Source organism: Candidatus Competibacter phosphatis (assembly GCF_012939995.1).
Lineage (GTDB): Bacteria > Pseudomonadota > Gammaproteobacteria > Competibacterales > Competibacteraceae > Competibacter > Competibacter phosphatis.
In genome coordinates, this window is sequence record NZ_SPMZ01000015.1 from 1 (window position 1) to 56,316 (window position 56,316).

55 protein-coding genes and 4 pseudogenes (1 of these 59 only partly in view) are annotated in these 56,316 nt (G+C 62.2%); 47 read left to right on the top strand and 12 right to left on the bottom strand.

The features are described from left to right. The 3 genes and pseudogenes from E4P82_RS05030 to E4P82_RS05040 all read left to right on the top strand — a co-directional run. Positions 1-708, top strand: a 708-nt coding sequence (locus E4P82_RS05030) for an ISAzo13-like element transposase-related protein (protein ID WP_420887065.1), incomplete at its 5' end; no start/stop codon positions are given. Between the two features lie 11 nt (positions 709-719). Beyond that, positions 720-1,421, top strand: a pseudogene (locus tag E4P82_RS05035) (IS630 family transposase); the annotation flags it as partial. Between the two features lie 115 nt (positions 1,422-1,536). Continuing rightward, positions 1,537-3,027, top strand: a complete 1,491-nt coding sequence (locus tag E4P82_RS05040; protein ID WP_169247877.1) for an IPTL-CTERM sorting domain-containing protein — start codon at positions 1,537-1,539, stop codon at positions 3,025-3,027. A gap of 250 nt (positions 3,028-3,277) precedes the next feature. On the opposite strand, the pseudogene E4P82_RS23070 reads toward E4P82_RS05040, so the two are convergent. Together E4P82_RS23070 and xrtH are read right to left on the bottom strand one after the other, a co-directional pair. Continuing rightward, positions 3,278-3,892 (bottom strand): annotated as a pseudogene (locus tag E4P82_RS23070) (exosortase H-associated membrane protein); the annotation flags it as partial. Beyond that, positions 3,790-4,275: an exosortase H gene (gene xrtH / locus E4P82_RS05045; RefSeq protein ID WP_169247878.1), complete on the bottom strand. Its 486-nt coding sequence runs from the start codon at positions 4,273-4,275 to the stop codon at positions 3,790-3,792. The pseudogene E4P82_RS23070 and the gene xrtH, both read right to left, overlap by 103 nt. A 251-nt stretch (positions 4,276-4,526) precedes the next feature. Between xrtH and gyrA the strand changes: the two genes are divergently transcribed. The 20 genes and pseudogenes from gyrA to kdsB all read left to right on the top strand — a co-directional run bounded on the left by gyrA (position 4,527) and on the right by kdsB (position 25,141). Then, positions 4,527-7,142 (top strand): DNA gyrase subunit A, encoded by a 2,616-nt coding sequence (gene gyrA, locus E4P82_RS05050; RefSeq protein ID WP_169247879.1) that lies wholly within the window; start codon positions 4,527-4,529, stop codon positions 7,140-7,142. Next, on the top strand, positions 7,139-8,224 hold the full coding sequence (gene pheA, locus E4P82_RS05055) for a prephenate dehydratase (RefSeq protein ID WP_169247880.1): 1,086 nt from the start codon (positions 7,139-7,141) through the stop codon (positions 8,222-8,224). Before gyrA ends, pheA begins: the two co-directional genes overlap by 4 nt. 138 nt (positions 8,225-8,362) lie before the next feature. Continuing rightward, positions 8,363-9,487 (top strand): histidinol-phosphate transaminase, encoded by a 1,125-nt coding sequence (hisC, locus tag E4P82_RS05060; protein ID WP_169247881.1) that lies wholly within the window; start codon positions 8,363-8,365, stop codon positions 9,485-9,487. Between the two features lies 1 nt (position 9,488). Further along, on the top strand, positions 9,489-10,367 hold the full coding sequence (locus E4P82_RS05065) for a prephenate dehydrogenase (protein ID WP_246327375.1): 879 nt from the start codon (positions 9,489-9,491) through the stop codon (positions 10,365-10,367). Between the two features lie 7 nt (positions 10,368-10,374). Beyond that, positions 10,375-10,941: a Uma2 family endonuclease gene (locus E4P82_RS05070; RefSeq protein WP_169247882.1), complete on the top strand. Its 567-nt coding sequence runs from the start codon at positions 10,375-10,377 to the stop codon at positions 10,939-10,941. Between the two features lie 46 nt (positions 10,942-10,987). Next, the gene (gene aroA / locus E4P82_RS05075) at positions 10,988-12,307 is read left to right on the top strand and encodes a 3-phosphoshikimate 1-carboxyvinyltransferase (protein WP_169247883.1); all 1,320 of its coding nucleotides are present in this window, start codon (positions 10,988-10,990) and stop codon (positions 12,305-12,307) included. Then, complete coding sequence (gene cmk / locus E4P82_RS05080) at positions 12,304-12,999, top strand: (d)CMP kinase (RefSeq protein WP_169247884.1); 696 nt, start codon at positions 12,304-12,306, stop codon at positions 12,997-12,999. Before aroA ends, cmk begins: the two co-directional genes overlap by 4 nt. A gap of 215 nt (positions 13,000-13,214) precedes the next feature. After that, complete coding sequence (gene rpsA, locus E4P82_RS05085; RefSeq protein WP_169247885.1) at positions 13,215-14,888, top strand: 30S ribosomal protein S1; 1,674 nt, start codon at positions 13,215-13,217, stop codon at positions 14,886-14,888. 66 nt (positions 14,889-14,954) lie between these two features. Beyond that, on the top strand, positions 14,955-15,269 hold the full coding sequence (locus tag E4P82_RS05090; RefSeq protein ID WP_169247886.1) for an integration host factor subunit beta: 315 nt from the start codon (positions 14,955-14,957) through the stop codon (positions 15,267-15,269). Positions 15,270-15,426: 157 nt separating this feature from the next. Further along, complete coding sequence (locus E4P82_RS05095) at positions 15,427-15,735, top strand: LapA family protein (RefSeq protein ID WP_169247887.1); 309 nt, start codon at positions 15,427-15,429, stop codon at positions 15,733-15,735. Positions 15,736-15,742: 7 nt separating this feature from the next. Continuing rightward, positions 15,743-16,930, top strand: a complete 1,188-nt coding sequence (lapB, locus tag E4P82_RS05100; RefSeq protein ID WP_169247888.1) for a lipopolysaccharide assembly protein LapB — start codon at positions 15,743-15,745, stop codon at positions 16,928-16,930. Between the two features lie 187 nt (positions 16,931-17,117). Then, on the top strand, positions 17,118-17,465 hold the full coding sequence (locus E4P82_RS05105; protein ID WP_246327376.1) for a ComEA family DNA-binding protein: 348 nt from the start codon (positions 17,118-17,120) through the stop codon (positions 17,463-17,465). Positions 17,466-17,578: 113 nt separating this feature from the next. Next, positions 17,579-18,830: pseudogene (locus E4P82_RS05110) on the top strand (lipoprotein-releasing ABC transporter permease subunit). Next, positions 18,823-19,539, top strand: coding sequence for a lipoprotein-releasing ABC transporter ATP-binding protein LolD (lolD, locus tag E4P82_RS05115; RefSeq protein ID WP_246327377.1), 717 nt, complete (start codon positions 18,823-18,825; stop codon positions 19,537-19,539). The pseudogene E4P82_RS05110 and the gene lolD overlap by 8 nt, the downstream one beginning before the upstream one ends. Before the next feature lie 17 nt (positions 19,540-19,556). Continuing rightward, positions 19,557-21,872 carry a DNA internalization-related competence protein ComEC/Rec2 gene (locus E4P82_RS05120; protein ID WP_169247890.1) on the top strand — a complete coding sequence of 772 codons (2,316 nt, stop codon included), beginning with the start codon at positions 19,557-19,559 and terminating at the stop codon, positions 21,870-21,872. Positions 21,873-21,973: 101 nt separating this feature from the next. Further along, the gene (locus E4P82_RS05125) at positions 21,974-22,600 is read left to right on the top strand and encodes a MotA/TolQ/ExbB proton channel family protein (RefSeq protein WP_169247891.1); all 627 of its coding nucleotides are present in this window, start codon (positions 21,974-21,976) and stop codon (positions 22,598-22,600) included. Further along, positions 22,597-23,070 (top strand): ExbD/TolR family protein, encoded by a 474-nt coding sequence (locus E4P82_RS05130; RefSeq protein WP_169247892.1) that lies wholly within the window; start codon positions 22,597-22,599, stop codon positions 23,068-23,070. Before E4P82_RS05125 ends, E4P82_RS05130 begins: the two co-directional genes overlap by 4 nt. 2 nt (positions 23,071-23,072) lie before the next feature. Continuing rightward, positions 23,073-24,131: a tetraacyldisaccharide 4'-kinase gene (gene lpxK, locus E4P82_RS05135; RefSeq protein ID WP_169247893.1), complete on the top strand. Its 1,059-nt coding sequence runs from the start codon at positions 23,073-23,075 to the stop codon at positions 24,129-24,131. A gap of 10 nt (positions 24,132-24,141) precedes the next feature. After that, positions 24,142-24,330 (top strand): Trm112 family protein, encoded by a 189-nt coding sequence (locus E4P82_RS05140; RefSeq protein WP_169247894.1) that lies wholly within the window; start codon positions 24,142-24,144, stop codon positions 24,328-24,330. After that, complete coding sequence (gene kdsB, locus E4P82_RS05145; RefSeq protein ID WP_169247895.1) at positions 24,305-25,141, top strand: 3-deoxy-manno-octulosonate cytidylyltransferase; 837 nt, start codon at positions 24,305-24,307, stop codon at positions 25,139-25,141. Before E4P82_RS05140 ends, kdsB begins: the two co-directional genes overlap by 26 nt. Here the strand turns inward: kdsB and E4P82_RS05150 are convergent. Then, positions 25,106-25,375: a hypothetical protein gene (locus E4P82_RS05150; RefSeq protein ID WP_169247896.1), complete on the bottom strand. Its 270-nt coding sequence runs from the start codon at positions 25,373-25,375 to the stop codon at positions 25,106-25,108. The genes kdsB and E4P82_RS05150 overlap by 36 nt on opposite strands. A gap of 95 nt (positions 25,376-25,470) precedes the next feature. On the opposite strand from E4P82_RS05150, the gene E4P82_RS05155 reads away from it, so the two are divergent. Next, entirely contained in the window at positions 25,471-25,950 is a 480-nt protein-coding gene (locus E4P82_RS05155) for a low molecular weight protein-tyrosine-phosphatase (RefSeq protein ID WP_169247938.1), read from the top strand. A 1,475-nt stretch (positions 25,951-27,425) separates the two neighbouring features. On the opposite strand, the pseudogene rne reads toward E4P82_RS05155, so the two are convergent. Then, positions 27,426-29,115, bottom strand: a pseudogene (gene rne, locus E4P82_RS23530) (ribonuclease E); the annotation flags it as partial. 340 nt (positions 29,116-29,455) lie between these two features. On the opposite strand from rne, the gene E4P82_RS05165 reads away from it, so the two are divergent. Further along, a complete protein-coding gene (locus E4P82_RS05165; protein WP_169247897.1) occupies positions 29,456-30,424 on the top strand; it encodes an RluA family pseudouridine synthase in 969 nt (322 codons plus the stop codon). A gap of 13 nt (positions 30,425-30,437) precedes the next feature. Beyond that, positions 30,438-31,412: a signal peptide peptidase SppA gene (gene sppA / locus E4P82_RS05170; protein WP_169247898.1), complete on the top strand. Its 975-nt coding sequence runs from the start codon at positions 30,438-30,440 to the stop codon at positions 31,410-31,412. Between the two features lie 61 nt (positions 31,413-31,473). On the opposite strand, the gene E4P82_RS05175 is transcribed toward sppA, so the two are convergent. Next, positions 31,474-32,073 (bottom strand): Maf family protein, encoded by a 600-nt coding sequence (locus E4P82_RS05175; RefSeq protein WP_169247899.1) that lies wholly within the window; start codon positions 32,071-32,073, stop codon positions 31,474-31,476. Positions 32,074-32,171: 98 nt separating this feature from the next. Here E4P82_RS05175 and E4P82_RS05180 point away from each other — a divergent pair, with 98 nt between their 5' ends. From E4P82_RS05180 to E4P82_RS05240, 13 genes are all read left to right on the top strand, one after another. Beyond that, the gene (locus E4P82_RS05180) at positions 32,172-32,714 is read left to right on the top strand and encodes a YceD family protein (protein ID WP_169247900.1); all 543 of its coding nucleotides are present in this window, start codon (positions 32,172-32,174) and stop codon (positions 32,712-32,714) included. A 3-nt stretch (positions 32,715-32,717) separates the two neighbouring features. After that, positions 32,718-32,912 (top strand): 50S ribosomal protein L32, encoded by a 195-nt coding sequence (rpmF, locus tag E4P82_RS05185; RefSeq protein ID WP_169247901.1) that lies wholly within the window; start codon positions 32,718-32,720, stop codon positions 32,910-32,912. Between the two features lie 49 nt (positions 32,913-32,961). Next, a complete protein-coding gene (plsX, locus tag E4P82_RS05190; protein WP_169247902.1) occupies positions 32,962-33,984 on the top strand; it encodes a phosphate acyltransferase PlsX in 1,023 nt (340 codons plus the stop codon). After that, on the top strand, positions 33,981-34,949 hold the full coding sequence (locus tag E4P82_RS05195) for a beta-ketoacyl-ACP synthase III (RefSeq protein ID WP_169247903.1): 969 nt from the start codon (positions 33,981-33,983) through the stop codon (positions 34,947-34,949). The genes plsX and E4P82_RS05195 overlap by 4 nt, the downstream gene beginning before the upstream one ends. Positions 34,950-34,968: 19 nt before the next feature. Further along, entirely contained in the window at positions 34,969-35,715 is a 747-nt protein-coding gene (fabG, locus tag E4P82_RS05200; protein ID WP_169247904.1) for a 3-oxoacyl-ACP reductase FabG, read from the top strand. 114 nt (positions 35,716-35,829) lie between these two features. Continuing rightward, positions 35,830-36,066, top strand: a complete 237-nt coding sequence (acpP, locus tag E4P82_RS05205; protein WP_169247939.1) for an acyl carrier protein — start codon at positions 35,830-35,832, stop codon at positions 36,064-36,066. Positions 36,067-36,165: 99 nt separating this feature from the next. Beyond that, on the top strand, positions 36,166-37,407 hold the full coding sequence (fabF, locus tag E4P82_RS05210; protein ID WP_169247905.1) for a beta-ketoacyl-ACP synthase II: 1,242 nt from the start codon (positions 36,166-36,168) through the stop codon (positions 37,405-37,407). Between the two features lie 147 nt (positions 37,408-37,554). After that, positions 37,555-38,568 (top strand): endolytic transglycosylase MltG, encoded by a 1,014-nt coding sequence (mltG, locus tag E4P82_RS05215; protein ID WP_312914181.1) that lies wholly within the window; start codon positions 37,555-37,557, stop codon positions 38,566-38,568. Between the two features lies 1 nt (position 38,569). Further along, on the top strand, positions 38,570-39,196 hold the full coding sequence (gene tmk, locus E4P82_RS05220) for a dTMP kinase (protein WP_169247907.1): 627 nt from the start codon (positions 38,570-38,572) through the stop codon (positions 39,194-39,196). Beyond that, positions 39,196-40,179 carry a DNA polymerase III subunit delta' gene (locus tag E4P82_RS05225; RefSeq protein ID WP_169247908.1) on the top strand — a complete coding sequence of 328 codons (984 nt, stop codon included), beginning with the start codon at positions 39,196-39,198 and terminating at the stop codon, positions 40,177-40,179. The genes tmk and E4P82_RS05225 overlap by 1 nt, the downstream gene beginning before the upstream one ends. Positions 40,180-40,227: 48 nt before the next feature. Then, positions 40,228-40,572: a PilZ domain-containing protein gene (locus tag E4P82_RS05230; protein WP_169247909.1), complete on the top strand. Its 345-nt coding sequence runs from the start codon at positions 40,228-40,230 to the stop codon at positions 40,570-40,572. A 15-nt stretch (positions 40,573-40,587) separates the two neighbouring features. Continuing rightward, positions 40,588-41,370 carry a TatD family hydrolase gene (locus E4P82_RS05235; RefSeq protein ID WP_169247910.1) on the top strand — a complete coding sequence of 261 codons (783 nt, stop codon included), beginning with the start codon at positions 40,588-40,590 and terminating at the stop codon, positions 41,368-41,370. Position 41,371: 1 nt separating this feature from the next. After that, entirely contained in the window at positions 41,372-41,992 is a 621-nt protein-coding gene (locus E4P82_RS05240; RefSeq protein WP_169247911.1) for a CoA pyrophosphatase, read from the top strand. On the opposite strand, the gene E4P82_RS05245 is transcribed toward E4P82_RS05240, so the two are convergent. Genes E4P82_RS05245 through E4P82_RS05260 form a run of 4 tightly spaced genes read right to left on the bottom strand, consistent with a single transcriptional unit; the run spans position 41,969 to position 44,968 of the window. Then, on the bottom strand, positions 41,969-42,181 hold the full coding sequence (locus E4P82_RS05245) for a hypothetical protein (protein WP_169247912.1): 213 nt from the start codon (positions 42,179-42,181) through the stop codon (positions 41,969-41,971). The genes E4P82_RS05240 and E4P82_RS05245 overlap by 24 nt on opposite strands. 56 nt (positions 42,182-42,237) lie before the next feature. Then, positions 42,238-42,804, bottom strand: coding sequence for a cytochrome b (locus E4P82_RS05250; RefSeq protein ID WP_169247913.1), 567 nt, complete (start codon positions 42,802-42,804; stop codon positions 42,238-42,240). Between the two features lie 57 nt (positions 42,805-42,861). Beyond that, on the bottom strand, positions 42,862-43,575 hold the full coding sequence (locus E4P82_RS05255; RefSeq protein ID WP_169247914.1) for a glutamine amidotransferase-related protein: 714 nt from the start codon (positions 43,573-43,575) through the stop codon (positions 42,862-42,864). After that, positions 43,568-44,968: a class II 3-deoxy-7-phosphoheptulonate synthase gene (locus E4P82_RS05260; protein WP_246327379.1), complete on the bottom strand. Its 1,401-nt coding sequence runs from the start codon at positions 44,966-44,968 to the stop codon at positions 43,568-43,570. Before E4P82_RS05260 ends, E4P82_RS05255 begins: the two co-directional genes overlap by 8 nt. A gap of 190 nt (positions 44,969-45,158) precedes the next feature. On the opposite strand from E4P82_RS05260, the gene E4P82_RS05265 reads away from it, so the two are divergent. Then, complete coding sequence (locus E4P82_RS05265; protein WP_169247915.1) at positions 45,159-46,070, top strand: DMT family transporter; 912 nt, start codon at positions 45,159-45,161, stop codon at positions 46,068-46,070. Between the two features lie 284 nt (positions 46,071-46,354). After that, positions 46,355-47,995 carry a glucose-6-phosphate isomerase gene (gene pgi / locus E4P82_RS05270; RefSeq protein ID WP_169247916.1) on the top strand — a complete coding sequence of 547 codons (1,641 nt, stop codon included), beginning with the start codon at positions 46,355-46,357 and terminating at the stop codon, positions 47,993-47,995. Between the two features lie 122 nt (positions 47,996-48,117). Here the strand turns inward: pgi and E4P82_RS05275 are convergent, their stop codons facing one another. Then, positions 48,118-48,282 carry an entericidin A/B family lipoprotein gene (locus E4P82_RS05275; protein WP_169247917.1) on the bottom strand — a complete coding sequence of 55 codons (165 nt, stop codon included), beginning with the start codon at positions 48,280-48,282 and terminating at the stop codon, positions 48,118-48,120. Positions 48,283-48,526: 244 nt separating this feature from the next. Between E4P82_RS05275 and E4P82_RS05280 the strand changes: the two genes are divergently transcribed. Beyond that, positions 48,527-48,787, top strand: a complete 261-nt coding sequence (locus E4P82_RS05280) for an HP1242/YdcH family protein (RefSeq protein WP_169247918.1) — start codon at positions 48,527-48,529, stop codon at positions 48,785-48,787. Positions 48,788-48,970: 183 nt separating this feature from the next. Here the strand turns inward: E4P82_RS05280 and E4P82_RS05285 are convergent, their stop codons facing one another. Next, positions 48,971-49,345, bottom strand: coding sequence for a hypothetical protein (locus E4P82_RS05285; protein ID WP_169247919.1), 375 nt, complete (start codon positions 49,343-49,345; stop codon positions 48,971-48,973). Positions 49,346-49,367: 22 nt separating this feature from the next. Then, complete coding sequence (locus E4P82_RS05290; RefSeq protein ID WP_169247920.1) at positions 49,368-50,435, bottom strand: PP2C family protein-serine/threonine phosphatase; 1,068 nt, start codon at positions 50,433-50,435, stop codon at positions 49,368-49,370. A 190-nt stretch (positions 50,436-50,625) separates the two neighbouring features. Between E4P82_RS05290 and E4P82_RS21795 the strand changes: the two genes are divergently transcribed. The 5 genes in view from E4P82_RS21795 to E4P82_RS05315 are tightly spaced (at most 37 nt apart) and all read left to right on the top strand, a layout consistent with a single transcriptional unit that may run on beyond the window. Then, on the top strand, positions 50,626-53,349 hold the full coding sequence (locus E4P82_RS21795; protein ID WP_246327380.1) for an SUMF1/EgtB/PvdO family nonheme iron enzyme: 2,724 nt from the start codon (positions 50,626-50,628) through the stop codon (positions 53,347-53,349). Between the two features lie 27 nt (positions 53,350-53,376). Continuing rightward, complete coding sequence (locus E4P82_RS05300; RefSeq protein WP_169247921.1) at positions 53,377-54,180, top strand: ABC transporter permease; 804 nt, start codon at positions 53,377-53,379, stop codon at positions 54,178-54,180. Then, complete coding sequence (locus E4P82_RS05305) at positions 54,173-54,910, top strand: ATP-binding cassette domain-containing protein (RefSeq protein WP_169247922.1); 738 nt, start codon at positions 54,173-54,175, stop codon at positions 54,908-54,910. The genes E4P82_RS05300 and E4P82_RS05305 overlap by 8 nt, the downstream gene beginning before the upstream one ends. Then, positions 54,903-56,018 (top strand): MlaD family protein, encoded by a 1,116-nt coding sequence (locus E4P82_RS05310; RefSeq protein ID WP_169247923.1) that lies wholly within the window; start codon positions 54,903-54,905, stop codon positions 56,016-56,018. The genes E4P82_RS05305 and E4P82_RS05310 overlap by 8 nt, the downstream gene beginning before the upstream one ends. Positions 56,019-56,055: 37 nt before the next feature. Then, on the top strand, positions 56,056-56,316 hold the start of the coding sequence (locus E4P82_RS05315) for a tetratricopeptide repeat protein (protein ID WP_169247924.1). 621 nt of this gene lie beyond the right edge of the window; 261 of the gene's 882 nt are visible here — the first part of the coding sequence; the start codon lies at positions 56,056-56,058; its stop codon lies beyond the right edge, outside the window.

Consider the following 56,316-nt stretch of genomic DNA (forward strand, 5'->3'; position numbering starts at 1 on the left):
ATCTTCGCCAACATCCACGAGAAGGACCAAGCCTACGAAGGGAGGACGGTCATGCGCTTGAGCGATGGACTGCAAGGCCACGGTGAACATCGGCGAGTACTGCGTGGTGGTAAGACGCGCGGCGATAACAAGGCCAACGACCACGACATGGGGTGCAAGGAAAAATATACCCCCTTCGGCATGGTGAACGAGGACACTGCGGATCTGTACTTGGCCTTCGGCAGCTCCGCGAAGACCAGCGACTTCATCGTGGACTGCCTCTACTCGTGGTGGGATCACCAATCGCCAGCGGAACGCGATGCGTTCTCGCTGTTGCAGATCAAGGCCGACCATGGGCCGGAAAGTAATGGTCGACGCACGCAATTTCTCAACCGAATGGTGGACTTCGCCGATCACATCGGCAAACCCATCCAGCTCCTGTACTACCCGCCCTACCACAGCAAATACAATCCGGTGGAGCGTTGCTGGGGGAAATTTGGAAAAAGCACTGGAACGGCACAAAAACTGGCCGACGCTCAGACCATGCTGGCGTGGGCAAAGAGCATGACTTGGAAGGGTGTTCACCCGGTTGTGGAGTTGACTCGCAAGGTCTATGAAAAAGGTATCTCCCTTTCCAAAGAGGCCATGCAAGCGGTAGAGGCTCGGTTGGAACGCCATCCCGAGTTGCCCAAATGGGATATCCTGATTCGGCCCGCTTGCACGGTATGAGAATCTTCGGAAATCACCTTAAGCCTTGGTTGCGGGCCTCGTGGGTGATTCCGCCCCACGCCAATGCCGAGTTCGTCTGCGCCATGGAGGATGTCTTGGAGGTCTATACCCGACCCTATGATCCGACTCGACCGGTCGTCTGCCTGGACGAGACCAGCAAGCAGTTGGTGGCTGAAACCCGGACCCCGCTGCCGGTCGAACCGGGTCAGCCGCAACGGGTGGACTACGAGTACGAACGGCAGGGGACGGCCAATCTGTTTATGGCCGTTGAACCCCTCACCGGACAACGGTATGTCACTGTGACTGATCGACGCACCGCCGTTGATTTCGCCCAAATCGTCAAGGACTTGTTGGAAGTACGTTATCCCCATGCCGACAAAGTGGTCCTGGTCCTGGATAACCTCAATACCCATAAACCGGCTGCGCTCTATCAGGCTTTCGAACCCGCCGTTGCTTGGCGTCTCCTCGAACGACTGGAAATCCATCACACCCCCAAGCACGGCAGTTGGCTGAACATGGCCGAGATTGAATGGAGTGTCCTGAGCCAGCAGTGCTTGAATCGCCGTATCCCCGACGCCACCACCCTGGTCCGAGAGGTCACCGCTTGGCAACAGGCACGCAATGCCGATCCTCGACCCGTCAATTGGCGTTTCACCACCGCAGATGCACGCATCAAACTCAAACGCCTCTATCCGTCAATCCAGGTCGGGTGAGGTACTTTGTTCCGTGACCCGACTGGCCGATCCATCACAGCGATTACCTGAACCGGTGAGGACTCTCACAAAATCAGGTCAGGTGTGTCTACTACAAATAAGAAGGGGAGCTTTGATGAGTAATTGTTTCAGAAAGAGAATAACGATCATGGGGGTGGCCAGCCTGTTGTGGGGCGTCGTCGCCTCGCCTGTCCACGGTTCCGTTACGATGAGTCTGGGTCCGAACGGAGATGGTACTTACTTGCAGTGGAGCCTTGGCCTTGCTCGCTACACCTTTGTGGATGAGGCGGTCGGTTGTCAGGGTGATACGGATTTATTAAATCTTTTGACTGAAACTTGGATTCATGCGGGGCCACCGAATCCACTGGGCACTAGGCAGTCCGCGACCATTGACTTGACTTCCATCCCGAATGGGGCGCGCATTACTGCTGTGGACATCATCGTTTGCCAAAGCTCCACCGCATTGAATGGTGGTACGTTGACCTCGGGTGGTACATTCCAAACCTTCACCCGTCTGAATGGCGCCGACACTGATTCCGGGACTAACATCACCACATCTGGAGGATTCACCAACAGAACGGCAACCACTCAGACTATCGCCGTAAGTTCCATCACCAAGACGGGCGCGACCACCTTGGAAATCGGAGTGGTCAAGACGGGATCTGGTGGTGTCTTGAACCCCAGCAGACGCTCCGTCAACGTTTACACCTTGGCCGGAAATGTCACTTACTTGGCCTCCGATCTGCAGGTGACCAAGGCGGACAGCCCCGATCCGGTGCTTGCCGGCCAAGATCTGATCTATACGCTTAGCGTGACGAACAATGGTCCCGACGCCATCCCCGTCGGTGAAGACATCGTGATTCAGGATACCTTACCCGCTGGCTACGCAGTGACGGCGAGCAGCGGGGATGGCTCCTACGATACCGGAACCAATGAATGGACCATCAGCGACGGTCTGGCCAGCAGCGCTACCGCAACCATCCAATTGACGGTGCCCGTACCCAGTTCCGAGGCGGATGAAGCGGTCCTCAGCAATACCGCAGCAATCACCAGCACCCACCCGGACACGGACAACACCAATGATTCGGACACTGTAACGACCACCGTCAATCGTTCGACGGATTTGAACGTCACCGTTGCCGACGCGCCCGATCCCGTAACGGCTGGTGGCAGCGTGGCCTATACCGTGACCCTGACCAACGATGGGCCAAGCGATGCCTCGGGAGTTACGGTGAACATTGCCGAGACTTTCCCCGCTGGTGTCACCGAGGTTTCCGGGATACCAAGCGTTGGGACCTGGAGCAGTCCGACATGGACGGTGGGTGCTCTGACGGCAGGCGCATCGGCGACACTCACGCTGAACGTTAACGTCGCGGCCAATGCGACAGATGGTACCGATGTCATTTCGGTCACGACGACGGCGAGTGGTGCCGAGACTGACGACAACCCAGCCAATAACACGGCGACAGCAAATACGAGCATTCAGGCACGGGCGGCGGCAGCGCCCATTCCCACTCTGCAAGATTGGGCACTACTGCTGCTTGGGTTGCTGCTGGGTGGCTTGGTCTGGCGTCAGTCCCGGTGGACGGGGCGGATGTCGGCGTAATGTTTTTTCCGGCAATTTGTCCACCCGCCGTAGGGGAGTGGCTTGTTGTCGAGCAAAAAAGGCTCGTCATCCGACGGGTCTTTTTGCTGGGGATGGAAAATCGTTGCGCTGATCCTTTGCAGTGCACCGTCACTCCGTTCCGGGCGATACCGGCCGCGCTTCGCGATCCCGTGGCACCAGCTCGCCTAAAAAAATCCCGGTGCAGCGCCGCCCAGATCAGGATCGGCGCCACCGCCGGCAAAATCAGATATCCCAGTTGGTAAGCCAGCGCCAACAACTCCCGGGTCAAGGGTGTGGTGCCCATCTGTAGGGCGACGGCGGGGTCCATGTCGAAGACCAGGGTCTTGAGTGCCTCGCAGGCCACGCCCCAGACCGGTATCGGCAACAGCAGTAAGCCGCCCAAGACCGCACGATAGAGTTTTTCGCTCCAAGCCATCGGCGCCGCCAGGGTCAGCGCCAGCAGCATCGGCAGGCCGTAGGCGTACTTCAGCGCGTTGATCGTGAACACCAGTTGCCCGCGCGCGCCGAGCGGCGTCGAGCCATCCGCCGGCGCGGCCATGGCGAACTGGGTGACGATATCGACTGCCGTGCCCTGCTGCTCGACGGCGACGATGGCGTGCGGAAACAGATGGCTGAGGACAAAATGTGCCCATCCCGCGACCGGCATCAACAACAGTGGTGCCAGCGCGTACCAGAGTACGAACATGGGTACCAGCCACAGCAGCGTGTGGAGCAGGAAGCGATCGATCGGGCGGCGCGGCATCATGGCGAGACCGCCGGCGCCGGCAGCGTTCGCACCCACAGTAGATAGACGATCAAGCCATCCAGCATGATCAAGGCTTGCCAGAGATAGAGGTGCGCCCATTCGAACCAGACCGGGTTCCATTGCAACAGATAGAACAAGCTGACGATTCGAATCACGTTCAGGATTTGAATAGCCAAGAAGCCGAGCCCGAGCCCGATAAGTTTCTGTTTCCAACTGGCCGGGGTGGCGGCGATGGCGGCCAATACCACGATCATCGCCTCGACCCCGTTGCAGCCGGGCTGAATGCTGACCGCCGCGCCCGTCTCGACATTGCTCAGCACGATGCCATGCGCCCGCACCGTACTGTCGAAAGCCTGAAGTACGACGGCGCTCACTTGGGCCACCACCGCGGTGAACGGCTGAATGATCCAGATCTGTACCGGTTCCAATAGTTCGACGGTAAACAGCACCAGAAGAATCGTTGCAAAAGTAATCAAAGGCATGATGCGGGGATCTCGCGGACAAATCATGACTCGGCGGATACGGGAGCGGGGCGATCGCTGGTCCGCCGGAACTCTGAGACGCTATCTTAACGGGTCGCAATGACTTTTTCCCCTCCACGCATCTGGCGGGTTCCGATGCGCGACCAGGGGGATGTGACGATGCCGTCCGAATTCCGACCCCTGGCTGTGCTAAAATCCATCGTCTTACGGCTGCCCCAAGCGGCCGGGTTGGGTGCTGACGAGGGTCCCGCATGACTGATATCGCCAAAGAAATCCTGCCGGTCAATCTGGAAGACGAAATGCGGCAGTCCTACCTCGATTACGCCATGAGCGTGATCGTCGGGCGGGCGCTGCCGGACGTGCGCGACGGCCTGAAACCGGTGCATCGGCGGGTGCTGTTCGCCATGAGCGAACTGGGCAACGACTGGAACAAACCGTACAAGAAATCCGCTCGCGTGGTCGGCGACGTGATTGGTAAGTACCACCCGCACGGCGATTCCGCAGTCTACGACACCATCGTGCGCATGGCGCAGCCCTTTTCCCTGCGCTACATGCTGGTGGACGGGCAGGGCAACTTCGGCAGCATCGACGGCGACGCTCCGGCCGCGATGCGCTACACCGAGGTACGGATGGCCCGTGTCGCTCATGAACTGCTGGCCGATCTCGACAAGGAGACGGTCGATTTCGTCCCCAATTACGACGAATCGGAGCGCGAGCCGTCGGTCTTCCCGACCCGCTTGCCCAACCTGCTGGTCAACGGCTCCTCCGGCATCGCCGTCGGCATGGCCACCAACATCCCGCCGCATAATCTGACCGAGGTGGTGGACGCCTGCGTGGCGCTGATCGACGATCCGACGCTGGGTATCGCCGAACTGATGCGTCACATTCCGGGACCGGATTTCCCCACCGCCGCGCTGATCAACGGCGCCAGCGGTATCCGCGAAGCCTACGAGACCGGTCGCGGCCGAGTGCGGATGCGCGCCAGAACCGAAATCGAAGCCGACGAGCTGCGCAACCGGCAGGCGATCATCGTCACCGAGTTGCCCTATCAGGTGAACAAGGCCAGGCTGATCGAAAAAATCGCCGAGCTGGTCAAGGACCGCAAGCTGGAGGGCATCACCGAACTGCGCGACGAATCCGACAAGGACGGCTTGCGCATTTACATCGAACTGCGACGCGGCGAGGCCGCCGAGGTGGTGCTGAACAACCTGTTTCTGCACACCTCGCTGCAATGCGTGTTCGGTATCAACATGGTGGCGCTGGTCGAAGGCCAACCGCGTTTGCTCAATCTCAAGCAGATTCTGGAAGCCTTTCTGGCGCACCGCCGAGAAGTAGTGGTGCGGCGCACCGTATTCGATCTGCGCAAGGCCCGCGAGCGCGCTCACATCGTCGAAGGATTGGCGGTGGCGCTGGCCAACCTCGATTCTCTGATCGCGTTGATTCGCGCCGCCGCCGATCCCGCCGCTGCCCGCGTTGCGTTGCTGGAGCAGGTCTGGATGCCGGGTTCGGTGACCGAGCTGTTGGCCCGCTCCGGCGCGGCGGCGTCGCGGCCAGAGGATCTGCCGGCGGAATGTGGCCTGGGCGAAGCCGGCTACCGGCTGTCGCCGACCCAGGCGCAAGCGATTCTGGATTTGCGACTACACCGGCTGACTGGGCTAGAACAGCGTAAGTTGCTGGATGAGTATCAGGATTTGCTGTCCCGCATCCAGGATTTTCTGGAAATCCTTACCGTGCCGGAACGCTTGACGGCGGTGATCCGCGCCGAACTGTTGGAGTTGCGCGCCCAGTACGGCGACGCCCGTCGCACCGAGATTCTGCCCGACGAGCAGAACCTGAATCTCGAAGACCTGATCAACGAAGAAGCCATGGTGGTCACGCTGTCGCACGCCGGCTACGTCAAATCGCAGCCCTTGTCGTTGTATCGGGCGCAAAAGCGCGGCGGGCGTGGTCGGGCGGCCACCACCTTCAAGGAAGAGGATTTTGTCGACAAACTGTTTGTCGCCAACACCCATGACACCATTCTTTGCTTCTCCAATTGCGGCAAGGTGTACTGGAAGAAAGTCTACGAACTGCCGCAGGCCAGCCGGACCGCGCGCGGTCGCCCCATCGTCAACCTGCTACCGCTGGAAGAGGGCGAGCGGATCAACGCGGTATTGGCGGTGCGCGAGTTCAGCGACGATCATGACGTGTTCTTCGCCACCGCCAACGGCACGGTCAAGAAGACGCCGCTATCAGCCTATTCCCGGCCGCGTCCCAGCGGCATCATCGCGATCGATCTGCGCGAGGGCGACCAGTTGGTGAACGTGGCACTGACCCATGGTCAGAGCGATGTGATGCTGTTCACCGATGCCGGCAAGGTGCTGCGTTTCGCCGAGACCGAGGTGCGCGACACGGGCCGCTCCGCCTGTGGGGTGCGAGGTATTCGTCTGGGCGACGGGCAGAAGGTCATCGCCCTGATCGTGGTGGGCGAGGGCACGGTGCTGACCGTCACCGAAAACGGTTATGGCAAGCGCACGCCGGTCGATGATTATCCGCGCCGGGGTCGGGGTGGCCAGGGCGTCATCTCCATCCAGACCTCCGAACGCAACGGTCTGGTGACCGGTGCGGTGCAGGTCGAGAACGACCACGACATCATGCTGATTACCGACGGGGGTACGTTGGTGCGCACCCGGGTCGAGGAAATTTCACTGGTCAGCCGCAATACCCAGGGCGTGAAGCTGATCAGCCTGCAAGGCGACGAGAAACTGGTCGGGGTCGAGAAAATCGAAAGCATCGGCGAGGTGGACGTCTCCGGCGACGCGCCGGGCGATGACGAAAGCGCGCCGCCAGAGGATGCCCAGGGCGAAGGCGACGAGGGGCCGGCATGAACGAAGCGGACAGCCTGCGTGCACTGCGCGACCGCATCGATGCGCTGGACCGGCAAATCCAGACGCTGATCTCCGAGCGGGCGCGTTGCGCGCAGCAAGTGGGCGCGATCAAGCAGGCTGCTGGCGCCACCGGCAATTTTTATCGCCCCGAACGCGAGGCGCAGGTGCTGCGCCGGGTGCTCGAAACCAATCCGGGGCCGCTGAGCAACGAAGAAATGGCCCGGCTGTTCCGGGAGATCATGTCGGCCTGTCTGGCGCTGGAAGAGCCGCTACGCATCGCCTTTCTCGGCCCGGAAGGGACCTTTACCCAGGCGGCGGCGCTCAAGCACTTCGGCAAGTCCATTCACAGCATCCCCTTGCGGGCCATCGATGAGGTGTTCCGCGAGGTCGAGGCCGGCTCCGCCGACTACGGCGTGGTGCCAGTGGAGAATTCCACCGAGGGGGTGGTCAACCATACCCTGGACATGTTCCTGCAATCGCCGCTACGAATCTGCGGCGAGGTGCAGATTCGCATCAACCATCACCTGATCACCCGCGCTGCCGAATTGCCGGCCATCCGCCGCATCTATTCCCACCGGCAGTCGCTGGCGCAATGCCGCGAATGGCTGGATGCGAATTTGCCTCGGGTCGAACAGATCGAGGTGAGCAGCAACGGCGAGGCGGCGTTGCGGGTCCGCGACGAAGCGGACGCGGCGGCGATCGCCGGCCAGTGCGCGGCGGACATCTATCAGTTGCCGACCCTGGTCCGCAACATTGAGGACGAGCCGAACAACACCACCCGCTTCCTGATCATCGGTACCCAGCCGATCGCGCCGTCCGGCGACGACAAGACCGCGCTGCTGGTGGCCTCGCTTAACCGGCCCGGCGCATTGTTCAATCTGCTGGAGCCGCTGGCCCGGAACAAGGTCAGCATGAACCGCATCGAGTCGCGGCCCTCGCGGCGCGGCATGTGGGATTATGTGTTCTTTATCGATCTGGATGGCCATGCCCAGGACGAGCCGGTTGCCAGCACGCTCACCGAACTGCGCGAGCAGGCCAGCCTGTTTCGGGTGCTGGGCTCGTATCCGAAGGGCGTGCTTTGAGGTTGCTTGGCGCGGCTGGCATTTGGTTTCCCTGGATGAAGAGAGATCGGCGTGTAGCGTCGAGGTGATTTGAACGCGGCAGTGCCCCACTGCCTTGGTACGAGAAGCGATCTTCAAGCTCAAAGGAACTCATTCCCCATGTCCTGCGATTTCCTCTCCCTTGCCGCTCCCGGCGTGCGCACCCTGCAACCCTATCAGCCCGGTAAGCCGGAGAGTGAATTGCGCCGGGAATACGGTCTGAGCGACATCGTCAAGCTGGCGTCCAACGAGAATCCGCTCGGTCCCAGCCCCAAGGCCATGACCGCCGTGCGGGAAGCGCTCGGCGATCTGGCCCGTTACCCCGACGGTAACGGCTTCGAGCTTAAGGCGGCGCTGTCCGCCAAGCTCGGTATCTCCATGTCGATGCTGACGCTCGGTAACGGCTCCAACGACCTGTTGGAATTGGTGGCGCGGGCCTTTCTGACGCCGGAGCACGCAGCAATATTTTCCGAACACGCGTTCGCCGTCTATCCCATCGTTACCCAGGCCAGCGGCGCGACCGCTCGCGTCGCCAAGGCCAATCCGCCCGACCATGCCATGCCCCACGGTCACGATCCAGCAGCCATGCTGGCACTGATCAGTGATCGGACTCGGGTGATGTTCATCGCCAATCCCAACAATCCCACCGGCACCTGGTTGAAAACGGCGGAACTGGAGGCCTTGCTGGAAGCCGTTCCCGAACGGGTCATCGTGGTGGTGGACGAGGCGTATCACGAATACGTCGAGACCGAGGCGGACTGTCCCAGTGCCCTGCGCTGGCTCGACCGGTTTCCCAATCTCGTCGTCACCCGCACTTTCTCCAAGGCTTACGGTTTGGCCGGATTGCGGATCGGGTACGCGGTATCCCATCCTCAGGTGGCCGATCTGTTGAACCGGGTACGCCAACCGTTCAACGTCAATAGCCTAGCGCTGGTTGCGGCGGCGGCGGCGCTGGATGATGTCGAGCACCTGGAGCGCAGCCGGGCGACCAACCGCGCCGGCATGAAGCAGTTGCAGAACGCTTGCCGGCAATGGGGTTTGAGCTGGCTGCCATCGGCCGGCAACTTCCTGTGCGTCGACCTGGGCCAGCCGGGACGGGAAGTGTTCGTGGAGTTACTGAAGCGCGGTGTCATTGCCCGTCCGGTGGACAACTACGGCTTGCCGCGCCATCTGCGGATCAGCATCGGTACCGAAGCGGAAAACGCGCGCTGGATCGAGGCCATGCACGATATATTACGAGGTTGATATGGTGACGGAGCAGCCGTTGATCCAGCGCTTGTGCGTGATCGGTGTTGGTCTGATCGGAGGGTCGCTGGCCCGCGCGCTCCGGCAAGCCGGCGAAGTGGGCGAGGTGATCGGTTCCGGGCGTGGCGAGGACAATCTGCGTGCCGCCGTGCGGTTGGGCGTGATAGATCGCTATGACACCGATCCCATTCGTGCGGTGGCCGGTGCCGATGTGGTCGTCGTCGCCGTGCCACTGGGTGCCATCGAGCCGGTATTGCGCGCCATCGTTCCGCATTTGGCCCCCGCTGCGGTGGTGACCGATGTCGGCAGTGCCAAGGGCAGCGTGGTGGCGGACGTCGAGCGGATTTACGGCCATGTCCCGCCGCATTTCGTGCCTGGCCATCCCATCGCCGGTACCGAGCAGAGTGGGGTGGAGGCGTCTTTCGCCACCCTGTTTCAAGGCCGGCGGGTGATCCTGACTCCGCTGGCGGAAACCGCCGCCGCTTCGCACCACCTGATCAGGCGGATGTGGGAGTTGACCGGCGCCGAGGTGGTGGACATGGGCGTGCGCCATCACGATGCGGTGCTGGCCGCCACCAGTCATTTGCCGCATATGCTGGCTTACACCCTGGTCGATACCCTGGCGCGACTCGACGACCGGGCGGAAATTTTTCGCTACGCTGCCGGTGGCTTCCGCGATTTCAGCCGCATTGCGTCCAGCGACCCGAAAATGTGGCACGATATCTGTGTGGCCAACCGTGAGCAATTGTTGGAGATGATCGCGCTGTTCAGCGCCGATCTGGCGCGGTTGGCCGAGGCGATCCGCGCCGACGACCGCGCCGCTGTGCTCGCCATGTTCCAGCGCGCCAAACGTGCCCGCGATAACCTGTATCTGGAGTGATGAGGCCATGAACGCGGTTCTGGACTGGTTACCCCGGCATCGCCTGACGGTGGCGGACTATCACCAGATGAGCATGACAGGTGTTTTGGCGGAAGATGCCCATGTGGAACTACTTGAAGGGGAAATCTTCGACATGGCGCCGATTGGCAGTTTGCACGCGGGATCGATCAAGCACTTGGCTCGTTTGCTCATGAGCGCAGTGGGCAATCGGGCGATCCTGTCGATTCAGGATCCAATTGTGCTTGATGAGCACTCCGAACCGGAGCCCGATGTGGCGCTATTGCGGTCTCGCGCCGATTTCTATAAAACTCGCCATCCTCAGGCTAGTGATGTGCTGCTGATCATTGAAGTGGCCGATTCCTCACTGCGCTACGATCGAGAAGTCAAGCTGCCGTTGTATGCGCGGCATGGCATCGCCGAAGTCTGGATTGTCGATCTGGTTCTGAGCGCTGTGGATGTACATCGTCAGCCGCAAGCGGATCGCTATCGAGAGTCACTGCGTCTGAGCCCGCCCATACGACTGGCCCCACTGGCCTTCCCGGATCTCGACCTCGATCTGCGCGACCTGCTTTGATCCGGCTCGCACCGCCATTCAACTCAATCTCCGATCCAAGATTCCCATGACCGATCTGACCTTTACCGTAGAATCTGGCGGTGCGCTGCGTGGGTGCTTGCGGGTGCCCGGCGACAAATCGATTTCCCACCGAGCCATCATGCTTGGCGCGCTGGCCGAAGGCATGACCGCCGTGACCGGTTTTCTGGAAGGCGAGGACTGTCTGGCGACCTTGCGGGCTTTCCGCGCCATGGGCGTGCGCATCGACGGCCCGGACCAGGGCCGTGTGACCATACATGGCGCTGGTCTGCGCGGGTTGCGCGCGCCGGCAGGTACCCTGGACATGGGTAATTCCGGTACCTCGATGCGATTGATGAGCGGTCTGCTGGCCGGGCAGGCTTTCGATACGGTGCTGTCCGGCGATGCTTCGCTCAATCGCCGGCCGATGCGGCGGGTGACTGAACCGCTGGCGCTCATGGGCGCGCGTATCGAAGCCACCGAATCGGGCACCGCGCCATTGCGGATTCGTGGTGGTCAGCGCTTGACCGGTATCGATTATTTGCTGCCGGTGGCCAGCGCTCAGGTCAAGTCCTGTCTGTTACTAGCCGGCCTCTATGCTGAAGGAGTCACTCGCATCACCGAACCGGCGCCGACCCGCGATCACACCGAACGGATGCTGGAAGGGTTCGGCTATCCGCTCGCTCGCGAGGGCGACCGCACCGTCGCCATCACCGGCGGCGGGACGCTCCTGGGGACCGCAATCGATGTACCGGCAGATATCTCGTCGGCGGCATTCTTCCTGGTCGGCGCCAGTATCGGGCCGGGCTCCGATCTGCTATTGGAACATGTTGGCATCAATCCGACCCGCACCGGGGTGATCGACATCCTGCGCCTGATGGGGGCCGATATCGAGGTGTTGAACCCACGACTGGCCGGCGGCGAGCCGGTGGCCGATCTGCGAGTGCGCCACGCACCGTTGCATGGCATCCAAATCCCCGAGGATTTGGTCCCGCTGGCCATCGACGAATTTCCCGCATTGTTCATCGCCGCCGCCTGCGCCGAGGGTATCACCGTGCTGACCGGCGCCGAGGAGTTGCGGGTCAAGGAAAGCGACCGGATTCAAGTGATGGCCGACGGTTTGACGGCACTGGGCATCGCCGCTGGGCCGACCACGGACGGCATCGTCATTCGGGGTGGCACGCTGTCTGGAGGCACGGTCGACAGCCATGGCGACCACCGCATCGCCATGAGTTTCGCCATGGCCGCGCTGCGATCCCGCGATCCGGTTTCAATCCGTGATTGCGCCAATGTCAACACTTCCTTTCCCGATTTTGTGGCTTTGGCGCGCATCGCCGGTCTGAATCTGGCAGAGCGGGAGGCGGCATGAGCGACAAAGTGCCGGTCATCGCCATCGATGGGCCGAGCGGGGTTGGCAAGGGTACGCTCTGCCAATGGCTGGCAACGCAGTTGGGCTGGCATCTGCTCGACAGCGGCGCGCTGTACCGTCTGACCGCGCTGGCGGCGCAGCGCCGGGGCTTGCCGTTGGAGGACGAAGCCCGGGTGGCGGCGGTGGCTGTCGCGCTGGATGCGGTTTTCGTGGCCGATGTCGCGGGTACTTCACGGGTATTGCTGGACGGTGTCGAAGTGGGCGATGTCCTGCGTGGCGAAGCCACCGGTAATGCCGCGTCCCGGGTGGCGGCGCTGCCGGCGGTGCGGGCCGCGTTGTTGCAACGGCAACGGAATTTCCGCCGTCCCCCTGGTCTGATCGCCGACGGCCGGGATATGGGTACGGTGGTGTTTCCGCAAGCCGGACTCAAGCTATTCCTGAACGCCAGCGCCGAGGAGCGCGCCCGACGACGATATAAGCAGTTGATTGAAAAAGGCATGGATGCTAACCTTGCCGGCCTTATCGAGGAGATTGCCGAACGCGACGCTCGCGATGCCCAACGCGCGGTGGCGCCGCTCCAGCCCGCCGCCGATGCGGAAATGCTGGATACCACCCGATTGAGCGTGATGGAAGTGTGCGAGTGGGCGCTGGCGCTAGCGGTTCGCCGACTGGCGGTAAGGGTAATCCCCTAGGGTTCCGATCTTTACGTCGGCGGCGCCCTTGACTACGCTTTGACGTTACCGAATTGACCGAGTGCCGGGACTGGGCGCTCTGGGCGCAAGCCCTGAAGGTTTCCGTTGAGGCGGAAGCGCAGTCACTCGAAACCGGTTCGGGCGCCCCGTCGTTGCCGAACCTCATGCAAACCAACCCGTGGCGGCTCGTGCCGCCGGTTTTTGAGCTATAACCCATGACTGAAAGTTTTGCCGAACTGTTTGAACAGAGCCTGGCCGATAAGCAGATGCAGCCCGGCGCCATCGTCCAGGGATTGGTGGTGGAAATCCGGGCGGATACCGTGGTGGTTAACGCCGGCCTGAAATCGGAAGGACTGATTCCGCTCGAACAGTTTTACAACGAAGAGGGCGTGCTCGAAGTCAAGGTCGGAGACGAGGTCGAGGTCGCCCTGGACGCCCTTGAGGATGGTTTCGGCGAAACTCGGCTCTCCCGCGAGAAGGCCAAACGCGCCCGGGTCTGGAGTGCCCTGGAAAAGGCATTCGAAGGCGAGGAAATCATCAAGGGCCTGATCAGCGGCAAGGTCAAGGGCGGCTTCACCGTGGATATCGGCGAGATCCGTGCCTTTCTGCCCGGTTCGCTGGTGGATGTGCGACCAGTGCGGGACGCCGCCTATCTGGAAGGTAAGGAACAGGAATTCAAGGTCATCAAGCTGGACCGTCGCCGCAATAACGTGGTGGTTTCGCGCCGAGCGGTAGTGGAGCAGGAATACAGCGCCGAACGCGAAGCGCTGCTGCAGAATCTGCAGGAAGGTCAGATCGTCGAGGGCGTGGTCAAGAATCTCACCGACTATGGTGCCTTCCTCGACCTTGGCGGTATCGATGGCCTGTTGCACATCACCGACATGGCTTGGCGACGGGTCAAGCATCCTTCCGAGGTGGTGGCTGTCGGTGATCACATCCAGGTCAAGGTGCTCAAGTTCGACCGCGAGCGCAACCGCGTTTCACTGGGTCTCAAGCAGTTGGGTGACGATCCCTGGATCGCGTTGGCCCGCCGTTATCCGGTTGGGACGCGGGTATTCGGCAAGGTGACCAACATCGCCGACTACGGTTGCTTCGTGGAGATCGAAGAAGGCGTCGAAGGCCTGGTCCATGTCTCCGAGATGGACTGGACCAACAAGAACGTGAACCCCAATAAGGTGGTGGCGCTGGGCGATGAAGTCGAGGTGATGGTGCTCGATATCGACGAAGACCGCCGCCGCATCTCGTTGGGCATGAAGCAGTGCCAGCAGAACCCTTGGGAAGAGTTCGACCAAGGCCATGCCAAAGGCGATCGCGTTTCCGGCAAGATCAAATCGATTACCGATTTCGGTATTTTCATCGGCCTGGACGGTGGCATCGACGGTCTCGTGCATCTATCGGACATTTCCTGGAATATGCCCGGTGAAGAAGCGGTACGTCAGTACAAGAAGGCTCAGGAAGTCGAGGCAGTGGTGCTGGCGGTCGATCCCGAGCGCGAGCGCATCTCGCTGGGTATCAAGCAGCTCGACAAAGATCCATTCTCCAATTTTGTCGCCGATCATCCCAAGGGCAGCGTGATCATGGGCCGCGTGGTTTCGGTGGATTCCAAGGGGGCCATGGTCGATCTGGGCAACGGTGTCGAGGGGACGCTGCGTGCTTCCGAACTGTCGCGCGAGCGGGTTGACGATGCCCGATCGCTGTTGAAGGAAGGCGAGGAAATCGAGGCGAAATTCATCGGCGTCGATCGCAAGAATCGCACTATTACCTTGTCGATCAAGGCCAAGGATATGGCCGAGGAGGCGGAAGTCATGCAGGACTACAGCCGAAAATCCAGTACTGGCGCGACCTTGGGGGATATTTTCAAGGAGCAGATGGGCGCGCAAGACGAATAAGGCCTGTAGCAATTTCCTCCCTCCCGCAAGGGAGGGAGGTGTAGTCATTTTTCGATGGGGGACTTCATGACAAAATCGGAGTTAATCGAAATTCTCGCGCGCAAACGCGGCGATGTTCCCTATAAGGATGTGGAACAGGCGGTCAAGACCATGTTGGAGCAGATGAGTGAATCGTTGGCTGGTGGCGAGCGGATCGAAATTCGTGGTTTTGGGAGTTTTTCGTTGCATTTTCGCCCCCCACGGATCGGTCGCAACCCTAAGACCGGTGATGCCGTGACGCTGACCGGCAAATATGTGCCACACTTCAAACCGGGTAAGGAGTTGCGCGAACGAGTCAACGACTACCACGCTTATCATGACGGTGGCGATGGGTTTTTGTAATATTTCCATCGATCCGGCAGGTGGTCGGCTGTCATTGGCCGTTCAAAAACCCACGGTATAGAGTGGGTTTTTTGTTGAGAGGCTGGAAGAATGCTCACAAATCGATAGACTTCTTCATTCTATCGATTTCAAGCCGCTCCGGCGGTGGGGGAAGCTGATGTTCTGGATTAAATTCATTCTGATTGCCGCCATTCTGCTGGTCGTATTACTGTTGGGGGTGGAATTTTCCACGCTCAATGCCAATGACGTGACCGTCAAATACCTGTTGGGCGAGGGTGAGGTCAAGGTGTCGCTGGCGCTGGTGGTGGTGTACGCTTTCGCCGCCGGCGTATTGGTGACCGCGCTGATCGGAGCCTTCGTCGTATTACCCTTGCGCTGGCAAGTGGCTCGGTTGCGTCAGGCTGTATCCAGCAAGGAGCAGGAAATCAACTTGTTGGTCAGGAAAGCAGGCCGGGAAATGCGTTGAGCGACCGGTGCTGTTTCGCTGGGCCATGATGGAATTACTGTGGCTGCTGTTGCCCATTGCCGCTGCCTCTGGCTGGTGGGTGGCTCGGCGCGACCACGCGCGGCGGAGCGATGCAACCGTTCGCAGCACCGAGTATTTCAAGGGTTTGAATTACCTGATCGACGATAAGCCGGATCAAGCCATCGAAGTTTTTACCCGCATGGCCGATGTGGATCAGGATACCGCCGAAACGCACTTGGCTTTGGGGAACCTGTTCCGCCGTCGCGGTGAAGTGGACCGGGCGATCCATATCCACAGTAGCCTGATCGCACGAACCAACCTGACCGACGATCAGCGCCGCCGGGCCATGCTGGAACTGGGCGAGGATTATTTGCGCGCTGGCTTGTTCGATCGGGCCGAGGCCTTGTTTCAGGAGTTGGTGGACCAGCCCGATCACATGGAAGTGGCGCTGTCCCGCCTGATCCACATCTTGCAGCAGGAAAAGGACTGGCGCCAGGCGATTGTCTATTGCGATCGGCTGGAGCGGATCGGTGGCGAGTCCAGGCGACGGCAGACCGCGCATTTCTGCTGTGAACTAGCCGAGGAAGCAAACTCGCGCAACGCACTTGCCGAAGTCAGAATGTGGCTGCTCGACGCGCTGGCCCGCGATCCGGATTGTACCCGTGCCAACCTGCTGTTGGGCAATCTGGCGATGTGCGCGGGCGACCATCAGGCAGCGATCCGGGCTTTTCAGGCGGTTGAGCGGCAGGATCGCGGCTATTTTCCGGAAGTGATCGCGCCCCTCGGTCAGTGCTACGGTACACTCGGCCATCTCGATCAATGGCTGACCTACCTGCGTGATGTCCAGCAACGGGACCATGGCGGACGGATCACGGATGCGCTGGCCGAATGGTTGCTGCGACAGGAAGGCGAGGAGGAGGCGCTGCGGTTTCTCGAACGCGAACTACGAGAGTATCCGACCCTGCTCGGACTGCGCCGGCTGGTCGAGATTAAGTTGGGGCGGGGCGAAGGCGCGGAGTACGCTGATTTGAAAGCCTTGCACTGCATCAGTACGCAGATGCTTAACAATGCCGCCCGTTACCGCTGCGATAACTGCGGCTTCGTCGTCAAATCCCTGCACTGGTGTTGCCCCAGCTGCCTGCAGTGGAGCACGATCAAGCCGATACCCGACCTGGTGATGAAAACCAGTGCGTAGTAGATCTTGTCGTGACGGTGCAAACCGCCAAGTTTTTGCCGGTTAAAACGCACTTTTGCATCATTTCCAGCGTTTTTGTCTCAATAAGCTCCATCCAAGTTGCATTCGTATTTTTTATTGGCTAAGTTATGAGTACTGGTGCGTGCGCGCCAGCAGGACACTGTCTCCAATTTCATACTTTGGGAGGATGCTGATGAGATTGATAAATGTGATCTTTGGTTTGTTGCTGGCGTTCTGTTCCGCAGTGACGTTCGCGCAAGCGATAGATATCAATACGGCGACCGCCGCGCAGTTGGAGGGCTTGAAGGGCATTGGTCCGAAGAAAGCAGCCGAAATTGTGAAGTATCGAGAGGCCAATGGTCCTTTCAAGTCCGTGGAGGATTTGAGTAAGGTGCAGGGCGTCGGCGCAAAGACGTTGACCGCCAATAAAGATATGTTGATGGTCGGCGGGGCTGCCATGCCAGCGACGCCGAAGATGCCCGAAGTGCCCAAGGCCGCCGTACCAGCCGTGCCGGTTGAGCCAGCCAAGCAGTAATCATCGCGTCTTAAATTTTGCGAGAAGTCGTATTGGCCGCCTCTTGGGCGGCCAACGTCCTATAATGGCGCGTTTCCCGGCAGCCGCCGCAACTCATGATCGGGATCGTGTTCATGTTTCGTCCCCTAGAATTGTTCATTGGCTTGCGCTACACCCGTGCCAAGCGTCGCAATCACTTCATTTCCTTCATTTCCCTGACTTCGATGCTAGGCATTGCCTTGGGGATTACCGCCCTGATCACCGTGTTGTCGGTGATGAATGGGTTTCAGCAGGAGCTGCGCGGACGCATTCTGGCCATGACTGCCCATGCCACGATCAGTCGCTGGAGCGGGCCGCTGGAAAATTGGCGGGCAGTGCGGGATCAGGTGCTGCAAAATCCCGAAGTCCAGGGCGGAGCCCCGTTTATTCGCGGCGAGGCGATGCTGAATAACGCTTCGCTGGTCAGTGGCGCGTTGATCCAAGGGATTCTGCCGGACGAGGAGCAACAGGTTTCCGATATCGACGGCAAGATGGTGCAAGGTTCGCTGGACGATCTGCGCCCCGGCGGTTTCGGCATCATTCTCGGTAAGGAACTGGCCAATGCCCTGGGGCTGATGGTAGGCGACAAAGTGACGGTCATTACCCCGCAGGCCACCGTGACCCCAGCCGGGGTGTTACCTCGGCTCAAGCGTTTCGATGTGGTTGGAATCTTCAAGGCCGGCATGTACGAATACGACCGGGGGTTGGCGTTGGTGCATGTCGCGGATGCCGGCAAGCTATTCCAGTATCCAGATGGAGCGGTCAACGGTGTGCACTTGAAGCTGCGCGATCTGTTTCAGGCACCGCGATTGGCCCGCCAGCTCGCCGCGCGGTTGCCGGACGGCTATCTGGCCCGCGACTGGACTCAGGATCATGCCAGTTTTTTTTCGGGCGGTGCAGATCGAAAAAACCGCGATGTTCGTGATCTTGACCCTGATCGTGGCGGTGGCGGCCTTCAATATCGTATCCGCCCTGGTGATGGTGGTGACCGACAAACAGGCTGATATCGCCATCTTGCGCACACTGGGCGCAACGCCGCTCAGCATCATGGGCATCTTCATTGTGCAAGGCATTACCATTGGGTTGGTCGGCACCCTGCTGGGTTTGGCTGGTGGAGTAGCGTTGGCGACCCATGTCGATGTCGTGGTGCCCTTTATCGAGCGACTATTCGGGGTCAAATTTCTGGCCCCGGATGTGTATCTGATCAGCGACTTGCCCTCGCAGGTTCAATGGGGCGATGTTACGACCATCGGTCTGGTGGCTTTCGGATTGGCGACGCTGGCGACGCTGTATCCCGCTTGGCGCGCGGCGCGGACCCAGCCGGCGGAGGCGCTGCGTTATGAATGAGGCCAAAACGATGGAAGCGGCGAACGATGGAACAGTAGTGTTGGAATGCCGCCAGTTGGCGAAGGCGTTCCGGCAGGGCAGCGAGCGCTTGGAAGTGTTGCGGGAAGTCGATTTCCTGATCCGGCGCGGCGAACGGTTGGCCATCGTCGGAAGTTCTGGATCGGGTAAGAGTACGCTGCTGCACCTGTTGGGTGGTCTGGATACGCCAACCGCAGGTTCGGTGTGGGTGGCGGGCCGGGAACTGAGCCGACTGGGCGATGCCAACCGAGGGCGGTTGCGCAATCGCTGGTTGGGATTCGTCTATCAATTCCACCATCTGTTGTCGGAGTTCACGGCCTTGGAGAATGTGGCGATGCCCTTGCTGATTCGCGGCGAGGCATCAGCCGAGGCGGCGAGACGGGCGGCGGAGTTGCTGGAGCGGGTCGGGCTGGGCCAGCGATTGCGGCACAAGCCGGGCGAACTGTCGGGTGGCGAGCGCCAGCGGGCGGCGGTGGCGCGGGCCTTGATCACCGAACCGGCCTGCGTGCTGGCCGACGAACCGACCGGCAATCTCGATCGGCATAGCGCCGAACAGGTATTCGAGCTGATGCTCGAACTGAACCGTGATCTCGGCACCAGTTTCGTGGTGGTCACCCACGACCCGGTGTTAGCGACCCGCATGGATGCAGTGTTGCGGTTGACGGATGGCGTGTTGGCGCGAGAGTGCTGAGACGACGATGATCACCCATGCGTCTGGGAGCCGTCGCTTTTTTGCTGGGGATTCTGGTCTTGCAGACGCTGCCGGAACTACCGGGTCGTGTTTGGACCTTGGGGTTGCCCGGTGTGCTGGCGGTGTTGGCATTCGTGCCCCGCTGGCGACTGCCAGCATGGAGCGCGGCTGGGTTTCTGTGGGCGCTGTGGTTGGTGCCGCCGCCTGCTCCGCTACCGACGGAACTGGAGGGCGTCGATATGTGGGTGGAAGGTTGGATCGCCGCCATCCCCGACCGTGGAGGGCGCAGCACCCGTTTTGAGTTCGTGGTCGGCCGGGCGCTGGCGCGGGGCGAGGAATCCGCCACCTTGGTCGGCCAACGCTTGCGGCTGTCGTGGTGGAGCGACTCCACCGGCATCGAAAATGCGGCGAAAACGATTCCTTCCTTACGGGTTGGCGACCGCTGGGGCTTCGCGGTACGACTAAAGCGGCCACATGGCCTGCTCAATCCGGGCGGTTTCGACCATGAGCGTTGGCTGTACGCCAGAGGCATCGTCGCCACGGGCAGCATCCGTTCCCATCCGATGCCCCGTTTACTGACCGAAGCCGAACGCTATCCCTTGGATCGGTACCGCCAGCAGGTAGCCGAAGCCTTCGACCGCCTGCTGCCCGGTAACCCGCAAACCGGGGTATTGACCGCGCTGGCGATGGGCGAGCAGGGCGGCATCACGCCTTGGCAATGGGATGTGTTCAACCGCACCGGCGTCGGCCATCTGATGTCCATTTCCGGTTCGCACATCGGCCTGATCGCCGGCATGATGTTCGCGCTGGCCTGGGGATTCTGGAGCCGGATTCCGGCGTTGGCCTTGCGCTGGCCAGCCGCGCGGGCGGCGGCGCTGGTTGCCTTGGTTGGAGCGGGTGGCTATGCGCTGCTGTCCGGTCTGTCGGTGCCGGCGCAACGCGCTTTCCTCATGTTGGCGGTGGCGATGACCGCGTTGTTTTTCCTGCGCGCCGCCGCGTCCAGCCATATTCTGGCCTTGGCGCTGCTGACGGTGTTGATCATCGATCCGAAAGCGCCTTTGCTGGTGGGGTTCTGGTTGTCGTTCGGCGCGGTGGCGGCGATTCTCTACAGCGTCGGTGGACACTGGCGCGTGCGCCGGCCGCTTGGCCAGACGATCGGCTTGCAATTGAGCATCGCATTGGCCCTGTTGCCGCTGTTACTACTGTTTTTCCAGCGATTCCCGCTACTTTCACCATTGGCCAACCTGATCGCCATTCCCTGGGTGGGCTGTACGGTACTGCCGTTGACTTTGCTGGCGGTTCTGGCAGGTTGGATCGGTCCCGCTGTGCAGGCCCCGTTGCTGGAAGGCGCGGCGCTGACCATGGAAGGGCTTTGGCGGATTCTGCTCTGGCTGGATCGGTGGCCGGGCATGGTGTGGTACAGGCCGGAGCCACCCTTGTGGGCGCTGGCGTTCGCCCTGCCGGGTGTGGCGCTGTTGTTGGGGCCTCGCGGCCTGCCGGGTCGCTGGCTGGGGTTGCCGCTGTGTCTGCCCCTGTTGTGGCCACCCGCCGCCACGCCACCTTCTGGCGGGGTCTGGTTTACCCTGTTGGATGTGGGACCGGGGCTGGCGGCGGTGGTGCGGACCCAGCATCATGTACTGGTTTACGACACCGGGCCGCGATTGGGAGAAACGCTGGATGCCGGTCGGGCTGTGATCGCGCCCTTTCTACGCCAGCAAGGGGTGATTAAGCTGGATATGCTGATCGTCAGCCATGCCGACAAGCAGCATACCGGCGGCGTGCGCTCGTTGCGGGAGCAGATGCCGGTTGGGCGTATTCTAACCTCATCGCTGGAACAGACGCCGATCGATGGCGCTGAACTCTGTCGGGTGGGCCAGGACTGGGAATGGGACGGCGTGCGGTTTCGACTGTTGCATCCACCCGCGACGGGATTCGTTGATGACGAAGCTTCCTGCGTGCTCCAGGTGATTGGATCGGCCGGTCGCGTGTTGTTGCCGGGGGATATCGAAACTCGCGCCGAGGCTGCCCTGACCGCGATCCACGGCGCTGAGCTGGCCGCCGATGTGCTGGTCGCGCCGCATCAGGGCCGGCGCAATCTGTCGGTGCCCGCGTTTCTGGCGGCGGTGCAACCACACTACATCTTGTTTTCGACCGGTTATCGCAACCGGTTCGATTATCCCCGTCCGGAAACCGTGGCCCGCTATCTAGCGACTGGCGCCACGCTGCTCGATGCTTCCCACGAAGGGGCACTCACCTTCCGGTTGGAACCGGGTCGGCCATTGGCGCCGGAGCGATACCGACGCGACCACCATCGCTACTGGACCGCGCCCTAACTGGGGCGAGCCCGCGACAAATCCGCCAAATCCAGTATGATTGAACGCCCACTACGAGATTGGGACAAAGTGACGATGCAAAGTGGGATGGAGAGGATGGCATGCCTGAATTGATCAAGGCCGGCGGTTGGCTGATCGTGCCGATTCTGGTCTGCTCGTTGGTGGCGGCGATCATCATCTTCGAGCGCCTGCTGGCGCTGCGGCGGGCACGGGTGCTGCCAGGGCGATTGATGACGATTCTCCAGCACTGGATCGAACTTGGCGCGATCGACCAGCAGGAAATGCAAACATTGCCACTGGCTTCGCCGCTGGGCCAGATCGTGGCGGCGGGTTTGGCCAATCGCGGCCGTCCCCGCGAAGTGCTGCGGGAACGGATCGAAGACACCGGCCGCCATGTGGTGCATGAGTTGGAACGGTTTCTCAACACCTTGGGCACCATCGCCGCCATCAGTCCGCTGTTGGGTCTGCTGGGCACCGTGGCTGGCATGATCAAAATCTTTCAGGTGGTTTCCGTGCAGGGCAACAGCAACTTCAGTCTGCTGTCGGTGGGGATCGCCGAGGCATTGGTGACGACCGCCGCCGGGCTGACCGTCGCTATCCCCAGCTTGTTGTTCTACCGCTATTTCCAGGGCCGCGTGGATGAACTGGTGGTGCGCATGGAGCAGGAGACCTTGCAATTGATCGACTTGCTGGATAGTGGGACAGAGGCTAGGGAGCAGCGGCCATGAATCTGCGCCCTCGCCGCCGCGACGATCCTGAACTCAATCTGGTGCCGATGATCGACGTGGTGTTGGTGCTGTTGATTTTTTTCATGATTGCCACCAGCCTGCGGCACGAGTCGGAGCTGGAAATCCGGTTGCCGGAGGCATCATCGGGCAAATCGTTGCCGGACAGTCTGGCGTCGCTGGAAGTGAGCATCGATGCGGCGGGCCATTATTCCATCCATGGCATTGAGGGGCGGCTGCTGGATCCGACGACCGATGTGGCGCTGTTGCGGGAAGGGCTGCTGAAAGCCTCCGGCGGGCGAGAGTTGCCATTGAAAATCAGCGCCGATGGCCAAACCCCGCACCAGGCGGTGGTGACGGTACTGGAAGTCGCCGGCCAACTGGGTTTGAGGCAGGTGGATATCGCCACCATGAACGCCGCGCCCACCACCGTGCCACCGCCGTCCGCCACCAACCCGTCGCCGACGCCCTGACCATGAACTGGTTGGATCGCCATGGTTATTCCCTGAATCTGGTCGCCGTGTTGTTGTGGCCGCTCAGCTTGTTGTTCGGGGTGGCGGTGCGCGGGCGGCGACTGTTGTACAAGCACGGTCTCCTGCACAGCGAAGCGGTCGGCGCACCGGTGGTTGTGGTGGGCAACATCAGCGTCGGTGGCACCGGCAAAACGCCATTGGTGGCCCGCTTGGTGGAACTGCTGCGGGAAGCCGGCTACAAACCCGGCATCGTCAGTCGCGGCTACGGTGGTCAGTCCGCCGAATGGCCGCGCCACGTCACGGTCGACAGCGACCCGAGCCAGGTGGGCGACGAGCCGGTCATGCTGGCTCGTCGCTGCCGATGTCCGATCGTAGTCGATCCCGACCGGGTTGCGGCGGCACGGGTTCTGCTCGAAACCTACGATTGCAATGTGGTCCTGAGCGATGATGGTTTGCAGCATTATCGATTGAGGCGCGATATCGAAATCGCCGTGATCTGCGGGTCTCGCCGGCTGGGCAACGAAGCTTGTCTGCCCGCCGGGCCGCTGCGAGAACCACCCTCCCGCTTGCGCGAGGTCGATTTCGTGATTGGCAACGGCGCGGCTCGCAGTGGGGAATATCTGATGTCGCTGCGCGGCGAAACCGCAGTGAACCTCAACGATCCCTGTGTCAGCAGCGCGCTGACCGGATTCCGGCACGGCACCGTCCATGCGGTGGCCGGCATCGGCGATCCGGGGCGGTTTTTCGATCACTTACGACACGCCCGGTTACGGCTGATCGAGCATCCGTTTCCGGATCATCATCGCTTCAAGCCCGAGGACATTCATTTCCGACAGGATTTACCGGTTCTGATGACCGAGAAGGATGCCATCAAGTGTCGGGCTTTCGCGGCGGAGGGGTGTTGGTGTGTGCCGGTCGATGCGTGGCTCGATCCGGATTTCGAGGAGCATTTTCTCAAACGGCTGGCGGCGATCGCCCTGGCCAAGGGCATACGACGCGAACGAGGAAAACCGGGCCGTGGGGCTGGCACGCATCCCCAGCCCGATGTTTCCCGAGAATGAGGTAAACGAGATGGATAAGAAACTGCTGGACATTCTGGTTTGCCCAGTCAGCAAGGCACCGTTGATCTACGATAAGGCGCGGCAGGAATTGATTTGCTGGGAGAGTCGTCTGGCCTATCCCGTGCGCGACGGCATTCCGGTCATGTTGGAAGCCGAGGCGCGACGGCTGGCGGATGAAGAGGTCGATCCGAGTGCGTGAGGGCGGTCCCCGGTTTCGAGTGGCGATTCCGGCCCGTTACGCCTCGACCCGTCTGCCGGGTAAGCCGCTACGGTTGCTGGCCGGGCAGCCGCTGCTCCAACATGTTTACCGACGGGCCTTGGCCAGCGGCGCCCTGGAAGTGGTGATCGCTACCGACGACTCCCGCATCCGCGAGGTGGCCGAGGGGTTCGGCGCGGCGGTGTGCATGACCGCGCCCGAACATCCGTCCGGCACCGATCGACTGGCGGAAGTGGCGGATCGGCGCGGTTGGCCGGACGACGATATCATCGTCAACCTGCAGGGCGACGAACCGCAGATGCCGGCCGTGCTGGTCCGACAGGTGGCGGCGGCGCTGGAGGCGCGTCCCGAAGCCGGCATCGCCACGGCCTGTACCCGGATCCGGCGACTGGAGGAGGTGTTCGACCCGAACGTGGTCAAGGTGGTGCGGGACGCGTTGGACGATGCATCGTACTTCAGCCGCGCGCCGATTCCCTGGCATCGCGAGGCGTTTGCGAGCGGTGGGAGCGGCTTGACCGAACTGCCGGACGATGGCGCCGTTTATTACCGCCATATCGGGATTTACGCCTACCGGGCGGCGGTGCTGCGCCGTTATCCCCGCCTGGTACCGGCGCCGACCGAGCGGGCCGAGTCGCTGGAACAGTTACGTGCCCTGTGGCACGGTATCCGCATCCATGTCGTCGAGGCCGCCGAAGCCCCGCCACCCGGAATCGACACCGAAGCCGACTTGGCGCGGGTGGTGGCGGAGTTGGAACGCTCAGAGCAACAGGTCGAACCCGGCCAGTTCGGGTAAGTCGGGGTTGAGGCGGTCGCGACCGGCATCCAATAAGGCAACGGTGAAGGTTTGCGGTGCCCAGCCGCTGGCATTACCGTATTGATTGGTTTGCAGAATCTTGCGGTCCTGACGGTCGCGCAACACCAACGCCGGCTCCTCGCTCAGGATCTCGATGACCTGATGGGGGCGGCCTTGGTAATGCAGGATCTGACCGAGCAATTTTTGCAGTTTTTCGGGATCAATCCGTGGCATGGACGGCGGCCAAGGTGATGAAATTCAAATTTATGCAAGCGGTGCGCGCGATGTTCGGCTCTCCGCGACGGTTGGAAGTAGCGAGGTCGAAGGCGATGGTTAAGGTGTTGTTCGTGTGCATGGGTAATATTTGTCGCTCTCCGATGGCGGAGGGGGTCTTCCGGCGCATGCTGGAAGGGGCTGGCTTGGTCGAACAGGTTTATGTCGATTCGGCCGGCACCCATTCCTACCATATTGGCACGCCGCCCGATAGCCGCAGCCAAGCCACGGCGCTGAGCCGGGGCGTGGATTTGCGCGACATCCGCGCCAGGCGGGTGGCGGCGACCGATTTTGTCGAGTTCGATTACCTGCTGGCGATGGATCGCGCGAATTACCAGGATCTGCTGGCCGCGTGCCAGGACGCGGAGCTGCGGTCCCGCATTCGCTTGTTCATGGACTTCGCCCCCGCCTTGCCGGAGCGGGAAGTGCCGGACCCCTATTACGGTGGTCCGACCGGCTTCGAACGGGTCATGGATCTGGTTGAGGAAGGCGCCCAGGGCTTGCTGCTTCATTTGCGCGAACGCTATCGAATTTGAGCGGCGGTAGCCAAGCGTTGGTTCGGCAAAGCGGGGCTGTCGATCAGCCCCGCTTTTTTCGTCGTCGATCAGGAGGCCGGTTTTCGATCGGTGTCGTCAGATTCCGACTGTGGCGAATCGGTCGATCCAATGGATTGCGGCTCGTTTGGGGTGGATTCCGTCTGTCCGGTGTCATCGGCTGCGGCAAGCGTTGCCACCACGACTTCGCCCTCGACCTCGACCGAAATCGTGTTTTCTTGGAAAGGCGCGGCGGCGACCGACTCGCGTTCCGGCATGGAAGGGGCAGCTTCCGCTTGAGTCGTCGTTTCCGGCGCTTCGGGTTCGAACTTCGCGGCGATCGGCTGGGGCGAAGTGGCCGGCACGTCGTCCTCGGCGGCGGTCGCGGTTGCAACTGAGGGAGGCGTCGTGTCGGGCTCAGGAGAGCAGGGCTCGGGAGCTTCGGTCGAAGACGTCGTTGCATCCTCGGTGCTGGGCGCGGTGGCGGCTTCGCTTTCGGTGGCGGCCGGTGCGCTCACGGCATATTCGATTTCGCTGGTGGTGGTCTCCACTTCTACGGTTGTGGGCGCTGGCTGGTCTGTCGCCACTTCGCTGAAAACCGCTGGAGTGGGCGGTTCGAGCAGAGTCGGTACGGAATCGGGAATGGTCGATACCGCCGCCGTTTCCATCGAGGTGGCCGCTGGTTCGGAAGTTTCGATCTGTTTGGCCGAGGGTGGCGGTGGTTCCGTCATCGGCGGTTCGGCTTGTGTCGGAGACGAGGCCGTTTCGTGATCGTTTCCTGGCTGTTCCATCTCTTCCTCGGCCACTGGATATTCCATGAGTAGAGACGGTGGGGGGATCAATACTTCTTCGGATGTGGATGTCACCGTCGGCGGTACAGCACCTGTGGGGCGGGTCTTGACGACGGCGGTGGCTCCCTGTGGCAAGCGGGGGCGGCCGCTGCGGATGCGCCGTTGCGGTGTGGCTGAGGGTGCCTCGGCGGGCGCGGCGGCGGTTCTGCCCGAGTCGTGCGATTCCGTGCCGCCAGAGCCGGACGCGGTCGCTTGATCTGATTCATCGGGTTCGTTGCCGGAATTGACGCTGGTCGGGGTCGCGTCCGCTGGGGTTGCCGTTTCGCCGCGCCGCCGCCGCCGGCCGCCGCGTCGGCCGCGGCGATTGCGCGCACCGGAACTTTCCTCTTCGGTTTCAGGGCCGATGGTCTGCTCGCCAGCCGGTTCGCCGGGAAGGGCGGGCACCGAGGCTTCGGCATCGAGGCTGGGTTTTGGTCGTAAATCCTCGGCCGGTGGCGCGATGACGGCGGGAGGCGTCGCGGAAACGGTCGGGGCGCCATTATTCCCATTGGCGGCGGTTTCCACGGTGGGTTCCGTCTCGGGCCGCCGATGGGTACGGTCGCGGCGCTGCCGATCCGGCTTGGTGGGACGGGTTCCCCCCGGCCGACTGGTTCGTTCTGGCTGGGCTTGCTGTTGTGGAGCCTGCTGGAAGAGGTTGCTCCATAGCCAGCGGAAGAAGCTCGGGCTCACTTCAGGCTTGGGTGTCGGCGCGGGTGGGGGAAGCGGGGCCGGCGTGGTCGGCGCGACGCCCTTGACCGCCGGTTCCTCGTCCGAACTGCGCGCCGCCGTGCCCGCCGCCGGCTCGAATTGTTCCTCGAAGTCTTCGGCCAGGGTATACGACAACAACTGAGCTTCCGACAGTTCGTCCACCCGCAGCCGATTGAGTTTGAAGTGCGGGGTTTCCAGCGATTCGTTCGGTATCAGCATGACGCCGACCCGATGGCGCTGTTCGATGGCGCGGATCGCCTCGCGCTTCTCGTTGAGCAGGAAGGTGGCGACCTTGACCGGCAACTGAACCACAACCCGGCCGGTCTTGTCCTTCATCGCTTCTTCCTGAATCAGCCGCAGCACGCTGAGCGCCAGCGAATCAATGTTGCGGATGGTGCCTTGGCCGTTGCAGCGCGGGCAAATCATGTGACTGGCTTCATCCAGCGACGGACTCAACCGCTGCCGCGACATTTCCAGTAAGCCAAACCGGGAAATCCGGCCGACCTGTACGCGGGCGCGATCCATTTTCAAGGCTTCGCGCAGCCGGGTTTCCACCTCGCGCTGGTTGCGGGCGATGTTCATGTCGATGAAATCGATGACGATCAAACCGCCCAGATCGCGCAGCCGCAATTGCCGGGTGATTTCCTCGGCGGCTTCCAGATTGGTGGTGAGCGCCGTTTCCTCGATATCGGCGCCCCGGGTGGCGCGGGCCGAATTGATGTCGATGGACACCAACGCCTCGGTGTAGTCGATGACGATCCCACCGCCCGAGGGCAGACTGACCTCGCGCAGGTAAGCGGTTTCGATCTGCGATTCGATCTGGTAGCGGGTGAACAGGGGCACGTTGTCCTGATACAGCTTGAGCTTGTTCAGGTTGTGCGGCATCACCTGTTGCATGAAATCCTGTGCCTGGCGGTGGACGGTGGGGTTGTCCACCAGGATCTCGCCGATGTCGGCGCGCAGGTAATCGCGCAAGGCACGGATGATGATGTTGCTTTCCTGATAGATCAGGAACGGGGCTTTTTTTCTGGGAGGACGCGGTTTCGATCGCTTGCCACAGGTGCAGCAGGTAATCCAGATCCCACTGCAGTTCTTCCTGCGAGCGGCCCACGCCGGCGGTGCGGACGATCAGGCCCATGCCATCGGGGATGTCGAGACTGCTCATCACCTCGCGGATTTCCTGGCGATCATCGCCTTCGATCCGCCGCGACACGCCGCCGGCGCGCGGATTGTTGGGCATCAACACCAGATAGCGGCCGGCCAGGCTGATGAAAGTGGTCAGTGCCGCGCCCTTGTTGCCGCGCTCTTCCTTTTCCACCTGGACCACCAGGTCCTGGCCTTCCTTGATGGCTTCCCGGATGTTCGGTCGACCGCCGTCGGCGATGGATTGAGGGTCGAAGTAATTGCGGGTGATTTCCTTGAAGGGCAGAAACCCGTGCCGGTCGGCGCCGTAATCGACGAATGCCGCTTCCAATCCCGGTTCGACGCGGGTGACGCGGCCTTTATAGACGTTGGATTTCTTCTGCTCTCGCGCGGGAGTTTCGATATCGAGGTCGTAAAGTTTCTGGCCATCCACGAGGGCCACGCGCAACTCTTCCTGCTGAGTTGCGTTGATCAGCATGCGTTTCATTGAAAAGATTCCCTGCGCTCGACCATCACCGGTGGCGACGCAGTTGTCGCCGAGGCGTAACTGGAATGACAAACAGCCCGACGATCGCATACAGTGCGTCGGGCAAGGTCCAGATGCGCCGCGAAGTTCGTAACCAGTCGGCTGGGAGCGCGGTCAAGAGCCGCTTAGAATAGGTCGGGTGAGCGGCGGATAAACCCGTTTAACAAATCCTGCCCGCCTGTGTTGCTGGCGTGCGGATGTGAAAACCGATATCGTGTATGAATCCTGTTTCGCCGGCCTTTCGGGCCAATCAGCGACAACTTCCATGAACTATAACAGTCCGATTGGTGCGCTTCAAACGATGCCTGCTTCCGTGCCCACCAGTGGGGTACGCCACCTGGAGATTACTGCGGAGCACGCCGGGCAGCGCCTCGACAATTTTCTGCTGCGCGAGCTGAAGGGTGCGCCCAAAAGCTTGATCTATCGAATCCTGCGCAAGGGGGAAGTCCGCTTGAACGGCGGCCGGGTGCAACCCTGCCAGCGGCTGCAAGCCGGCGATAGGCTGCGTGTTCCACCGGTGCGGCTGGGTGAGCGCGAGGACAGGGCGTTCCGGCCGCCGCCGGGCTGGGCGGAACGCCTGCAAGCGGCGGTGCTGTACGAGGATCGCGAGGTATTGGTGCTCGATAAGCCGGCCGGCTTGGCGGTGCACAAAGGCAGCGGGGTCGATTATGGCGTGATCGAGCTATTGCGTGCCCTGCGCCCGAGGGAGCCGTTTCTGGAGCTGGCGCACCGACTGGATCGCGACACCAGTGGTTGCTTGCTGCTGGCCCGGACTCCGGCGGCGTTGCGGCTGATTCAGGACGCCTTGCGGACCGGGCGAGTGGAGAAACGCTATCTCGCCCTGGTGCAAGGCTACTGGAACCATGGCCCGCGCGAGGTGAACCAGCCTTTACGCCGCAACGTGTTGCGCGGCGGGGAGCGGCTGGTCGAAGTGGTGGACGACGGGAAACCGGCCCTGACCCGGTTTCGCCCGGTCAGCCTGTTCAAGCTGGCTTCGCTGCTGGAAGCGAGCATCGCCACCGGCCGTACCCATCAGATCCGCGTTCACGCGGCCCACATCGGTCATCCGCTGGCTGGCGACGCGAAGTACGGCGATGCGGCGTTCGACCGGACGATGACCGAACGCTGCGGCCTGCGCCGCTTGTTCCTGCACGCCCACAGCTTGAGCCTGTCGCTGGGTGGCCGGGATATCGCGGTGAGCGCCCCATTGGATGCCGAACTCAAGAGTGTCCTGGACCGCCTGCGTTTGGCGAGCCTGAGTGGTAGGTAAGCGAGAAATACCCATGATCGACCCGAATCCGAATCCGAAACTGCCCGATGATGAGCGCTGGGCGCGTGAAGTGTTGAGCAAGCTGGCGTTCGCCGCCGTGACCGAGCAGCGGCGGACCCGGCGTTGGGGGATTTTCTTCAAGCTGCTGTTTTTTGCATATCTGGTGCTGCTGCTGGTACTGGCTTGGCCGGATAGTCTCGATACCACCGCCAGTGGCGGCAAGCGTCACACCGCGCTGGTCCGGGTTGATGGGCTGATTGCCAGTAGCACCGAGGCCAGCGCCAAGAATGTGATCGAGGCGCTGCGCAAAGCGTTCGAGGATGAGAAAACGGTCGGGGTGATCGTGCAGATCAACAGTCCAGGCGGCAGTCCGGTGCAGGCGGGCGAGGTGTACGACGAGATTCAGCGACTGCGTCAAAAACATCCCAAGATTCCGGTCCACGCGGTGGCTAGCGACGTCTGTGCTTCGGGTGGCTACTACATCGCGGCGGCGGCGCAGAATATCTACGCCAACAAGGCCAGCATCGTCGGTTCCATCGGGGTGCGGATGGACAGTTTCGGTTTCACCGATGCCATCGCCAAGTTGGGTATCGAACGGCGGGCGTACACGGCGGGGAACAACAAGGATTTTCTCGACCCATTCAAGCCGGTCAACCCGACGGAAGTTCAGCATTTACAGGGGATGCTGGATGCGATCCACCAGCAATTCATCGCGGCGGTCAGGCAGGGTCGAGGTGGGCGCCTGCAGGACAACCCGGAGGTGTTCAGTGGCCTGATGTGGACCGGCGAGCAGAGCGTCGAGCTGGGGCTGGTGGACGCGTTGGGCGACACTCGCTTTGTGGCCGAGGAAGTGATCGGCGAGAAGACCATGGTGGATTACACCAAGCGCACCCGATGGGTGGAACGGCTGCTTGATGGCGCGGAGGCCAGTTTGGGCGCGGCGCTGCTGAAGGTATTGGAGTTCGATGGAACAGCACGATGGCGGTAGGGTTGCCGGCTGGCGAATCTTCACGAAGGGGCGGGACTGCCTGAAACGCGATCGCCCGCTCTCACAGCACCGCGACCCCGGCCGCCTCCAACATCCGGGTGAGCCGGATCAGCGGTAAGCCGACCAGGCTGGTGGGGTCGTCGCCCTCCAGCCGCTCGAACAGGGCGATGCCCAAGCCCTCGGACTTGAAACTGCCCGCGCACTGGTACGGCCGCTCGCGCCGCAGATAAGCCTCGATCATTGCCGCCGTCAGCGTCCGAAATACGACCCGAAACGGCTCCACCACCACCTGGCATTGACCGCTGGCGCTATCCAGCAGACACAGCCCGGTATAAAAAGTGACCGCGCGTCCCGCCGCCCGCCGCAGTTGCGCCGCTGCCCGCAAGTGGTCGCCGGGCTTGCCGATCACCTCGCCATCCAGTTCCGCGACCTGGTCCGAACCGATCACCAGTGCCGCCGTTTCGCGCTGGGCGACCGCGCGGGCTTTCATTTCCGCCAGCCGCGCCGTCAGCGTCGTCGCCGGTTCGTCGGGTTGGCGGGTTTCATCGGTGTCCGGCGCCTGGACGGCGAACGGCAATTCCAGCCGCGCCAGCAGCTCGCGACGGAATGGCGAAGTGGAAGCGAGAATCAGACGACGGCCATCGGGCAGGGTTTCGGGCATGGCGGCAGCGTGGTGAACAGGTTGGAAATCTGAACAATTATGCGGAATTTGGCTTTATTTTGACAGAAATCGAGCATGCCTATATTATTCCGCGCCTTATGCAAATCCCAACGCTTCCCGACCGGATCGACCCCTGGCAACTGGCCGCCGAGAACGGGCGGCTGGATGGCGAGTTGCGGTTGGCGGCGCTGCCGCGGTTGGCCGCTTTGCTCGAACATGCCAACGGCACGGTCAGTGTGGCGCTGGCGGCGGGGGTTGACGAGCAAGGGCTGCGCTTCGTCGAGGGCTCGTTGCAAACCGAGGTCGAACTGATTTGTCAGCGTTGCCTGGGTCCACTGCGGTTGCCGTTGCGGGTGGCGGTCAGTTTGGCGCTGATACGTGCCGAGTCCGAACCCGAGTTCGCCCGCCTGCCCAGCCAGCGCGAACCACTGCTGGCCGCTGGCGCCGACCTGGCCGTCGCCGATCTAGTGGAAGACGAACTGTTGTTGGCTTTGCCGCAGATTCCCCGCCATCGGGATGCGCGCGAATGCGAGGCCGCCGGTTATCATGCGCCGCCTAGCCAACCGACGCCGAATGTTGGACAACCTCAAGCCTTCGCGGCGCTAGCGTCCTTGTTGCAAGATTCCAAAAGGAGCAATTGAGTCATGGCCGTACAAAAATCCCGTAAAAGTCCCTCCAAACGCGGTATGCGTCGCGCCCACGATGCCCTGACCACGGCCACGCTATCGACGGATCGCACCTCCGGCGAACTGCATCGCCGCCATCACGTCACCCCGAATGGTTTTTATCGCGGCCGCAAGGTCATCAGCGAGCCCGCTGCGGTCGACAGCGAAGACTGATCGTCGTGTCGCCCCGCCCGCCGGATTCCTCCGCCATCCTGCCCGGCCCATGAGCAAACCGTTGACCATCGCCCTGGATGGCATGGGCGGCGATGTCGGTCCCGACATCGTCGTGCCCGCCGCTTTGCGCGTGCTTGAGACCGCCGGCGATTCGCTGCGCCTGATCCTGGTCGGGCAGGAGGATGTGCTGTCGGCCGCTCTGCTCAAGGCCGGAGGGCATCCTCAAATCGTCATCCGCCATGCCTCGCAATTGGTGAGCATGGGCGAGTCGCCGGCCCAGGCCCTGCGCGTCAAGAAAGATTCCTCGATGCGAGTGGCGATCAATCTGGTCAAGCAAGGTGAAGCCGACGCCTGCGTCAGCGCCGGCAACACCGGCGCGCTGATGGCGACCGCCCGTTTCGTGCTCAAGACCCTGCCCGGTATCGATCGCCCCGCCATCTGCACCACGTTGCCCACCGTGCGCGGCCAGACCCGGATGCTCGATTTGGGCGCCAACGTCGACAGCAAGGCCGAGCATCTGCTGCAATTCGCGGTGATGGGTTCGGTGCTGGCGGCCGTCAACGGCATCGAACGGCCGCGAGTCGCTCTGTTGAATATCGGCGAGGAAGATATCAAGGGCAACGAACAGGTCAGGGAGGCCGCCCGGTTGCTGGCGGCCAGCGACCTCAATTACGTCGGTTTCGTGGAAGGCGACGGCGTCTATCTGGAGGATGCCGACGTGGTGGTCTGCGACGGCTTCGTCGGCAACGTCGCGCTCAAGAGCAGCGAAGGCGTGGCCCGGTTGATCCGTTATTACATGACGCAGGAATTCAAACGAAACCTGCTGACTCGGTTGGCTGGGCTGGTTGCCTTGCCGGTGCTGCGCGCCTTCGGCCGTCGGATCGATCCCCGTCGCTACAACGGCGCCAGCCTGCTCGGCTTGCAGGGTATCGTGATCAAGAGCCACGGCGGTGCCGACGCCCTGGCGTTTGCCAACGCCATCGGGGTGGCGATGTTGGAAGTCGAGCAGGCGGTACCGCGGCGTATCGATGCCCATCTGGCCGCCCTTCACGCCGCGAGGCAAGCGCTTTGAACCACGCCAGAATCATCGGAACCGGCGGCTACCTGCCGGAAAAGATACTGACCAACGCCGATCTCGAACAGATGATCGAGACCACGGCGGACTGGATCGTCGAGCGGACCGGTGTCGAGGAACGCCATGTCGCCGCCCCTGGGGAGACCACCTGCGACTTGGCTGAGCAGGCTTCCCGACGCGCGTTGGAGGCCGCCGGTATCGAGGCGCGCGATATCGATCTGATCGTGCTGGGCACCACCACGCCGGATCATGTGTTTCCCAGTGTGGCCACGCAGTTGCAGCATCGACTGGGTTGCCACGGTGGCCCCGCTTTCGACGTACAGGCGGTTTGCACCGGTTTCGTTTACGCCATGGACATCGCCCGGCGTTTCATCGCCACCGGCGCGACTCGGCGGGCGCTGGTGGTGGGGGCGGATACCTTCACCCGCATCATCGACTGGCAGGATCGCGGTACCTGCATCCTGTTCGGCGACGGCGCCGGCGCGGTGGTGCTGGAAGCGACGGACGAACCGGGGATCATCGACAGCCGGCTACACGCCGATGGCCGCTACAAGGAGCTGTTGTGGGTGCCGGCCGGCGTGTCCAGCGGTTACGACCAGACTCAGCGAAACGCCGCTTTCGTGGAGATGCGTGGCAGCGAAGTCTTCAAGGTGGCGGTCCACACCCTGAAGGAAATCGCCGAACAAATCTTGACCGCCAATGGCATGACAGTCGCCGACGTCAACTGGCTGATTCCTCATCAGGCCAATCGCCGCATCCTGGCGGCCACCGCCAAGCGCTTGGGTTTGCCCGAGGAGCGGATGGTGGATTGCGTGCGGCTGCACGGTAACACCTCGGCGGCCTCGGTGCCGCTGGCGCTGGATGTGGCGGTGCGCGATGGTCGCATCCAGCGCGGCGATATCCTGCTGCTGGAAGGTTTCGGCGGTGGGTTCACCTGGGGCGCGGTCCTGCTGAAGTATTGAACGCGAAGGAGATTTTACGATGACGACACTGGATGGCGAAATCGTACTGGTGACTGGCGCCAGTCGCGGCATTGGCCAGGCCGTCGCCCGTGAACTGGGACGGCGCGGCGCGGCCGTGATCGGTACCGCGACCACACAGGCCGGCGCCGAGGCGATCGATCGGGATTTGCGCGATCTTGACATCAGGGGGCGCGGCCTGCGTCTGGACGTCACCGATCCGGCAGCCGTGGACGCGGCGCTCAAGGCGGTGACTCAGGAATTCGGCGCGCCGACCATCCTGGTCAATAACGCCGGCATCACGCGCGACAACCTGTTGCTGCGGATGAAGGAAGAGGAATGGGCGAGCGTTCTCGATACCGATCTGACTTCGGTTTACCGGCTGAGCAAGGCGGTGTTGCGGGGGATGATGAAAGCCCAGCGCGGGCGCATCATCAGCATCACCTCGGTGGTCGGTGCCACCGGTAGCGCCGGGCAGGCCAATTACGCTGCGGCTAAAGCGGGTATCATTGGTTTCACCAAGTCGCTGGCGCGCGAGGTCGGTTCCCGCAACATCACTGTCAACGCCGTGGCACCGGGTTTGATCGATACCGATATGACCCGGGCGCTGCCGGAAGCGCAGCGTCTGGCCCTGGTGGAGTCGATTCCACTGCAACGGCCGGGCGAGCCGCAGGATGTCGCCAATGTGGTGGCGTTTCTGGCGTCGGCGGACGCGGACTATGTCACGGGAGCGACCCTGCACGTCAATGGCGGCATGTTCATGGCCTGACGGTGCTGGCGGCTAGAATGAATGGCATCCGCGCCGGAATTTTCCATACAATACCCTGCGGCAATGCCATGGTTGTCCGGGTTCACAACGAGGAAACAAACTATCATGACTGACATCAGCAACATCGAAGCCCGCGTCAAGAAGATCATCATCGAGCAACTGGGAGTGAAGGAAGAGCAGGTCACCAACGAAGCCTCTTTCGTGGAAGACCTCGGCGCCGATTCCCTGGATACCGTGGAGCTGGTCATGGCGCTCGAAGAGGAGTTCGAACTGGAGATCCCCGACGAGGACGCCGAAAAAATCACCACAGTGCAACAGGCCATCGACTATATCTCGTCCCATAACGGTTAAAGGTGTCAGTCCCGTACCGATCAAAATCCGTCGCCGCGGTTGCCCTCGCCGGGTTCCGCGGTTTTGTTTTGTCGGTGCAGCGTACAAGAGGGTAGCTTTGTGGCCAAGCGGCGAGTGGTAGTAACGGGCATGGGTATTGTGTCCCCGGTCGGCAGCACCGTGGAAACCGCCTGGGCGAACATCCTGGCTGGCCGCAGCGGGATCGGACCGGTCACCGCTTTCGATGCCAGCCATTTTCCGGTACGCATCGGCGGGCCGGTCAAGGATTTTCAGGTCGAGCAGTACCTGAATCCCAAGGAAGCCAAGAAGATGGATTTCTTCATTCATTACGGCATCGGTGCGGCGGTGCAGGCGATCCAGGATTCCGGGCTGGAGATCACCGAAGCCAACGCCGAGCGAGTGGGTACTTTCATCGGTTCGGGAATCGGCGGTCTGCCGGGCATCGAGGAAGGTCATTCGGCTTTTCTGAAGGGTGGCCCGCGTCGACTGACACCGTTTTTCGTGCCGCGCAGCATCATTAACATGATATCGGGCAACCTGTCCGTGCTGTACGGGATCAAGGGTCCGAACCTGGCGGTGGTGACAGCCTGCACCACCGGTACCCACAGTATCGGCTTGGCCGGGCGATTGATCGCCTACGGCGATGCCGACGTGATGCTGGCCGGCGGCGCGGAGATGGCGACCACACCCACCGGTTTGTGCGGCTTCGCGGCCGCGCGCGCGCTGTCGGTACGCAACGACGAGCCGGAAAGAGCCAGTCGGCCATGGGATAAGGATCGCGACGGCTTCGTGTTGAGCGACGGTGCCGGCGTGGTGATGCTGGAAGAATACGAACACGCCAAGCGGCGCGGCGCGCGCATCCACGCCGAGCTGATTGGCTTCGGCATGAGCGGCGACGCCTACCACATGACGCTGCCATCGCCCAACGGCGACGGCGCGCGGCGGGCGATGAGCAACGCCCTGCGCGATGCGGAAATCGCTCCCGAAGATGTGGATTACATCAACGCCCACGGTACGTCCACGCCGGCCGGCGACAAGATCGAAAGCGACGCCGCCAAGGCGGTGTTTGGCGATCATGCCCATCGCTTGGCGATGAGCTCGACCAAATCGATGACCGGTCACCTGCTGGGTGCCGCCGGTGGGGTGGAAGCGATTTTCTCGGTGCTGGCCATCCGCGATCAGGTGGCGCCGCCCACCATCAACCTGGACGAACCGGAGCCGGGTTGCGATTTGAACTACGTCCCACACCAGACGCAGGAACGGCGGGTCCGAGTGGCGTTGTCCAATTCCTTCGGCTTCGGCGGCACCAACGGCACGGTGGTGTTCCGCGCGCTGGATTGACCGCGCTCCTTGTCGTTGCTCTCTCCCCGGCCTGCTCGAACGCTTTCGACGTTACCTGCGGCTTCGTCCGATGGGGGACGGGAAAGGCTGGAGACCGTTCCCGCTCCCGGGCAAATCGCGGGCCGGGTGTAAGGAATGCGTTTTTCCGTGCGGCTTCGTCTCTCGCTGTCGATTGCATTAGCGGTACTGGTCGCTGGCGCGGCGTTGTATGGAATTCACGCTGATTATCGCCGGTTTCTCGATACGCCGCTTGGCGTACCCACGGACGGCCTGGTGCTGGAAGTCAAGCCGGGGATGGGGATTGGCGCGATCGCCCGGGAGTTGCGGCGGCAGCCAGGCCTGTTGCGTTCGACGTTCTATCTGGAAGCCTACGCCCGGTTCAATGGCTTGGCGCCCCGCCTCAAGGTCGGCGAATACGCCCTTGCACCGGGAATGACTCCGCGCGATTTGCTCGAACGAATCGCAACCGGTCAGGTGATCCAATATCCGTTGACCGTGGTCGAGGGCTGGACCTTCCAGCAATTACGACAGGCACTGGCGGCGCATCCCAAGATCGCGCAGACCCTGCGGGAGGCGAGCGATGCCGAGATCATGGCGCGCTTGGATCGACCGGGGCGGCATCCCGAGGGCTGGTTTTTCCCGGATACCTATCATTTTCCCGCTGGCTTCACCGACGAAGCATTTCTGCGGCGGGCGCTGACGGCGATGGAGCAGCGTTTGGCGCGAGCATGGAGCCAGCGCGCCGCCGATCTGCCGCTGGATGATCCATATCAGGCACTGATTCTGGCATCGATTGTCGAAAAGGAAACCGGACTGACAGCGGAGCGGCCCGCCATTGCCGGGGTGTTCGCGCGGCGCCTGCGCGCGGGGATGTTGTTGCAGACCGATCCGACGGTGATTTACGGTTTGGGCGCGGCATTCGATGGCGATCTTCGCCGTCGCGATCTGGTCACCGATACCCCTTACAATACCTATACGCGCAAGGGTTTGCCGCCGACGCCGATTGCCCTGCCGGGAGCGGGCGCACTGGAAGCCGCCGTTCATCCGGCCGCTGGCGATGCCTTGTATTTCGTGGCCGACGGTCAGGGCGGTCATGTGTTTTCCAGAACGCTGGATGAACACAATCGGGCGGTCAGACGCTATCAGTTACGGGAGAAATGAGATGTCCGGCCGATTTGTGACGGTCGATGGCGGCGAGGGCGCCGGTAAAACCACCCAAATGGGATTCATGCGCGAGTATCTGGAGCGGCGAGGTTGCCGGGTGGTGGCGACGCGCGAACCAGGCGGCACGTCACTGGGCGAGGAAATTCGCGCACTGTTGCTTGGACATCGCGATGGGGGCATGGCGCTGACGGCGGAGACGCTGCTGATGTTCGCCGCCCGTGCCGAACATTTGGAACGAGTGATTCGACCAGCGCTAGCCGCTGGTTACTGGGTACTGTGCGACCGCTTTACCGACGCCACCTATGCTTATCAGGGCGGTGGTCGCGGCCTGTCTTTGAAGCGAATCGCGGTGCTGGAGGAATGGGTGCAGGGCGCGCTGCGTCCCGATTTGACCCTGTTGCTCGATTTGCCGGTTGCGACGGGATTGGCGCGGGCCGGAAAACGCGGCGTGGCGGATCGCTTCGAACGGGAAGATGTGGATTTTTTTGAGCGAGTTCGGGCGATATACCTGGAACGAGCCGCCCACGAGCCCGACCGTTACCGAGTCGTGGACGCCAGCCAATCGGTCGAGGTGGTGCAAGCCGAAGTGGAAACCATGCTAGCCGAGTGGCTGGAGAGCGATTGATGGACCCGCGTCTCTCCTGGCATCGCGAGCAGTGGCGACAAATCCAGCAACGACGCAGTGCCGGCCACCTGCCGCACGCGCTGCTGCTGGTCGGTCCGCCCGGGATGGGCAAAGGCTTGTTCGCCCGCCGGTTGGCGCGGGCGCTGTTGTGCGAAGCGCCCACCGCCGAAGGAGAGTCCTGCGGTCAATGCCGGAGTTGCCGGCTGTTCCAGGCAGGCAGCCATCCCGATTACAGTCCGGTGCGGCCACTCGAAGAAGGCAAGGTCATCAAGATCGATCAGGTCCGCGAACTGTGCGCCTTTCTTGGCTATACCGCGCAGTATGGCGGTTACAAGATCGCCCTGCTGGAACCGGCCGACCGCCTCAACGGCAATGCCGCCAACAGCTTGCTGAAGACACTGGAAGAGCCGCTGGGCGCCTGTCTGTTACTGTTGGTGACCGCTTGGCCGGCGCGCTTGCCCGCCACCGTGCGTAGTCGTTGTCAGCGGCTGAGCTTCGGGATACCGTCGCCGACGCTGGCCGTTCCCTGGTTGGCCGCGCGGGTGACGGAGGGTCCCGACGACCCGCAAACGTTGCTCGATTGGGCCGGCGGTGCCCCGTTGGCGGCGCTGGCCTATGCCGACGAGGGACACTGGCGCTGGCGGCGGGAACTGGCCGAAGGTTACGAGCAGGTATCGGTGGCTCGGGCCGACCCGATATTGGTTGCGGAAAGCTGGCTGAAGGAGAGCCTGACCGAAAATCTGCGCTGGCTGATCGGTTGGCATACCGATCTGATTCGGCTTAAGATGAATCCCGAACCGCCGCGTCTGAATAATGTCGATTTAGGTGACATGTTACGGCGTTGGGTCGATCGATACCCATTGCGTGTCCTGTTCGAGCGTTTGGACGCGGCGATCCAGTTGTACACGTTATGCACGACCACGCAAGCCAACGCGCAACTGCTACTGGAAGCGTTTCTCGCTGGCGGCGCGGATCCTTGTTGAGATCATTCTTGGCGTCTTGCCGACGCGGTTTACCGGAGGCCGAACGATATGGCGGGTCCACGACAAGGTGTCATTTCCCTCGCCATCAAGGACAAGGCGATGCTGCATGCCAGCTATATGCCCTTTATCAACGGGGGAGGGATTTTCATCCCGACCGAGAAATCCTTTGAACTGGGTGACGAGGTGTTTCTGTTGCTCACTTTGCTGGAGGACCCGGAGCGCTTTGCCATCACCGGCAAGGTCACCTGGATCAATTACCGGACCACGCCAGGCGGTCGGCAGATGGGGGTTGGCATTCAGTTCGGTGGCGTGGAGGGGGCCAATCTGCGAAAGAAGGTCGAAGCATTGCTGGCCGGTTATACCCGCGCCGAGCAAATGACCAACACCATGTAAGCGCGCTGACGAACGATGTTGGTCGATTCTCACTGCCATCTGGACCGGCTTGATCTGGAGCGTTTCGGCGGTTTGGCCGGCGTGCTGGAGACTGCCGAGGCGCACGGCGTGACCCGGTTGCTGAGCGTGGCGACGGATCTGGAAAGCTGGCCGGCGCTGGCCCGATTGACCGAACCCTATCCGAAAATCGCCCTGTCGGTGGGGGTGCACCCCAGCGAGGACGGTGGGCGTGCCCCAACGAAGGCGGCGCTGACAGCACTGGGCCGCGAATCGCGGGTGGTGGCCATCGGCGAAACCGGGCTGGATTACCACTACGGCGCCGACAGCGCCGACCGCCAGCGCGACTGGTTCCGCGTTCACATCGCCGCCGCTCGGGAACTGGGTAAGCCGCTGATCGTGCATACTCGCGCCGCCCGCGCCGATACCCTGCGTGTCTTGGAGGAGGAAGGTGCAGCCGAGGTCGGCGGGGTGCTGCATTGTTTCACCGAGGACTGGGCCATGGCGGAACAAGCGCTGGCCTTGAACTTTCACGTCTCGTTTTCCGGCATTGTCACCTTCAAGAATGCCAAACAGATTCAGGAGGTGGCCCGGCGCCTGCCGGCCGAACGGTTGCTGGTGGAAACCGACTCGCCCTATCTGGCGCCGGTTCCGCATCGGGGTAAACCCAACCAACCGGCTTGGGTTCGCCATGTGGCGGAGTTCGTCGCCGGCTTGCGCGGCGAGCCGTTGGAGCGGGTGGCCGCGACCACCACCGCCAATTATGGTCGGCTATTCGGAGTAACAGTGGAGGCGGAGTAGAATGGATGTTTCGGAACTGCGCGACCGGATTCGTCGCTGCCTGCACCCGACTCACCAACTGGATACAATCACCGGCGATCATGCGGTGGCGGGGCTGGAGCGCGAAGAGCGGACCTTGATGCCGGCGGCGGTGCTGGTGCCGCTGGTGGAGCGGCCCGAGGGCTTGACCGTGCTGCTGACCCAGCGCACAGCGCATCTGGAGCATCATGCCGGCCAGATCAGTTTTCCCGGCGGTCGCGCCGAGGAGCATGATCGCAGTCCGGTGGAGACCGCGTTGCGCGAGGCGGAGGAAGAAATCGGCTTGCATCGCCGGTCTGTCAGAGAGATCGCCGGCTTTCTCGATGTGTACCAGACCGTGACCGGCTTTCTGGTCACGCCGGTGGTGGGTTTCGTCGAACCCCCGTTCGACTTGACGCTGGATGCATTCGAAGTGGCCGAGGCCTTCGAGGTGCCGCTGGCGTTCGTGCTCGATCCCCGCCACCACGAGTATCGCAGCATGTACTACAAGGGTCAGCAGCGGCGCTACTACGTGATTCCGTACGAGAACCGCTTCATTTGGGGGGCGACCGCCGCCATGCTGGTCGGGTTCGCCCGGCGACTAAGGAGTCCGCTGTTGTCCTGAAAGGGAGGCATCGCTGCTCGCGCCCCGATGGTGGACGAACTGCCGCAGCAGGAACTCCTCGTCGCGTGGGGTCAGATCGAACAGCAGGCTGGCCTGTCCGACGGTTTTCAGGGTGCAATGCCCCCCGTGATCGGCGATCCAGAGCAACGCCCGGCGCAACGCCTCGCCCTCGGGGATGAGCGGTCTCATGGCGGCCTCCCGTGTTCCCTTTCGAGCCATTATACACCCAGCGGCTCCCCGGGTTATTATTGCCGCCTGAACGGTAGCATCCGGTACAGAAAACGGTCGCGGTCGAACAGGTGGTGCTTGAGGCCGAGACCGACGTGCCAGGCGATGAACACCACTGCGGCGTAGCCGGCGAGAATGTGCAGCAGTCGCGCCAGCGCCGCGAGCCACTCCTGTTTACCGATGGGATCGGGCAGTATGTAAACGCCGAACAGTTTGATCCCGTAACCGCCGGCCATCACGAACAGGTACCCACTGATCGGCAGCAGGAACATGCAACCGTACAGCAACGTTTCGTTGCGGTGGGAAATCGCCCGCTCGGCCGGCGACAGGGTGGGCGCCCATTCCGGCAGGGGCGTGGTCTTGCGCCAGATCCACCGCGCCAGCGCCAGCGCAAGTAGCACCAGGCCGATGGATTTGTGCCAGTTATAGTAGTCGTTCGGGTTCAGACCGAACAGCGCGCTGTCCCGGCCGAGGCGCGTCATGATGTTGGCGCTGAGGTACTGCCAGACGAACAGCAGAAATACCGCCCAATGCAGGAAGCGGGTCATCGTGCCGTATTGGTCGGCTGAATTCTTGAGCGGCATGACTGAATCCTCGTCGGGTGAATTTAAGGGGATGCGGAATAGCGGGTTTCCGCCACGCTATTCCATCGTGCCACCGACTCGCAGCCACTCGTCCAGAAAGCCATCGCACCAGCGATCCAGCGCCGCGTCGTGGCGGGCGTGGTGGCCGCGCTGTTCGATCGCCGATTGCGCGCCGGGCGCGGCCAGTTCCTTCGCCCCTTCCACCAGCCATGCATCCAGAATTTTCCGGTTCATCTCCGGGTGAAATTGCACCCCAAAGGCGTGGGTGCCGTAGCGGTAGGCTTGATGCGGGAAGCGTTCGCCGGTGGCCAGCAATTCGGCGCCGGCCGGCAGCTCGAAACCTTCGCGGTGCCAGTGATAGACGTGTAGTGGAGATTCGAACACGGTTTGGCCGGCGGCGGTGGGTTGTACCGGGAAATAGCCGATTTCCGCCAGTCCCGCCGGATGCGGTTTGACCGCCGCCCCCAGCGCTCGCGCCAGTAGTTGCGCGCCCAAGCAAATCCCCAGAAACGGGCGACCGGACGCCAATGCGGCGGGAATCCAGTCCAGTTGCGCCCGAATGCCTGGCAGCTTGTCGTCGTCGTTGGCGCTCATCGGCCCACCGAACACCACCGCTCCAGCGTAGCCGTCCATGCCGACCGGTAGCGGTTGGCCGGATTGCGGGTAGCAATAATCGGTCTGGTAGCCGCGTTCCCGCAGTTTGCGGCCACAGCGACCGGCGCCGCCGTCAGCGGTTTGCATCACCAGCAACAGACGGGGGAGTTCACTCATCGTGCTCGTCCTTCATGGTGGCTTGTCGGTAATCCTTCAGTGTTTCGGCGATCAGAAACGCCAGTTCCAGACTCTGCGAAGCGTTCAGGCGCGGGTCACATTGGGTGTGATAGCGGTCGGCCAGACCTTGTTCGGTGATGGCTTGGGCGCCGCCCAGACATTCGGTGACATCCTGGCCGGTCAGTTCGAAGTGCATTCCGCCAGGATAGCTACCCTCGGCGCGGTGGATGGCGAAAAAGCACCGCACTTCGTCGAGAATACGGGCAAAGGGTCGGGTTTTGTAGCCGGTGCTGGCCTCCAGGGTATTACCGTGCATCGGATCGCAGGACCAGATCACTTGTCGCCCCTCGCGCTGGACCGCGCGGATCAATGGCGGCAGGGCGGTGTCGATCCGATCCGCGCCCATGCGACTGATCAGGGTCAGCCGGCCCGGTCGGTCATCAGGGTTCAGCACGTCCAGCAGGCGTAGCAGCGTATCGGGGTCGGTGCTCGGCCCCAGCTTGAGGCCGATCGGGTTAGCGATGCCACGGGCGAATTCGACGTGGGCGCCGTCCAATTGCCGGGTGCGTTCGCCGATCCACGGCAAATGCGTCGAACCGTCGTACCATTCCCCGGTCACCGGTTCGCGCCGGGTCAGCGCCTGCTCGTAGCCCAGCAGCAGTGCCTCGTGAGAGGTGTAGAACTGCACTTGCCGCACCTGCGGGCCGGTGGCGGCGTCCAGGCCGCAGGCGCGTATGAACGCCAGCGTTTCGCTGATCCGGTCGGCGAGATCGCGGTAACGCGCGCCTTGAGGGCTGGCGCGCAGGAAATCCAGATTCCATTGCTGGACCCGGTGCAGGTCGGCGAAGCCGCCCTGCGCCAGCGCCCGCAGCAGGTTCAAGGTTGCCGCCGACTGCGAGTAGGCGCGTAGTTGCCGGCGTGGGTCGGGCCGGCGTGCTTCCGGGGTGAAATCGAGACCATTGACGATGTCGCCCCGATAACTGGGTAGCTTGACCCCGTCGCGGGTTTCGGTCGGAGCGCTGCGCGGTTTGGCGAACTGGCCCGCCATCCGCCCGACCTTGACCACCGGACAGGTGGCGGCGAAGGTCAGGACCACCGCCATTTGCAGCAGTACCCGAAAAGTATCGGTGATGGCGCGGTCGTGAAAGTCGGCGAAGCTCTCGGCGCAGTCGCCGCCTTGCAGCAGGAACGCCCGGCCGGCGGCGACTTCGGCCAGTTGCTGGCGCAAGGTTTCGATTTCGCCGGCAAACACCAGGGGCAGCGAGTGCGCCAGCCGTTGCTCGACCTCGGCCAGCGCTGTCGGTTCATCGTAGTCCGGCAGTTGCGCCGCCGATTTATTCCGCCAGCTTGCCGGGGTCCAGGGAGGCTGGGGGTGTTGCATGAGTTGAGGCATCGGTACGTCCGAAAGTTGCGTATGATTGAGTTTGCCGGTTCGAGTCGGGCGGAGGCGAACCCGGCCCGGCAAAATTAAAATAACCGTCGCGAAGGCACAATGACCCACGAACAATTTCATGGTGGTCCGATGTGACGGCCGCCAACCCGCCGGCAAAACCGCCAGCAAAAATAACCCTCGTGCGTCCATCATGTTTAAGTCGTTGATCGCTTGGCATCCTTCGCCTTATCTGCTTCTGGTGCTGACCACGCTGTTTTGGTCGGGTAACTTCGTGCTGGGCCGGGCGGTGCACACGGTGTTTTCGCCGTTCACCCTGTCGTTCTGGCGCTGGGCGGTGGCGCTGGCGATCCTGCTGCCGTTCGTCTGGGGTTCGCTGAGCGAGCAGAGAGCGCTGCTGCGTCGCCACGGGCCGATTCTGCTGCTACTCAGCGTGCTCGGCGTGGTCAACTTCAATACCTTCGTCTATATCGGCCTCCAGTCCACCACCGCCACCAATGCCGTCATCATGCTGTCGATCACGCCGGTATTGATCGTGGCGCTGTCGTTCCTGCTGCTGCGTCAGACCGTGACCCGCTGGCAGGCGTTGGGCATTCTGGTATCGTTAGCGGGGGTGTTGGCGATCGTCGCTCGCGGCGATGTTCAGGCGCTGCTGATGTGGCGGATCAATGCCGGCGATCTGTGGATTCTGGCGGCGGTGGCCAGTTGGGCGCTGTATTCGGTTTGCCTGCGTTGGCGGCCGGCGGGACTCAAGCCGCTGAACTTTCAGGCCGCGACCATGGTGATCGGGATGATCGTGCTGACGCCGCTGTACGGCTGGGACTTGGCGCACGAGCGTTTTGTCGCCGTGAACACCGCGACCGTGGCCAGCATTGGGTATTTGGCGCTGTTCCCCTCGATCCTCGCCTACATCTTCTGGAATCGGGCGGTGGCGGAACTGGGCGCTAATCGCACCGGGCAATTCCTGCACCTGATGCCGGCCTTCGGCGCGGTGCTGTCGATGATCTTTCTGGGCGAACGGTTGTACGCCTTTCACGCCGCCGGCATCGGTTTGATCGGGTTGGGGATCTGGCTGGCGACGGTGTACGGGCGGAAATCGGGTTGAGAAGGATGAGTGTCGTTTCCTTGGGGTCCGATGGGAAAAATTCGCCCGTCGCGGCTGAGTCGGTTTTCCCGCGATGGGTGGCGAAGCGCGGCGCTGGGTTCGCGCGATGCAGCCGTGGAATCGTGTCGGAGCCGCGCAATTCGACAGCCACTCAGGTGGAAACTATAGTAACCCAGTAGTAACCCAGGGGTTCCGTCGGCGACGGTGTGCGTCCTCAGCCGGCGGCCGACCCGGTTCTGCATCTTCATCCGGTTTCGTCAGCACTTCACATAAGGAAGCTGTCCATGTCCGTTCCCAGCAATCTGCCGGCCTGGCAAGAACTGAAAGCCCATCATGCCGCTATCGCCGATCTGCATTTGCGTGATTTATTCGCCACCGACCCGGGGCGTTTCGCCAAGTTCTCCCGGCGGTTCGGCGATCTGCTGGTCGATTTTTCCAAGCACCGCATCACCGAGGAAACCTTGCGCCTGTTGGCCGAGTTGGCCCGTCAGGCGGGAGTACCCGCCTGGGCCGAGCGGATGGGCAACGGCGAGATGATCAACCACACCGAACGCCGCTCCGTGCTGCATGTCGCCCTGCGCAACCGCGGCAACCGGCCGATCCTCGTCAACGGGCAGGACGTGATGCCGGGCGTGAACGAGGTGCTGGAGCACATGCGCAAGTTCTCCGAGCAGGTTCGGCGCGGCAAGTGGCGTGGCCACACCGGCAAGCGCATCCGCGATGTGGTCAACATCGGCATCGGCGGTTCCGATCTCGGGCCGAAGATGGTTTGCCAGGCGCTGGAGCCCTACGGCGATCCGACCTTGCGGATGCACTTCGTCTCCAACGTAGACGGCGCGCACATCAGCCATGTGCTGGCTGATTGCGATCCGGAAAGTACGCTGTTCATCGTCGCCTCCAAGACCTTCACCACCCAGGAGACCATGACTAATGCGCATACCGCCCGCGCCTGGTTGATCAAGGAATTGGGCGACGAGTCGGCGGTGGCCAAGCACTTCGTGGCGGTGTCCACCAATGCCGCCGGAGTGAGCAAGTTCGGTATCGATACCGCCAACATGTTCGAGTTCTGGGATTGGGTCGGCGGGCGCTATTCGCTGTGGTCGGCCATCGGCCTGCCGATCATGGTCTATCTCGGCGTGGAGCACTTTACCGAGCTGCTCGAAGGCGCGCACGAGATGGACGAGCACTTCCGCACCGCGCCGCCGGAGGAAAATCTACCGATGATCCTGGCGCTGCTCGGTGTCTGGTACATCGACTTTTTCGGCGCCGACAGCCAGGTGACGCTGGTTTACGACGATTATCTGCGCTCGTTGCCCGACTATCTGCAACAACTGGACATGGAGAGCAACGGCAAGTCCATCGACCGGGACGGTCAGGCGGTTCAGGTCAAGACCGGCCCGATTCTATGGGGCGGTTTGGGGAACAACGGTCAGCATGCGTTCTACCAACTGCTGCATCAGGGGACGCATCTGGTGCCGGCGGATTTTCTCGCCCCCGCGCACAGCCCGAATCCCATTGGCGACCATCATCCGATTCTGCTGGCCAACTGTCTGGCGCAGGCCGAGGCGCTGATGGTGGGCAAGACCGAGGCGCAGGCCCGCGCCGAACTGGAAAAGCAGGGATTGAGCGGCGAGGCGCTGGAGCAGTTGTTGCCTTATAAAGTTTTCCCCGGCAACCGGCCGAGCACCAGCCTGTTCTATCATCGCCTGACTCCGCGGGTGCTGGGCGCGCTGCTGGCGCTGTACGAGCATAAGGTGTTCACTCAGGGCGTGATCTGGAACATCAATTCCTTCGATCAATGGGGTGTGGAGTTGGGCAAGCAACTGGCCAACGCCATCCTGCCGGAGTTGAAGGGCGAGCGGCCGGCGGCCGGTCACGATGCATCGACTCTTGGCCTGATCAACTTCTGCCACGAGGAGAATTGATGTTCGTGGGGCGGCGTTAATACGCCGCCCCAGTCATTGGCGCGATGAATCGCCGCATTGACTCCGACCAAGGGCGGCCGGGATTTGCAGTCCAGATCACGCGGGTTGACCGCGCGGCTGGGTTAGTAAGACTTTTTCTGCTCGGCCTTGCGTTCGATGGCCTGCCCGGCGGACTTCAGATCCTGACCGGCCCCCTTGACGGTGTTGCAGCCGCTCAGACCAGCGCCGGTCAGGCACAGGGATGCGGCGAATAACCACAGGATCAAACTGGTGGGTTTATGCTTCATGGGCTGGATCTCTCGATGCATTTGCATAACTAGCGAACAACTGGTTTACGGGTCGCTCCGGGCCACCGGTGATGGCGAGGTGAATAACTTGGTGCGATCGCTCCCGCCGTGATTGCGCGCGACCGCGCGGTGCATGAACCTCCCAGCGCTTTGGGTGCTGACGATGACGTATGATGCTTTTATACTCAACTTTCACCAAACGTTCATCTGTCCACAATAAAACCATGATCAGGAGGACAACCCGATGCTTGGAGAGAGCCACGATCTGTTCCACGAATTCCCCGAATACAAGGATCGCATCGCCGAGTTGAAGGCCGCCGATTCCAGGTTTGCCGAGCTATACGACGAGTATCATGTGGTCAACGGCGAAGTGGAACGTATCGAGTTGCAGATCGAGACACCTTCGGACTTCTACACGGAAGACCTCAAAAAGCAAAGGCTGCATCTGAAAGACGAGATTTATACGATTTTGCGTAGGATGGCGCAGGCGCGGGCATCGGCCTGACGCTGTTTGCCGGGATCGACGGGGGCCGGGCGTTGCCGCAATGTTCGGCACCCTCGTTTTGACAGGATCGTCGATCCGATCGGCGTACCCTTTTTTCCCAGTCGTCCGTTCCTCACCTCCGAGGGCCGGGTTGCCCACCGTACCGGCAACGGTATCGCCCATCAGTTTCCCTTGTCTTGAAAATCAAACGGTCGGCGGGTCATCGGTCGGGTTGGGCGTTTGCGGCGGGATAGCTGCCGCTGGATCGGTGCGGGCGGCTTTGGTCCGAGCGCGGCGAAGCCGTCCGGTGGAGATGCCGGCTTCGGACAAAACGGACGACAAGCCTCGGACGGAAAGCGCTGGCGAGCTGTTTTCCGTCACCGAACCGGCGCGGGTCCGCCGCAGCCAAGCAAGTACCCGGCGTTCCACGGCATCCTGACCGGCCGGCGGCAGATCCCGATAAATCACAGCTCCCACGCCCAGCAACAGGGTCAGCCCGCCCAGAAAAGAGACCAGCGGTTGCATGAAGGCGATCGCCGACAGGGCCAGTAACAAGAACAGGATATGCCGGATCTTCAAGCGTGAGTCCTCGATGCGGTGGTCAGGGTTGACTTGGTGGACGCTGGGTCTGGGAGGGTTTGCGAACCAGGATAACCGTGCAGTTATCGTCGGGCAGGCTGCGCTGCTGGCGAATGGTTTCGGCCAGGACCTCCAGCAACTCGTCCATCAGCTCCTCCAAAGGCCGTTGCGGCTGCGCCAGCAGCGCCGGCCAACGCTGAATGAAAGCCTGCGGGCTGCTCAAGTGCCAGAGGCCGTCGCTGGCGATCAGGTAAATCCAGCCCGGTTCCAGCGTCAGCATGCGACGGTCGCCCAGGCCGCGTAGAAAAAGAGGCAAATTACCTTCATGCAGCTCGTACAGCTCGGCGTCGATAGTCTCCGCGTAAAGATGCGGCACGCCTAGGGTACTGCCGAGAATGAACGCCTGACTGATTTGGGAGCTGGTTTGAATGTGGACCTGTTGGAGCCACTGAGCGCCATTCAGCAGGCCGAGCATCGCCAGGTGAGTGGCCGGGACGTGATCCACGGTCAAACACTGGACTCGATGCTCGTCGATGGCGTACAGCCGCGAGTCGCCGACGTGAAACAGCATGGCGGGACCTTGACGAGGGATTTCCAGCAGCACCAGGGTGCAGCCGGTTTCCAGTCCCGCCGTGTGGAATTCCTGATAAAGCCGCTGGTGCAGGGCGTTAAGGGTTTCGGAGAGCTGGACAAGATCGGTGGCGGCTGGCAGGCCAAGCAGCCCTTCGATGACTTTCTCGGCGGCCTCCCGGCCGTGGCTGTGACCGCCCATGCCGTCGAGCACGGCGAGCCGCCGGTGTCCGGTTGGCCAATCGGCCAGCCGCAGTTGGGTTTCCTGTTCGTGCCACAGCAGGCGAGCCTGGCCCACGCTGTCCACGATCAGAAAATTATCCTGGTTTTCACGGCGACCGTGACCGGTCGGCGAAAGCAGCGAGCGCACGGCGATTTCCAACGAGGCATCGTCCTGGAGGGCCGCTTCCTCCGAAAGCGCCCCGGAATCGAATTCTCTCTTGGAAGTTACATTGTCCGGTAACGGCTGGTTGTGGGCGTTGGCCGGATTCGGGATGGTGGGGTCGGTGTGAGTGCGCATCTGTAGGCAGGGTCGGTCATGGATAAGGGCATCGCCACAGGTATGTTAAACCCCCGCGCGATGGAACCCCATGGAATCTCTTGGCGAGTGGCGTCAGCTAGTTTCATCATTCTGCTAAACTAGACAATAATGCAGTTTATAGTCGCCAATTCAAACACATCTTCAGAATCGCACGGCGAATCCGTAGCTTATGAATCTCGAAACGCGTCTTGAAGAACTTGCGGCAGCGTATGCCGCCGGCCGGTTGGACGAAGCCGAACTGGCTCGCCGCCAGGAGACCTTATTGCGGGAAGCGGTTTCGGAGGGTCGCGCCGAGAGCATTCAGTCTACGGTGGGCGGACTGACGATCGGTGCCGAGACCGATCCGCAAATACCGTCGCTCTGGCGGGAGCAGGAACTGGAGGCGCTGGAAACCGGGGTGGTGATCGGACCCGCCGAGCGGCGGGTCCGTCTGTTGCACGATCTCAGCGGCCGGAGACGGATATGGCTGGCGCGCGTCGTCATGCCGGATTCCAAGAGCGGCAACGGCGCGGACGGCGATTTCCGCGCCATCAAGCTCTTTCTGCCGGCGGGCTTTCTAGCTGGCCCGCGCGAATCCGGGCGCGACGAACGGGCATTGCGAGCGGATCTGATCGGCTTGCGCGCCTATCTGACCAAGGTCAAGGCCCGGGTGGAACAGGCCGCGAAGCTCGTGCATCCCAACATCGCCGGGATCGAGGGCTGGCGGCATGGCGCCGATGGCTGGGCGTTCGCCGAGATGGAATACATCGATCATCGGCAGGGGCGTACCTTTGGTCAATTACTGCAAGAGCAGGATCAAAACGGCTTGCCTTGGGAAACGGTGCTGCAATGGCTCAGCCCGGTGGCGGCCGCACTGGATTATGCCCGGCGGGAACATCGATTGCCCCACCAGCATTTGGACGCTGACATGGTGTTTGCCAGTGACCAGGGGGGAATCAAGCTGTTGGGGTTCGGGTTGGCGACCGAACCGCGAGAGCCGCGCAGCGTCCTGTTCAGCGCTGGCCTGTTCAGCACCGGCGGCTCGGCGGGGGAGGCGACTGCCGAAGGCGCGGTGGAATCGGTCGCCGCCGACATCGCCTTCCGCCGCGACGTGTACGCCCTGGCCTTGCTGGTTTACCAGGCGCTGGCTGGGCGGAGCGCCTATGCAGTCCAGGGCGATTCGCCCAATATGGTGCCGCGCCCGCCAGGATTGATGGATGACGCTTGGCGCGTCCTACGGCGAGGCTTGGCCTATCCCAGCGAGTTGTGTCCGACCGAGGCTGGCGCGTTCATCAGCGCGTTGGATGCGGCGCAGCGGCCGACGGTGGCGGCGCGCCAAGGACTGAATTCGATCCTGAGCTCCCGTCGGATGCTGGTGGCGGGTTTGGGCCTGGTTGCCGCTGTGGCGATTTTCTGGCTGGCCACGCGACAAGAACAGACGCTTGAATCCGGTCAGCGCCCTCCGGTTGCCGCCGGCGAACCCGCTCGGGGCACGGAAACGCTACCGACCGATGACCAGGCCGCCTCCTCGCACGAGGTGGAAAGCGCGGTCGATCTGCGCGCTTTCGAAGCCGCCAAACGGGTGAACACGCTGCTGGCTTATCGGTTGTACCTGCAACGCTGCCCGCGCTGCGGCTACGAGAAGCCAGCGCGACAGGCCATTTCAGACTTGGAAATCCAGCAGCAAGTCGGTGAACTCAAGGCGAAGTTCGAAGTTCTGATGCAAGATCTGGACCAGAAAGGTGACGGCGGGCAGGGCGATCAAGCCTTGGCCCAACTGAACGCCCTGGCGAAACTGGTGCCGGACGATCCGTTCATTGCTGACGGGCGGCGGCGAGTGGTGCTTGTTTGGACGGCGCTGGTGCGGTCTAGCCTGGATCGCTCGGAGCTGGGCGCCGCCCATAAATGGTACAAAAAGCTTGAAGCCATGCAGCCGTCCCCGCCCGAACTGGTGGAATTGACCCGGAGGTTGGAGGAAGCCGAAGCGATGGATAAGGCTCGGCGTCTGGATGCCGACGCTTTTGCCACTGCCCGACGTGCCAACACCCGCGAATCGTATTGGGCCTATCTGGACCGCTGCGCGTCGGCATGCGGTCACCGGGCCGAAGCCGAGACCGCGCTGACTCGACTGAGCCCGAACAACCCACTGATACGGGATCGGCTGAACGACGGTTCGCAGGGTCCGGAAATGATTGTCATCCCGGCTGGCGGATTTTTAATGGGTTCCCCATCTAACGAAAAAGGCCGCTACAGCGACGAGCCGTTACATTCGGTACGGATTGCGAAATCCTTCGCCATCGGTAAGTACGAAGTGATGTTTCACGAATACGACCACTTCGCGACGGCGGCGGGGCGTCCGTTGCCTCCCGATCAGGGTTGGGGGCGCGGCCGGCGCCCGGTGATCAATGTGGGCTGGCGGGATGCCACGGCCTATGCCGATTGGCTGTCCCAGCAAACCGGCCAGCGCTACCGCTTGCCCACGGAGGCGGAGTGGGAATACGCGGCGCGCGCCGGGACGCGAACCAGCCGCTATTGGGGCGACGATCCCGACCGAGGCTGCGCCTATGCCAACGCCGCCGATTTGGACGGCAAGCGGGTTTTTGTCGGCTGGACGGTCATGCAATGTCATGATGGTGAGGTCTATACGGCGTCGGTCGGGAGTTACCGGAACAACGATTTCGGCTTGCACGACATGGCCGGCAACGTGCTGGAATGGACCTGTTCGCTCTATGACGAGAACTCCCAGGCGCCCATTCAGAGTTGTGAGGCGCCGGCGGCGGGCCGCCAGTTCGTGGTGCGCGGCGGCTCCTGGAACGACGAGCCGCGCAACGTGCGTTCGGCCGAACGGCATCGCAGCGATCCCGATTTCCGAGATTACTTTCTGGGCTTTCGCTTGGTGCGCGAACTGCCTTGAGCGTTTCGCCGCCCTGAATGAGGAATCATGAAGACCGCCGCGCGGGGTGGGTTCTGGCCAGTCGTCGAGAGTGTGGGCGCGTTGGTGGCCGGTCCCCTGACGCGATTGCGGGAGGAGTTGGATTTCCTGGCGATCGTGCTGATCAGCGCGGGCCTGGTCACGCGGGGGCAGTGGCGGTTTCTGTTCAGGCATACCTTGCAGCAGATCTATTTTACGGCGGTGCAAAGAGCATACATCTTCACCGTGGTCGGCCTGATCATCGGTGCCCTGGTGGCGTTACCGCTGATCGTGTTCGGCATTCACGACCCCCTGTTGCTGGGGCGCATCATGCATATCATGATGTATCATCAGCTCGACCCCATTCTGGCGAGCTTGTTCGTGGCTGGGATGTCGGGCGCGGCCATCACCGCCGAACTGGGCGAACTCAAGGCCAATCAGGCGATCGAGCATTTGGTTGCGATGGGCTTGAACCCGTACGGTTTTTTCGTGTTGCCTCGTCTGATCGGCGTGGTGCTGTCGTTGCTGGTGTTGACTCTCTGGCTGAATGTTGGGGTAACGGTCGGGGCGGGGGGCATGCTGAGCGTCTATCAGAACATCCCGCCGACGGTTTTCTTCCGGGTTTGCTTGTCGGGGTTGAGCCACGGGTCGCTGGCGCTGACCGGCGGCATGGTGGTGATGCAGGGCATCCACATCGTCCTGGTGCAGACCCAGCGCGCTTTTCGAGTCAATGCCTATGTGGATATTCCCCGGGCGTTGCCCAGCGCGTTCGCGCAATCCTTCATCGGTTGCCTGATCATCACCCTGTTGGTTTCGCTGCTGCGTTATGGCTGAGACCTTGGTGCGGTTGCGTGGCCTGGAGCTGAATCTGCACCCGCCGCCGCGTCCTTTCGATTTTCGAGCCATGGCGGGCGAGACATGGATGCTGGTGGGCGCGGTCGGTTCGGGCCGGCGCGAGCTGATTCGAACGATCGCCGGTTTGGCCGTGCCCCGAACCGGCCACATCGAACTGTTCGGGCAGGTCGTGGAACGGATGAATCCGCGCGCGCGGGCGCGACTGCGCGGCCGGATCGGGGTGGTGCTGGAACATGCGGGCCTGGTGCCGGCCTGGAGCGTGTTTGAAAATCTGGCGCTGCTGGTGCGTTACCACCGTTTGGTGCCGGACGGCGAGATCGAAGGCTATGTGACGGCTTTCGTGGAGGCCTGCCGGTTGCCGCCGGCGATCCTGGCGCGACAAGCCAACGAACTATCGCCGCTGGAAAGCAGTTGGATCGGTTTGCTGCGGGCGCTGATCATCAAGCCCAGGCTGTTGCTAGTCAGTGCTTATCTGCCGCGGGAAACCCTGGTGGCGGGTTATGGCGTGTGGACGTTTTTCGAAGAGATGGTCGTGCCGATGCAGATGACGATTCTGGTCGATGCCGGTCCGCAAGCGCTGCCGATGGGTCCGAAAACCGACCTGCTGGTCATGGACCAGGGGACATTGCTGGCGGCGGGTAGAGCCGTGGACCTCGCCGGGCATCCGGATGCCCTGGTCAGACGCTTCGCGCGTTTCGATCATGCTTGAGACCCTGATCAGCGCCCGTTACCGGTTCTACCAGCGCGCGGTGGGCTTGCTGGTCCTGGCCACGCTGGGCGTGCTGTTCGCCATGCTGTGGATGACCAACCGCCAATTTGGATTTTTCAGTCAGATCTACCATCTGCACGGATTTCTCGACAACGTCAAGAGCATCCAGAGAGCCACCCCGGTCACCTTGGCGGGATTGAAGATCGGCGAGGTATACAATCTGGCGATCACCGACTACAACCGGATTCGCATCGAACTGATTCTCGACCGCGAATATCAGTCGCGCATCCGCGAGGATTCAGTCGCTCAAGTCAAGACCGACCTGTTGGGTAACGCCCACATCGAAATCAATATGGGCAACCCCGCGCGGTCGGTGTTGCGGGATGGGGCGGACATTCCCTTTGTGCGCTCTCCCGATCTGGATGCATTGCTGAGTCAGGCTCAGGAACAGTTGACCCAGGTATCCGGCGTGTTGGCCAACGTCAGGACCATCACGGAGGAACTCAAGAAACCCGAGGGCGGGTTGCTGGGGACGCTGGATGCCTTTGCCCGGGTCACGCAGGAATTTTCGACCCGGCTGTCCGGTTACCTGCAACGGATCGACGGCGTCCTGCGCAACGCGGCCGAACTGAGCGGACAACTCGGTCCCTTGCTGCGGGAGCTGACGGCCGTCAGTCGGGAGGCGAGCCGTTCGGCCGCAGACTTGGCTGCGGTCGGCGCGCGAATCCGCGAAGGTCAGGGCGTGCTCGGCGGCATGACCGATAGCAATAGCCCGCTTTCTCGCGATGTGGCGGCCAGCACGCGTAAGTTGCGGGCGGTGCTGACGGGATTGGAAAAGCTGACCGACCGATTGCCGGCTTATGGCCAGCAGGTCGAGCGGATCCTGCAACAGACCGAACGCATGACGGCCAAGCTGGCCGAAGCCAGCTCGCAGGTGCCCGGATTGATCGACAAGGGCCGCTTGGTGGCCGAGGACGTGGATGACATGGTCGGCGGAATCAAGCGCAGTGCGTTGCTTCGCATCCTGAATCCGGCGGAACCGGGCCGGCGCCTGCTGGAGGCGCCTCGGGATATCGAATGGTCCGCGCCCGTCGCGCCGCCTCCCTAGCAACCGGATGGTGGCGCGTGACCGGCGGATGGCGAACATGGCGCTGAGATGCGGCCGGGGCGCGGTGCTACTGGCGGGCGGGTTGTTGGCGGGGCTGACGGCCTGCGGTGGTCCGGCGCCGACACCGTTGCAGTCGCAATACCAGAGTAGCGAGGAACGGGCGCTGCGCTACTACGCAAGGGGCGAATTGCCGCGAGCCTTGCAGGGTTTTCAGGACAGCCTGCGCTGGGCCGAAATCGCCGACGATCGTCCGGCGATCGTGGCGCAGTCCCTGAACGTGGGCGCGGTCGCGCTGGCG

Coding starts and splice junctions, on each gene's coding strand:
- tmk (WP_169247907.1), top strand. CDS start 38,570: ATGTCCGGCCGATTTGTGACGGTCGATGGCGGCGAGGGCGCCGGTAAA.
- E4P82_RS05175 (WP_169247899.1), bottom strand. CDS start 32,073: ATGCCCGAAACCCTGCCCGATGGCCGTCGTCTGATTCTCGCTTCCACT.
- E4P82_RS05105 (WP_246327376.1), top strand. CDS start 17,118: ATGCTGATGAGATTGATAAATGTGATCTTTGGTTTGTTGCTGGCGTTC.
- E4P82_RS05230 (WP_169247909.1), top strand. CDS start 40,228: ATGGCGGGTCCACGACAAGGTGTCATTTCCCTCGCCATCAAGGACAAG.
- E4P82_RS05300 (WP_169247921.1), top strand. CDS start 53,377: ATGAAGACCGCCGCGCGGGGTGGGTTCTGGCCAGTCGTCGAGAGTGTG.
- E4P82_RS05155 (WP_169247938.1), top strand. CDS start 25,471: ATGGTTAAGGTGTTGTTCGTGTGCATGGGTAATATTTGTCGCTCTCCG.
- xrtH (WP_169247878.1), bottom strand. CDS start 4,275: ATGCCTTTGATTACTTTTGCAACGATTCTTCTGGTGCTGTTTACCGTC.
- fabG (WP_169247904.1), top strand. CDS start 34,969: ATGACGACACTGGATGGCGAAATCGTACTGGTGACTGGCGCCAGTCGC.
- rpsA (WP_169247885.1), top strand. CDS start 13,215: ATGACTGAAAGTTTTGCCGAACTGTTTGAACAGAGCCTGGCCGATAAG.
- E4P82_RS05255 (WP_169247914.1), bottom strand. CDS start 43,575: ATGAGTGAACTCCCCCGTCTGTTGCTGGTGATGCAAACCGCTGACGGC.
- E4P82_RS05235 (WP_169247910.1), top strand. CDS start 40,588: ATGTTGGTCGATTCTCACTGCCATCTGGACCGGCTTGATCTGGAGCGT.
- E4P82_RS05165 (WP_169247897.1), top strand. CDS start 29,456: ATGCCTGCTTCCGTGCCCACCAGTGGGGTACGCCACCTGGAGATTACT.
- lpxK (WP_169247893.1), top strand. CDS start 23,073: ATGAACTGGTTGGATCGCCATGGTTATTCCCTGAATCTGGTCGCCGTG.
- E4P82_RS05310 (WP_169247923.1), top strand. CDS start 54,903: ATGCTTGAGACCCTGATCAGCGCCCGTTACCGGTTCTACCAGCGCGCG.
- E4P82_RS05305 (WP_169247922.1), top strand. CDS start 54,173: ATGGCTGAGACCTTGGTGCGGTTGCGTGGCCTGGAGCTGAATCTGCAC.
- E4P82_RS05040 (WP_169247877.1), top strand. CDS start 1,537: ATGAGTAATTGTTTCAGAAAGAGAATAACGATCATGGGGGTGGCCAGC.
- E4P82_RS05265 (WP_169247915.1), top strand. CDS start 45,159: ATGTTTAAGTCGTTGATCGCTTGGCATCCTTCGCCTTATCTGCTTCTG.
- E4P82_RS05250 (WP_169247913.1), bottom strand. CDS start 42,804: ATGCCGCTCAAGAATTCAGCCGACCAATACGGCACGATGACCCGCTTC.
- E4P82_RS05090 (WP_169247886.1), top strand. CDS start 14,955: ATGACAAAATCGGAGTTAATCGAAATTCTCGCGCGCAAACGCGGCGAT.
- rpmF (WP_169247901.1), top strand. CDS start 32,718: ATGGCCGTACAAAAATCCCGTAAAAGTCCCTCCAAACGCGGTATGCGT.
- E4P82_RS05245 (WP_169247912.1), bottom strand. CDS start 42,181: ATGAGACCGCTCATCCCCGAGGGCGAGGCGTTGCGCCGGGCGTTGCTC.
- E4P82_RS05275 (WP_169247917.1), bottom strand. CDS start 48,282: ATGAAGCATAAACCCACCAGTTTGATCCTGTGGTTATTCGCCGCATCC.
- E4P82_RS05150 (WP_169247896.1), bottom strand. CDS start 25,375: ATGCCACGGATTGATCCCGAAAAACTGCAAAAATTGCTCGGTCAGATC.
- E4P82_RS05260 (WP_246327379.1), bottom strand. CDS start 44,968: ATGCCTCAACTCATGCAACACCCCCAGCCTCCCTGGACCCCGGCAAGC.
- E4P82_RS05130 (WP_169247892.1), top strand. CDS start 22,597: ATGAATCTGCGCCCTCGCCGCCGCGACGATCCTGAACTCAATCTGGTG.
- E4P82_RS05070 (WP_169247882.1), top strand. CDS start 10,375: ATGAACGCGGTTCTGGACTGGTTACCCCGGCATCGCCTGACGGTGGCG.
- kdsB (WP_169247895.1), top strand. CDS start 24,305: ATGAAGAGGTCGATCCGAGTGCGTGAGGGCGGTCCCCGGTTTCGAGTG.
- lolD (WP_246327377.1), top strand. CDS start 18,823: ATGAATGAGGCCAAAACGATGGAAGCGGCGAACGATGGAACAGTAGTG.
- gyrA (WP_169247879.1), top strand. CDS start 4,527: ATGACTGATATCGCCAAAGAAATCCTGCCGGTCAATCTGGAAGACGAA.
- pgi (WP_169247916.1), top strand. CDS start 46,355: ATGTCCGTTCCCAGCAATCTGCCGGCCTGGCAAGAACTGAAAGCCCAT.
- cmk (WP_169247884.1), top strand. CDS start 12,304: ATGAGCGACAAAGTGCCGGTCATCGCCATCGATGGGCCGAGCGGGGTT.
- E4P82_RS05125 (WP_169247891.1), top strand. CDS start 21,974: ATGCCTGAATTGATCAAGGCCGGCGGTTGGCTGATCGTGCCGATTCTG.
- E4P82_RS05065 (WP_246327375.1), top strand. CDS start 9,489: ATGGTGACGGAGCAGCCGTTGATCCAGCGCTTGTGCGTGATCGGTGTT.
- E4P82_RS05140 (WP_169247894.1), top strand. CDS start 24,142: ATGGATAAGAAACTGCTGGACATTCTGGTTTGCCCAGTCAGCAAGGCA.
- pheA (WP_169247880.1), top strand. CDS start 7,139: ATGAACGAAGCGGACAGCCTGCGTGCACTGCGCGACCGCATCGATGCG.
- E4P82_RS05095 (WP_169247887.1), top strand. CDS start 15,427: ATGTTCTGGATTAAATTCATTCTGATTGCCGCCATTCTGCTGGTCGTA.
- plsX (WP_169247902.1), top strand. CDS start 32,962: ATGAGCAAACCGTTGACCATCGCCCTGGATGGCATGGGCGGCGATGTC.
- sppA (WP_169247898.1), top strand. CDS start 30,438: ATGATCGACCCGAATCCGAATCCGAAACTGCCCGATGATGAGCGCTGG.
- E4P82_RS05280 (WP_169247918.1), top strand. CDS start 48,527: ATGCTTGGAGAGAGCCACGATCTGTTCCACGAATTCCCCGAATACAAG.
- E4P82_RS05225 (WP_169247908.1), top strand. CDS start 39,196: ATGGACCCGCGTCTCTCCTGGCATCGCGAGCAGTGGCGACAAATCCAG.
- E4P82_RS21795 (WP_246327380.1), top strand. CDS start 50,626: ATGAATCTCGAAACGCGTCTTGAAGAACTTGCGGCAGCGTATGCCGCC.
- E4P82_RS05180 (WP_169247900.1), top strand. CDS start 32,172: ATGCAAATCCCAACGCTTCCCGACCGGATCGACCCCTGGCAACTGGCC.
- hisC (WP_169247881.1), top strand. CDS start 8,363: ATGTCCTGCGATTTCCTCTCCCTTGCCGCTCCCGGCGTGCGCACCCTG.
- aroA (WP_169247883.1), top strand. CDS start 10,988: ATGACCGATCTGACCTTTACCGTAGAATCTGGCGGTGCGCTGCGTGGG.
- E4P82_RS05290 (WP_169247920.1), bottom strand. CDS start 50,435: ATGCGCACTCACACCGACCCCACCATCCCGAATCCGGCCAACGCCCAC.
- E4P82_RS05120 (WP_169247890.1), top strand. CDS start 19,557: ATGCGTCTGGGAGCCGTCGCTTTTTTGCTGGGGATTCTGGTCTTGCAG.
- E4P82_RS05240 (WP_169247911.1), top strand. CDS start 41,372: ATGGATGTTTCGGAACTGCGCGACCGGATTCGTCGCTGCCTGCACCCG.